Origin of the sequence: Clostridium sp. E02, assembly GCF_003833015.1 — a bacterium.
In the GTDB taxonomy this organism is placed as follows: Bacteria; Bacillota; Clostridia; order Lachnospirales; family Lachnospiraceae; genus Lacrimispora.
This window is the reverse complement of sequence record NZ_RJLQ01000018.1, coordinates 1-57,671: the sequence shown is the minus strand read 5'-3', so window position 1 is coordinate 57,671 and position 57,671 is coordinate 1. Positions and strand designations below refer to the sequence as shown.

Annotated in this window: 51 protein-coding genes and 3 tRNA genes (1 of these 54 running past the window's edge); 48 read left to right on the top strand and 6 right to left on the bottom strand. The window is 40.6% G+C overall.

The features are described from left to right. From EFT72_RS14250 to EFT72_RS14240, 3 genes are all read left to right on the top strand, one after another. Positions 1-495 carry the end of a carbamoyl phosphate synthase small subunit gene (locus tag EFT72_RS14250; RefSeq protein WP_124067588.1) on the top strand. 576 nt of this gene lie to the left of the window's left edge, so 495 of the gene's 1,071 nt are visible here — the last part of the coding sequence; its start codon lies beyond the left edge, outside the window; its stop codon occupies positions 493-495. Then, positions 495-3,698 carry a carbamoyl-phosphate synthase large subunit gene (carB, locus tag EFT72_RS14245; RefSeq protein WP_124067587.1) on the top strand — a complete coding sequence of 1,068 codons (3,204 nt, stop codon included), beginning with the start codon at positions 495-497 and terminating at the stop codon, positions 3,696-3,698. The genes EFT72_RS14250 and carB overlap by 1 nt, the downstream gene beginning before the upstream one ends. Positions 3,699-3,919: 221 nt before the next feature. Then, the gene (locus EFT72_RS14240; RefSeq protein ID WP_124067586.1) at positions 3,920-4,834 is read left to right on the top strand and encodes an NYN domain-containing protein; all 915 of its coding nucleotides are present in this window, start codon (positions 3,920-3,922) and stop codon (positions 4,832-4,834) included. Positions 4,835-4,893: 59 nt separating this feature from the next. On the opposite strand, the gene EFT72_RS14235 is transcribed toward EFT72_RS14240, so the two are convergent. Continuing rightward, positions 4,894-5,901, bottom strand: a complete 1,008-nt coding sequence (locus tag EFT72_RS14235) for a YeiH family protein (RefSeq protein ID WP_124067630.1) — start codon at positions 5,899-5,901, stop codon at positions 4,894-4,896. A gap of 150 nt (positions 5,902-6,051) precedes the next feature. Here EFT72_RS14235 and EFT72_RS14230 point away from each other — a divergent pair, with 150 nt between their 5' ends. The 23 genes from EFT72_RS14230 (at position 6,052) to EFT72_RS14120 (ending at position 26,335) form a co-directional block, all read left to right on the top strand. Beyond that, a complete protein-coding gene (locus EFT72_RS14230) occupies positions 6,052-6,939 on the top strand; it encodes a LysR substrate-binding domain-containing protein (protein ID WP_347561889.1) in 888 nt (295 codons plus the stop codon). Positions 6,940-7,053: 114 nt separating this feature from the next. Beyond that, positions 7,054-7,126, top strand: a tRNA-Val gene (locus EFT72_RS14225). A 35-nt stretch (positions 7,127-7,161) separates the two neighbouring features. Next, positions 7,162-7,235 (top strand) — tRNA-Met (locus tag EFT72_RS14220). A gap of 124 nt (positions 7,236-7,359) precedes the next feature. Continuing rightward, entirely contained in the window at positions 7,360-8,286 is a 927-nt protein-coding gene (locus EFT72_RS14215; RefSeq protein ID WP_124067584.1) for a diacylglycerol kinase family protein, read from the top strand. Between the two features lie 31 nt (positions 8,287-8,317). Continuing rightward, positions 8,318-8,860 carry a 2-C-methyl-D-erythritol 2,4-cyclodiphosphate synthase gene (gene ispF, locus EFT72_RS14210; protein ID WP_124067583.1) on the top strand — a complete coding sequence of 181 codons (543 nt, stop codon included), beginning with the start codon at positions 8,318-8,320 and terminating at the stop codon, positions 8,858-8,860. A 22-nt stretch (positions 8,861-8,882) separates the two neighbouring features. Beyond that, a complete protein-coding gene (gene cysS, locus EFT72_RS14205) occupies positions 8,883-10,286 on the top strand; it encodes a cysteine--tRNA ligase (RefSeq protein ID WP_124067582.1) in 1,404 nt (467 codons plus the stop codon). Next, on the top strand, positions 10,271-10,729 hold the full coding sequence (locus EFT72_RS14200) for a ribonuclease III domain-containing protein (RefSeq protein ID WP_124067581.1): 459 nt from the start codon (positions 10,271-10,273) through the stop codon (positions 10,727-10,729). Before cysS ends, EFT72_RS14200 begins: the two co-directional genes overlap by 16 nt. Beyond that, positions 10,726-11,463, top strand: coding sequence for a 23S rRNA (guanosine(2251)-2'-O)-methyltransferase RlmB (gene rlmB, locus EFT72_RS14195; protein WP_124067580.1), 738 nt, complete (start codon positions 10,726-10,728; stop codon positions 11,461-11,463). The genes EFT72_RS14200 and rlmB overlap by 4 nt, the downstream gene beginning before the upstream one ends. Before the next feature lie 19 nt (positions 11,464-11,482). Next, positions 11,483-12,460: a transglutaminase-like domain-containing protein gene (locus EFT72_RS14190; protein ID WP_124067579.1), complete on the top strand. Its 978-nt coding sequence runs from the start codon at positions 11,483-11,485 to the stop codon at positions 12,458-12,460. A 27-nt stretch (positions 12,461-12,487) separates the two neighbouring features. Further along, positions 12,488-13,543: a type II secretion system F family protein gene (locus EFT72_RS14185; protein ID WP_347561887.1), complete on the top strand. Its 1,056-nt coding sequence runs from the start codon at positions 12,488-12,490 to the stop codon at positions 13,541-13,543. Between the two features lie 10 nt (positions 13,544-13,553). After that, positions 13,554-13,844: a hypothetical protein gene (locus tag EFT72_RS14180; RefSeq protein ID WP_124067578.1), complete on the top strand. Its 291-nt coding sequence runs from the start codon at positions 13,554-13,556 to the stop codon at positions 13,842-13,844. Between the two features lie 11 nt (positions 13,845-13,855). After that, a complete protein-coding gene (locus EFT72_RS14175) occupies positions 13,856-14,347 on the top strand; it encodes a DUF4860 domain-containing protein (RefSeq protein ID WP_124067577.1) in 492 nt (163 codons plus the stop codon). Next, complete coding sequence (locus EFT72_RS14170) at positions 14,340-14,750, top strand: hypothetical protein (RefSeq protein WP_124067576.1); 411 nt, start codon at positions 14,340-14,342, stop codon at positions 14,748-14,750. The genes EFT72_RS14175 and EFT72_RS14170 overlap by 8 nt, the downstream gene beginning before the upstream one ends. Further along, positions 14,750-15,235 carry a short-chain dehydrogenase gene (locus tag EFT72_RS14165; protein ID WP_124067575.1) on the top strand — a complete coding sequence of 162 codons (486 nt, stop codon included), beginning with the start codon at positions 14,750-14,752 and terminating at the stop codon, positions 15,233-15,235. Before EFT72_RS14170 ends, EFT72_RS14165 begins: the two co-directional genes overlap by 1 nt. 3 nt (positions 15,236-15,238) lie before the next feature. Then, positions 15,239-16,306, top strand: a complete 1,068-nt coding sequence (locus tag EFT72_RS14160; protein WP_124067574.1) for a PilT/PilU family type 4a pilus ATPase — start codon at positions 15,239-15,241, stop codon at positions 16,304-16,306. A 66-nt stretch (positions 16,307-16,372) separates the two neighbouring features. Further along, a complete protein-coding gene (locus EFT72_RS14155) occupies positions 16,373-17,329 on the top strand; it encodes an L-lactate dehydrogenase (protein WP_124067573.1) in 957 nt (318 codons plus the stop codon). 183 nt (positions 17,330-17,512) lie between these two features. Beyond that, positions 17,513-17,585 (top strand) — tRNA-Thr (locus EFT72_RS14150). A gap of 77 nt (positions 17,586-17,662) precedes the next feature. Beyond that, positions 17,663-20,200 (top strand): transglycosylase domain-containing protein, encoded by a 2,538-nt coding sequence (locus tag EFT72_RS14145; RefSeq protein WP_124067572.1) that lies wholly within the window; start codon positions 17,663-17,665, stop codon positions 20,198-20,200. Between the two features lie 341 nt (positions 20,201-20,541). Beyond that, positions 20,542-21,888: a magnesium transporter gene (gene mgtE / locus EFT72_RS14140; RefSeq protein WP_124067571.1), complete on the top strand. Its 1,347-nt coding sequence runs from the start codon at positions 20,542-20,544 to the stop codon at positions 21,886-21,888. A gap of 101 nt (positions 21,889-21,989) precedes the next feature. Beyond that, a complete protein-coding gene (gene gltX, locus EFT72_RS14135) occupies positions 21,990-23,447 on the top strand; it encodes a glutamate--tRNA ligase (protein ID WP_124067570.1) in 1,458 nt (485 codons plus the stop codon). Positions 23,448-23,517: 70 nt separating this feature from the next. Continuing rightward, a complete protein-coding gene (locus EFT72_RS14130) occupies positions 23,518-25,362 on the top strand; it encodes an ATP-dependent helicase (RefSeq protein ID WP_124067569.1) in 1,845 nt (614 codons plus the stop codon). 15 nt (positions 25,363-25,377) lie between these two features. Next, a complete protein-coding gene (locus EFT72_RS14125) occupies positions 25,378-25,902 on the top strand; it encodes a cob(I)yrinic acid a,c-diamide adenosyltransferase (RefSeq protein ID WP_124067568.1) in 525 nt (174 codons plus the stop codon). Between the two features lie 100 nt (positions 25,903-26,002). Further along, the gene (locus tag EFT72_RS14120; RefSeq protein WP_124067567.1) at positions 26,003-26,335 is read left to right on the top strand and encodes a DUF1292 domain-containing protein; all 333 of its coding nucleotides are present in this window, start codon (positions 26,003-26,005) and stop codon (positions 26,333-26,335) included. Positions 26,336-26,408: 73 nt separating this feature from the next. On the opposite strand, the gene EFT72_RS14115 is transcribed toward EFT72_RS14120, so the two are convergent. Further along, on the bottom strand, positions 26,409-27,320 hold the full coding sequence (locus EFT72_RS14115) for an RluA family pseudouridine synthase (RefSeq protein ID WP_243110022.1): 912 nt from the start codon (positions 27,318-27,320) through the stop codon (positions 26,409-26,411). 88 nt (positions 27,321-27,408) lie between these two features. Between EFT72_RS14115 and EFT72_RS14110 the strand changes: the two genes are divergently transcribed. Next, positions 27,409-27,678 carry a U-box domain-containing protein 56 gene (locus EFT72_RS14110; protein WP_124067566.1) on the top strand — a complete coding sequence of 90 codons (270 nt, stop codon included), beginning with the start codon at positions 27,409-27,411 and terminating at the stop codon, positions 27,676-27,678. 34 nt (positions 27,679-27,712) lie between these two features. After that, complete coding sequence (locus EFT72_RS14105) at positions 27,713-28,594, top strand: YitT family protein (protein ID WP_124067565.1); 882 nt, start codon at positions 27,713-27,715, stop codon at positions 28,592-28,594. Positions 28,595-28,599: 5 nt separating this feature from the next. Here EFT72_RS14105 and EFT72_RS14100 read toward each other — a convergent pair whose 3' ends face one another. Continuing rightward, on the bottom strand, positions 28,600-29,847 hold the full coding sequence (locus tag EFT72_RS14100) for a DNA polymerase IV (RefSeq protein ID WP_124067564.1): 1,248 nt from the start codon (positions 29,845-29,847) through the stop codon (positions 28,600-28,602). 118 nt (positions 29,848-29,965) lie between these two features. Between EFT72_RS14100 and EFT72_RS14095 the strand changes: the two genes are divergently transcribed. After that, positions 29,966-31,300, top strand: coding sequence for a D-alanyl-D-alanine carboxypeptidase family protein (locus EFT72_RS14095; protein WP_124067563.1), 1,335 nt, complete (start codon positions 29,966-29,968; stop codon positions 31,298-31,300). A gap of 54 nt (positions 31,301-31,354) precedes the next feature. Here the strand turns inward: EFT72_RS14095 and EFT72_RS14090 are convergent, their stop codons facing one another. Further along, positions 31,355-32,947, bottom strand: coding sequence for a potassium/proton antiporter (locus EFT72_RS14090; RefSeq protein WP_124067562.1), 1,593 nt, complete (start codon positions 32,945-32,947; stop codon positions 31,355-31,357). A gap of 140 nt (positions 32,948-33,087) precedes the next feature. Between EFT72_RS14090 and EFT72_RS14085 the strand changes: the two genes are divergently transcribed. The 15 genes from EFT72_RS14085 (at position 33,088) to radA (ending at position 51,204) form a co-directional block, all read left to right on the top strand. Next, positions 33,088-33,933: a YitT family protein gene (locus EFT72_RS14085; protein ID WP_124067561.1), complete on the top strand. Its 846-nt coding sequence runs from the start codon at positions 33,088-33,090 to the stop codon at positions 33,931-33,933. Positions 33,934-34,065: 132 nt separating this feature from the next. Beyond that, positions 34,066-34,590 carry a hypothetical protein gene (locus EFT72_RS14080; RefSeq protein WP_124067560.1) on the top strand — a complete coding sequence of 175 codons (525 nt, stop codon included), beginning with the start codon at positions 34,066-34,068 and terminating at the stop codon, positions 34,588-34,590. Positions 34,591-34,863: 273 nt separating this feature from the next. Beyond that, positions 34,864-36,318 carry a carboxyl transferase domain-containing protein gene (locus EFT72_RS14075; protein WP_124067559.1) on the top strand — a complete coding sequence of 485 codons (1,455 nt, stop codon included), beginning with the start codon at positions 34,864-34,866 and terminating at the stop codon, positions 36,316-36,318. Between the two features lie 17 nt (positions 36,319-36,335). Further along, complete coding sequence (locus EFT72_RS14070) at positions 36,336-37,112, top strand: OadG family transporter subunit (protein WP_124067558.1); 777 nt, start codon at positions 36,336-36,338, stop codon at positions 37,110-37,112. A gap of 21 nt (positions 37,113-37,133) precedes the next feature. Beyond that, positions 37,134-37,502, top strand: a complete 369-nt coding sequence (locus tag EFT72_RS14065; RefSeq protein ID WP_124067557.1) for a biotin/lipoyl-containing protein — start codon at positions 37,134-37,136, stop codon at positions 37,500-37,502. Between the two features lie 56 nt (positions 37,503-37,558). Continuing rightward, complete coding sequence (locus EFT72_RS14060; RefSeq protein WP_124067556.1) at positions 37,559-38,707, top strand: sodium ion-translocating decarboxylase subunit beta; 1,149 nt, start codon at positions 37,559-37,561, stop codon at positions 38,705-38,707. Between the two features lie 62 nt (positions 38,708-38,769). After that, entirely contained in the window at positions 38,770-40,182 is a 1,413-nt protein-coding gene (locus EFT72_RS14055; protein ID WP_124067555.1) for an oxaloacetate decarboxylase subunit alpha, read from the top strand. A 267-nt stretch (positions 40,183-40,449) separates the two neighbouring features. Next, a complete protein-coding gene (locus EFT72_RS14050) occupies positions 40,450-42,831 on the top strand; it encodes a dockerin type I domain-containing protein (RefSeq protein ID WP_124067554.1) in 2,382 nt (793 codons plus the stop codon). Between the two features lie 24 nt (positions 42,832-42,855). After that, on the top strand, positions 42,856-44,592 hold the full coding sequence (locus EFT72_RS14045; RefSeq protein WP_124067553.1) for a cadherin-like beta sandwich domain-containing protein: 1,737 nt from the start codon (positions 42,856-42,858) through the stop codon (positions 44,590-44,592). 163 nt (positions 44,593-44,755) lie between these two features. Beyond that, a complete protein-coding gene (locus EFT72_RS14040; RefSeq protein ID WP_124067552.1) occupies positions 44,756-45,142 on the top strand; it encodes a GntR family transcriptional regulator in 387 nt (128 codons plus the stop codon). Positions 45,143-45,164: 22 nt separating this feature from the next. Further along, positions 45,165-45,740: a UvrB/UvrC motif-containing protein gene (locus EFT72_RS14035; protein WP_124067551.1), complete on the top strand. Its 576-nt coding sequence runs from the start codon at positions 45,165-45,167 to the stop codon at positions 45,738-45,740. Further along, positions 45,733-46,767, top strand: a complete 1,035-nt coding sequence (locus tag EFT72_RS14030) for an ATP--guanido phosphotransferase (RefSeq protein WP_124067550.1) — start codon at positions 45,733-45,735, stop codon at positions 46,765-46,767. Before EFT72_RS14035 ends, EFT72_RS14030 begins: the two co-directional genes overlap by 8 nt. 16 nt (positions 46,768-46,783) lie before the next feature. Next, on the top strand, positions 46,784-49,234 hold the full coding sequence (locus EFT72_RS14025) for an ATP-dependent Clp protease ATP-binding subunit (RefSeq protein WP_124067549.1): 2,451 nt from the start codon (positions 46,784-46,786) through the stop codon (positions 49,232-49,234). A gap of 98 nt (positions 49,235-49,332) precedes the next feature. Continuing rightward, positions 49,333-49,746, top strand: a complete 414-nt coding sequence (locus EFT72_RS14020) for an endosialidase (protein ID WP_124067548.1) — start codon at positions 49,333-49,335, stop codon at positions 49,744-49,746. Positions 49,747-49,809: 63 nt separating this feature from the next. Continuing rightward, on the top strand, positions 49,810-51,204 hold the full coding sequence (gene radA, locus EFT72_RS14015; protein WP_124067547.1) for a DNA repair protein RadA: 1,395 nt from the start codon (positions 49,810-49,812) through the stop codon (positions 51,202-51,204). Here radA and EFT72_RS14010 read toward each other — a convergent pair. After that, positions 51,201-52,253, bottom strand: a complete 1,053-nt coding sequence (locus tag EFT72_RS14010) for an AraC family transcriptional regulator (protein WP_124067546.1) — start codon at positions 52,251-52,253, stop codon at positions 51,201-51,203. The genes radA and EFT72_RS14010 overlap by 4 nt on opposite strands. Before the next feature lie 135 nt (positions 52,254-52,388). Between EFT72_RS14010 and EFT72_RS14005 the strand changes: the two genes are divergently transcribed. Genes EFT72_RS14005 through EFT72_RS13990 form a run of 4 tightly spaced genes read left to right on the top strand, consistent with a single transcriptional unit; the run spans position 52,389 to position 56,510 of the window. Further along, a complete protein-coding gene (locus EFT72_RS14005) occupies positions 52,389-53,744 on the top strand; it encodes an MFS transporter (protein WP_124067545.1) in 1,356 nt (451 codons plus the stop codon). Between the two features lie 16 nt (positions 53,745-53,760). Further along, a complete protein-coding gene (locus tag EFT72_RS14000; RefSeq protein WP_206426659.1) occupies positions 53,761-55,311 on the top strand; it encodes a cellobiose phosphorylase in 1,551 nt (516 codons plus the stop codon). Positions 55,312-55,328: 17 nt separating this feature from the next. Then, complete coding sequence (locus EFT72_RS13995) at positions 55,329-56,261, top strand: ROK family protein (RefSeq protein ID WP_124067543.1); 933 nt, start codon at positions 55,329-55,331, stop codon at positions 56,259-56,261. A gap of 15 nt (positions 56,262-56,276) precedes the next feature. Continuing rightward, positions 56,277-56,510 carry an HPr family phosphocarrier protein gene (locus EFT72_RS13990; RefSeq protein WP_124067542.1) on the top strand — a complete coding sequence of 78 codons (234 nt, stop codon included), beginning with the start codon at positions 56,277-56,279 and terminating at the stop codon, positions 56,508-56,510. A 110-nt stretch (positions 56,511-56,620) separates the two neighbouring features. Here the strand turns inward: EFT72_RS13990 and EFT72_RS13985 are convergent, their stop codons facing one another. After that, a complete protein-coding gene (locus EFT72_RS13985) occupies positions 56,621-57,400 on the bottom strand; it encodes an IclR family transcriptional regulator (RefSeq protein ID WP_124067541.1) in 780 nt (259 codons plus the stop codon). Between the last annotated feature and the right edge of the window lie 271 nt (positions 57,401-57,671).

Here is a 57,671-nt window from a genome sequence, read left to right as displayed (position 1 = left end):
GCGGTTACGGTTTTTCCGGCTGCGACGAAAGCAGAGGAGATCCTTGCAGAAAATCCCAATGGAATTATGCTATCCAATGGTCCAGGAGATCCCAAAGAATGTGCAGAGATTATAATAGAGGTTAAAAAATTATATGAATCGGGGATTCCCATCTTTGCCATCTGCCTGGGACATCAGCTTATGGCGCTGGCAACTGGTGCCGATACCCATAAACTAAAATATGGGCATCGGGGAGGAAATCATCCGGTAAAAGATTTAGAGACAGGAAGAGTTTATATCTCTTCTCAGAACCACGGGTATGTGGTAGACATTGATACCGTGGATCCGTCCGTTGCAGTTCCTGCGTTTGTCAATGTGAATGATGGAACCAATGAAGGGTTAAAATATATAGGTAAGAATATATTCACCGTACAGTATCACCCGGAAGCTTGTCCGGGTCCCCAAGATTCCAGTTACTTATTCGATCGTTTTTTAAATATGATGGAGGACAAATAATGCCAAAGAAGCAAGATATTAAAAAGGTACTCGTATTGGGATCTGGCCCCATTATCATTGGTCAGGCTGCTGAGTTTGATTATGCAGGAACCCAGGCATGCCGCTCCTTAAAAGAAGAAGGAATTGAAGTCGTTCTTCTTAACTCCAATCCAGCCACCATCATGACGGATAAAGACATTGCAGATAAAGTATACATTGAGCCATTAACCGTAGAGGTTGTGGAGCAGCTTATCTTAAAAGAAAAACCAGACAGTGTTCTGCCAACCCTTGGTGGTCAGGCTGGTCTTAATCTTGCAATGGAACTTGAAGATTCTGGTTTCTTAAATAAATATAAGGTTCGTCTCATAGGAACCACGGTTTTAACCATTAAAAAGGCAGAAGATCGAGAAATGTTCAAAGATACCATGGAAAAGATCGGGGAACCAGTGGCTCCTTCCGACATCGTAGAGGATGTGGAAGAAGGACTTAAAATAGCACAAGAGATCGGATATCCCATTGTGCTCCGTCCAGCCTATACCATGGGAGGATCTGGAGGAGGAATTGCTGAAAATCCAACACAGTGTCGGGAAATTTTAGAGAATGGACTTCGTTTATCTCGCGTAGGACAGGTTCTGGTGGAACGTTGCATTGCAGGCTGGAAGGAAATCGAATATGAGGTGATGCGAGATGGGGCAGGCAATGTAATTACCGTCTGTAACATGGAAAATATTGATCCAGTAGGAGTGCATACCGGAGACAGCATAGTCGTGGCCCCTTCTCAGACATTAGGAGACAAAGAATATCAAATGCTACGGACTTCTGCGCTCAATATCATCAGTGAACTCGGAATTACTGGAGGCTGTAATGTGCAGTATGCATTAAATCCAGAGAGTTTTGAATATTGCGTCATTGAGGTAAATCCTCGTGTCAGCCGTTCCTCAGCTCTCGCATCTAAGGCAACCGGTTACCCCATTGCCAAGGTTGCTGCAAAGATCGCTCTGGGATACACTCTTGATGAGATCAAAAATGCTGTAACAAAGAAGACCTACGCAAGCTTTGAGCCTATGTTAGACTACTGTGTGGTTAAGATGCCCCGTCTTCCCTTTGATAAGTTCTTAACCGCCAAACGGACGCTGGGAACGCAGATGAAAGCTACAGGCGAGGTAATGAGCATCTGTACCAATTTCGAAGGTGGTCTAATGAAAGCGATCCGGTCCTTGGAACAGCATGTGGACAGCTTAATGTCTTACGATTTTACCAGCCTCACCGATGATCAGCTCACAGAAACCCTTCATCTGGTAGACGACAGAAGGATCTGGGTGATTGCGGAGGCTTTAAGAAGAAGATTTCCCTATGAAACCATTCATGATATTACAAAGATTGATGTCTGGTTTATTGATAAGCTGGCTATTCTGGTGGAGATGGAAGAAGCCTTAACGAAAGGGCCTCTCACCACTGAACTGTTAAAAGAAGCAAAAAGACTGGAATTCCCAGATACCGTAATATCAACACTGACCGGTATATCTATAGAAGAAATACAGCAGAGAAGAAAAGACAATGGGATAACAGCCGCTTTCAAGATGGTGGACACCTGTGCGGCAGAGTTTGCGGCAGAGACGCCATATTACTACTCCTGCTTTGGAAGTGAAAACGAGGCAGTGCAGACAGCTGGAAGAAAAAAAGTTTTGGTGCTTGGTTCTGGTCCTATAAGAATCGGTCAGGGGATCGAGTTTGATTTCTGTAGTGTACACAGTACCTGGAGCTTTAGCAAAGAAGGGTATGAGACCATTATTGTAAATAACAATCCGGAAACAGTCAGTACGGATTTTGATATAGCAGATAAGCTGTATTTTGAACCGCTTACTCCGGAGGACGTGGAAAGTATTGTTGACATCGAAAAGCCAGACGGAGCTGTGGTTCAGTTCGGCGGCCAGACAGCCATCAAACTGACAGAGGCATTAATGAAGATGGGAGTTCCCATTCTCGGAACTGCAGCAGATGATGTGGATGCGGCAGAGGACAGAGAGCTTTTTGATAAGATATTAGAAGATTGCAAGATACCAAGACCTGCAGGTCAAACCGTATATACCGCCGAAGAAGCCAAAGTGGCAGCGAATAAACTAGGATATCCAGTTTTAGTAAGACCATCCTATGTACTGGGTGGACAGGGGATGCAGATCGCAATATCGGATCAGGATATGGATGAATTTATTGGGATCATCAACCAGATTGCTCAAGATCACCCGATTTTGGTGGATAAGTATATAGTTGGAAAAGAAATTGAAGTTGATGCAGTCTGTGATGGGAAAGAGATTCTTATTCCAGGAATTATGGAACACATTGAACGGGCTGGTGTTCACTCCGGTGACAGTATCTCCGTATATCCGGCTCAAAGTTTAACAGAAGCAGTCAAAGACAAGTTGGTCGAATATACAAGAAGGCTGGCAACGGCGCTTCATGTCAAAGGTATGATTAACATTCAGTTTATAGTAAGCGGAGAGGAAGTTTATGTCATTGAGGTAAATCCACGCTCTTCCCGTACGGTTCCATACATTAGTAAGGTAACTGGAATTCCGATCGTCCCATTGGCAACTCAGGTGATTTGTGGACATACCATTCGAGAACTGGGGTATGAACCAGGTCTGCAGCCAAAAGCGGAATACATTGCAGTGAAGATGCCAGTGTTCTCTTTTGAGAAAATCCGGGGAGCAGACATTAGTCTGGGGCCGGAGATGAAATCGACTGGAGAGTGCCTGGGAATTGCGAAGACATTCAATGAAGCCTTGTATAAAGCATTTGCAGGGGCTGGAATTAAACTTCCGAAGCATAAGAATATGATCATCACGGTAAGGGATTCGGACAAAGAAGAGATTATTGACATAGCAAGAAGATTTAAGGATCAGGGATATAAGATTTTTTCTACCGCCGGCACAGCGAAAGTCTTAAATGAAAATGGCGTAAAAGCGTTGCAGGTACGAAAACTAGAACAGGAATCCCCCAATCTTTTGGATCTCATATTAGGACACGAAATTGACCTTGTAATTGATACCCCACCTCAGGGGGCAGAAAAATCCAAGGACGGATTTGTAATCCGCAGGAATGCAATAGAAACAGGAGTGACTGTTTTAACTTCTTTGGATACGGCATCAGCACTTGTGACCAGCATGGAAAACAGAGCAAAAGAACTGACACTCATTGATATTGCTACAGTGAAAAACGCATAAGAATGGCATAAAAAGACCAAAACATTGATTTTAGATGTTTTGGTCTTTTTAGAATTATTTGTTATCCCTAAGCTGATTAGAAGCACATAAATTCATAATAATATAACATTGAAAAAATTCTCCCATATTCGCCACTGTTAAGTGATTGTAATAAATGGAAAAATGAAATATAATAAGAGTTAGAGTCATTAATTAACAAATTAGGACGGGAGAGCAGAGGATTGAGTGATAAGAAATTTGCAGTATTGATTGATTCGGATAATATATCCGCAAAATACATTACATGTATTTTGGATGAGATGACACGTTATGGGGTAATTACTTACAAAAGAATATACGGAGACTGGACAAGCACGCAGATGGTAAAGTGGAAACAGGAATTATTGGAGAATTCCATTACTCCCATCCAGCAGTTTTCCAACACCGTAGGTAAGAACGCAACGGATTCCGCACTAATTATTGATGCCATGGACTTACTTTATACCGATCAGGTGGATGGATTCTGCATTGTTTCTAGTGATAGCGATTTTACACGGTTGGCAAGCCGGCTTAGAGAATCCGGAAAAGAAGTGATCGGTATGGGGGAAGATAAGACGCCCAAATCCTTCCGTGCTGCCTGTACTGTTTTCACCAATCTGGAAGTACTTCTTGACCAGGATGATGAGGGAACGGGTGGCGGAACCATTGGCAAAGGAGTCATAGAACAGGATATCACTTCTATTATTTTAGAGAATGACGATAAGAATAAACCAACAGGATTGGGAGAAATTGGAAATCGCCTGGTAAAGAAATATTCTGATTTTGATGTGAGAAATTATGGGTATAGTTCTTTGTCCAAGTTTTTGGAAGAGATGGATAGTTTTGAACTTAGGAAACACAATAATGTTGTGACAGTACGACTAAAGGACAACCGTACCAGAAAACAGGAACTAGATGATTATGTTGTGTGGCTGGTAAAAAGTTCAGGCAAGAATGGAATGGAACTGGCAGCTCTTGGTAATGGAATGCATCGAAAATTTACAGATTTTAAAGTGAAGGACTATGGATATTCTACTTTTTCAAAATTTGTTCAGAGTATCTCACAGTTGGAAGTACGAGAGAATAGAAATAAAAGCAAATCCGTCTATTTAAAATAAAAAACTGTGTCGGTACAAGACCGACACAGTTTTTTATTTCATAGGAAAACACGTCCTATTTACCAGATGCCAAGCACAATTTGAAATGCCAGACTGACAACCGAGATACCAATCCAGCAGCAAAATCCTAGAAGAATCGGTTTTTTTCCGGTTCGGATTAATTGTACCAAATTTGTATTGGTTCCAATGGCTCCCATAGCAATTACTATAAAAAATTTGCTTAAATCCTTTAGAGGTCCAGTAACCGCATGAGGCAGGGAAAAAACGGTGGTAAGGACAGAAGCCAGTAGAAAATACAGAACAAAGAACGGGAAGATTTTCGTTATTCGAATGGAATTTCCGACTGTTTTTTGTTCACTCTTTGTACGGTAAAAGGCAAGAAATAATGTAATTGGAATAATTGCAAGCGTTCTGGTTAGTTTAACGATAGCAGCAGCTTCCAGAGTATTGCTTCCATGTATTCCATCCCATGCAGTTGCAGCTGCGGTAACAGATGACGTATCATTGATGGCAGTTCCTGCAAAAAGTCCAAAGCCTTCATTGGAAAGACCGAGTAGGGAACCAAGGGTAGGAAAGAGCAAAGCTGCCACAATATTAAATAGAAAGATTACAGAGATTGCCTGAGCAATTTCATTGTCATCTGCGTCAATGACAGGTGCAGTTGCAGCGATTGCAGAACCACCGCAGATGGAAGAACCAACCCCGATTAAAATTGCACTTTTTCCATGTATGTCTAACTTACGGTAGAGAACATATGCAATGACCAGGGAAGTGGTAATGGTTGATACGATAATGGGAAGTGCTTGTTTGCCTTTTAAAAGAACAGTGGTTAAATTCATGCCAAATCCCAGTAAAATTACGGCATATTGAAGTATTTTTTTAGAAGCAAAGGTAACTCCAGGTCGAAATGTTTCTTTTCCTTTTACAAACGGTGCAATAGCCATACCAATTAAAATTGCAAAAACAGGGCCTCCAACCACCGGTAACATCGTTCCAAGCAGCCAAGCTGGAATGGATATGAGTAAGCATAATAGTATGCCAGCAAAATATTTTTTCATAAGTATGATCCTCCTTTTTTCCTCTGCGCTTATTATATGGGAATATATCAATAAAATAAAATTATATATATTTATATAATCATAATAATATGTTATGATTGTAAAAAATGAAAAGGGAGTGTGATTCATTTGTTGGATTTTCGAGTTGATACGTTTCTTATGGTGTGCAGATTTATGAATTTTACCAGAGCTGCAGAGGCGTTAAATATAACTCAGCCAGGAGTGTCCCAGCATATTCGCTATTTAGAGGAGCAATATGGTGTGAAGTTATTTGCATATAGTGGGAAGAAGATTAACCTTACAGAAGCCGGAAAAACGTTGTTATCCGCTGCCATTACCATGAAAGACGATGAACTTCTCTTAAAGAAGATTATGAATCAGCAATCAGGAAAAGGAAGAGAGTTGGTTTTTGGAGCTACGATGACCATAGGAGAGTATGAGATGCCAAAGGCACTGATGCGTTATCTTCATGCATATCCAGAAGCCAAAGTTAAAATGATTGTTGCAGACACAAAAGAGCTGTTGGAAAAACTAGATTCAGGAGAGATCGAATTTGCCTTGGTGGAGGGATTCTTCAAAAAAAAGGAATATGATTTTCAAGTATATGATTCGGAACCATTTGCAGCAGTTTACGGAAGTGATTACGTGTTTCAAAAAAATACACGAAAAATAGAAGATCTATTAGAGGAACGTCTTTTTATTCGGGAATCAGGATCTGGGACCAGATATGTTCTGGAACGGTATCTGGAAGGAAAGAATTTACTTCTTCAGGATTTTAACCATGTAATAGAGATCAATAATATCAGCGTGATTAAACAGATGGTTGAAAATGGAAAAGGGATTACATTCTTATATGAAACTGCAGTTAGGCAAGAACTAAGATCTGGAGTGTTAAAGAAAATCAAGTTGGAGGATTTTGATTTAATCCATGATTTTACTTTTATCTGGAGGAAAGGAAGTATCTACAAACCGTACTATAAAGAGCTGTTTTGTCTTCTACATGGAAGCGGAAAAACGGATGAAAGTAAGGTGGAATCAGGGGTCTGACAAGGATAGAGAAAAAACGAAAATAATTGACAAAAAAGTGTTGACAATTGATACAATTCATATTATACTAATGAGGCAGTCGGGAAAGAAACAAAAAAATCCTGAAAATGCACTGGGATCTTAGCTCAGCTGGGAGAGCATCTGCCTTACAAGCAGAGGGTCACAGGTTCGAGCCCTGTAGGTCCCATTGATAAACACAGGTTTATCAGATGAATTTTATATGGCGGAATAGCTCAGTTGGCTAGAGCACACGGTTCATACCCGTGGTGTCGAGAGTTCAAATCTCCCTTCCGCTAGGAGTTGTCCCTGTAATCACATGATTACAGGGATTTTTTTGTGCGGAATCCTTTTTCCTTTTTTTTATATTCATTTTAGTTGTTTTATGTTATACTAACAATTAGCAAAATGCGGAGGGATTCCATGTACTATTTTATTGTAAATCCAAATTCATGCTGTGGACGGGGCAAACTCATATGGAAAAAACTGGACAATGCTTTGCAAACTTCTGGGGTGGATTATCAGGTGTTCTTAACGGAGAAACCAGGAGATGCCAAGATCTATGCCAAAAATCTTACCGAAGGCTGTAAAGATTCCAGTATTATTATTGCAGTGGGCGGAGATGGTACCGTAAATGAGATCCTTGATGGGCTATCGTTATGCAGCCTGGTTACTTTTGGGTATATTCCTGCTGGATCTGGCAATGATCTGGCCAGAAGTTTAAAACTACCTAGGAATCCAATCCGATGTTTAAAAAAGATTCTGCACCCCAAATATTACAAACTGATGGATTATGGAGTCATCTCCTATGGAGAGGCTGAGATTTCTCATCGTCGTTTTATGGTCAGTGCAGGAATTGGAATGGATGCGGCAGTTTGTCATAACATATTATATTCCAGGTCAAGAGGACTGCTTCACAAGCTTCATATTGGAAAGATTTCGTATCTCCTTGCAGGTATAAAACAACTTGCGGTGGCAAGGCCATCGAGTGGATACATTCTATTAAACGGAGTCCAGAAGATCGAGTTTAACCATGCATATTTTATATCTGCCCATATTCACCCCTATGAAGGGGGCGGATTTAAATTTGCTCCAGATGCTGATTTTGAAGACGGAAAATTATCGGTTTGTGTTATGAGTAACCGAAAAAAGAGAAAATTAATACCGGTGTTGTTTAATTCTTTGATGGGAAGAAAATCTTTAAATAAAGGAACCCGGTTTTATTCATGCGAAGAGATTTTGATTCATATGGATCGCCCCATGGCAGTGCATGTGGATGGAGAAAGTTGTTTTTGCCAGAATGATATTGAGATCAGGTGCATTGGCAGAAAGCTGCGTATGATCGTATAAAAATGTATTTATATAGAAGAAAGGGAAAATTATGAGAATTGGACAGGGATATGATGTGCATAAATTAATAAAAGGCACTGACTTGATTCTGGGAGGAGTGAAAATTCCTTATGAGAAAGGACTTTTGGGACATTCTGATGCAGATGTATTGGTGCATGCTATTATGGATGCACTTTTAGGTGCGGCAGCGTTGGGTGATATCGGAGAACATTTTCCAGATACAGATCCGAAATATAAGGGAGCTTCTAGTATAGAACTTTTAAAAAAAGTAGGCAGTCTTTTGGAAGAACGAGGATATGTCATTGAGAATATTGATTCAGTTATTATAGCCCAAAAACCAAAACTTCTTACGTATAGGCCTCAGATGGCTAAAAATATTGCAGAAGCACTTTTATTGCCTGTAGACAAAGTGAATGTAAAGGCGACAACCGAGGAAGGAATGGGATTTACTGGAACTGGGGAAGGAATCAAATCACAGGCCATTGTTTTACTCACTTCTGTAAAAGACTATTGTTATGATGACAGCATCATGAAAACAGACTGTGGTGGCTGTGGAGGCTGCTGCAAGAAATAAAACGTGAGAGGAAGGGAAGCTTATGAAGATTTTTAATACATTAACCAGACAAAAAGAAGAATTCGTACCCTTAGAATCCGGCAAAGTTAAGATGTATGTTTGTGGTCCTACGGTATATAATCTGATCCATATCGGTAACGCAAGACCTATGATCGTTTTTGACTCGGTACGCAGATATTTTGAATATAAAGGATATGAAGTGAACTTTGTTACCAATTTTACGGATGTGGATGATAAGATCATTAAAAAGGCACTTGAGGAAGGGGTGGATGCAGACACCATTTCCAAGCGTTATATTGAAGAATGCATCAAAGACATGGATGCTATGAATATAAAACCAGCGACCAACAATCCGCTGGCAACAGAAGAGATTTCAGGTATGTTAAAGATGATTCAGCAGTTGATTGGTTCTGGCCATGCATATGCAGCGAAAGATGGAACGGTTTATTTCCGCACCAAGTCGTTTGAGGACTATGGAAAACTGTCCCACAAAAATCTGGAAGAACTTCAGTCTGGGTTCCGTGAGATTAAAGTAACGGGAGAGTCTGGAAAAGAAGAGTCTTCTGATTTTGTTCTTTGGAAACCGAGAAAAGAAGGAGAACCATTCTGGGATTCACCCTGGTGTGAAGGAAGACCTGGATGGCATATAGAGTGTTCGGTTATGTCAAAAAAATATCTGGGAGATCGAATTGATATTCATGCAGGGGGAGAGGATTTAATATTCCCTCACCATGAGAACGAGATTGCCCAGAGTGAGGCAGCCAATGGAAAAGAATTTGCGAAATACTGGATGCACAATGCATTTTTAAATATTGATAATCATAAGATGTCCAAATCACTGGGGAATTTCTTTACAGTTCGGGAGATAGGAGAAACGTTTGATTTACAAGTACTTCGTTTCTTTATCCTCAGTGCCCATTACAGGAGTCCGCTTAACTTTAATGAAGATTTAATGGAGTCCTCAAAGAATGGTCTGGATCGAATTTTGACGGCAATTGATAAATTAAGAGATTTGGAAATTTCTGCGAAGGAACAGCAAAGAAAAGAGTCGGAAGACGAAAAGCTGATCCGTGAATTCATTGCTAAGTTTGAAGATGCAATGGATGACGATTTTAATACAGCTGACGCTATTTCAGCAATTTTTGAATTGGTGAAATTTAGTAATTCTACCATTGGGGAAGAAAGCTCAAAAGACTACGTGACCTTCGTAAAAAGTACCATAGAGTCCCTTTGCCACACGTTGGGGATCGTGACAGAAAAAAAAGAAGAAATTCTAGATAATGAGATAGAAGCTATGATAGAAGCCAGACAGCAAGCACGAAGAGACAAAGATTTTGCTTTGGCCGATGAAATCAGAGGTAAGCTTCTTGAGCGTTCCATTGTACTGGAAGATACAAGAGAAGGCGTAAAATGGAAGAGAGTATAAAAACGCTGGCCGAGTTTGGGGAATTTTTTAAGGATAGCATGAAACTAAAAGAAGTGGATTTAAGAAGTTATTCCCCTTTGGCATTGGCTTATATTGGGGATGGGATCTATGAATTGATTATCCGGACGAAAGTCATGAATCACGGAAGCACTCAGGTCAATAATATGCATAGAAAAAGTGCAAAACTGGTAAACGCAGGCACTCAGGCAGAAATCATGCGTGGATTGCTAACTGCAGAAGAACTGACTCCGGATGAGATTGCTGTATATAAAAGAGGGAGAAACGCCAAATCTGCAACGACGGCAAAGCATGCCACGGTTGCAGATTACCGGACAGCCACCGGATTTGAAGCACTGTGTGGATATTTATATCTTAGCGGGGAGTTAAAAAGGTTGATTGAAGTGGTTAGCAAGGGACTAATTAGAATAGGAGAACTAGAATGATAGAGGAATTTACCATAGAAGGAAGAAATGCTGTATTGGAGGCATTTCGTTCTGGAAAGACGATTGATAAGCTATATGTACAAAAAGGAGTGCAGGATGGCCCCATTCAATCTATTGTACGGGAAGCAAAAAAGAGTGACACAATCCTTAATTTTGTGGAGAGAGAGCGTCTGGATCAGATGTCAGAAGAAGGGCATCACCAGGGAGTAATTGCTCATGCGGCTGCTTATGAATACGCAGAAGTGGATGATATGTTAAAGGCAGCAGAAGAAAAAGGGGAACCTCCCTTTTTAATCCTTCTTGATGGAATCGAAGATCCTCATAATCTGGGCGCAATTATTCGTACCGCGAATCTATCTGGTGCCCATGGTGTGATTATACCAAAGAGAAGAGCAGTAGGACTTACAGCAACCGTAGCCAAAACTTCTGCTGGAGCACTTAATTATACCCCTGTAGCCAAAGTGACGAATTTAACGTCTGTTATGGAGGAACTGAAAGAAAAAGGAATGTGGTTTGTTTGTGCGGATATGGAAGGGGAAACCATGTATCGACTTAACTTAAAAGGACCCATCGGTGTAGTGATTGGAAGCGAGGGAAGTGGCGTGGGAAGACTAGTCAAAGAACATTGCGATATGGTTGCCTCCATTCCGATGAAGGGAAATATCGATTCTTTAAATGCCTCGGTGGCAACCGGTGTACTGGCTTATGAGATTGTTAGGCAGCGTATGGACTAAGAGACGAGGAGTGATACGGATGAAAAAGAGAGACATGGCCTTATTTGGAATGACTTATTTGATGTTCCTGTTCTTATTAAATGGGTGTGCGCCAGCGATGAGAGCAGAGGCCGCAGACGAAAGTGTGGAGTGGAAAACCGTAGTATCCATCAAAGATCAGGAGGTTCCGTTATCTAAAAAACCTCCTCTCACTAATTTGAGAATTCCCCAGGCCTCTGGTACTGTGATCTATAAAAATAACGATGTATTAATAGATGCTTCCAATACCAATCAGGGCTATGTCATGATAAAATATACAGGCGATTCCAAATTGATTCGCATTCAGGTGATCAAAGAGGGAGGGGAAACCTATAATTATATACTCAATAATCGATCTTCCTATGAGATATTTCCTTTAACGGAACACAGTGGAACCTACACCGTCAGGGTGTTAGAACAGGTGCGTGGAAATCAGTATGGATTAAAGGTCAGCCAATCACTGAATGTAACATTAGGCAATGAATTTGAACCATTTTTATATCCCAACAAATATGTGAATTTTTCACCGGATAGTAGAGTCGTAAAAAAGGGAGCAGAACTGGCATCACAGGCATCCGATCCAGTTGGAATTGTCACCAATATTTATAATTACGTGGTAACCAATATTACTTACGACGATGCTTTGGCAAGTTCTGTTCAGACAGATTACATCCCAGACTTGGATCGTACGCTTACGGAACAAAAAGGCATCTGCTTTGATTATGCTGCTGTCATGACAGCGATGCTCAGATCCCAGAATATACCGACTAAACTTGTGGTAGGATACACTGGGAGTGTGTATCATGCCTGGGTAAGTATATATTTAGATGGACAGGGCTGGGTGGATAATATCATATATTTTGACGGCAATGTTTGGAAATTGATGGATCCGACCTATGCATCTTCTGGTGGAAATGATCCAAAAGTCAAGGAATATATTAGCAACAGTTCCAATTACAAAGCAAAATTTACATATTAGTGACTCTTTATTGAAAAGGAGGCGTAAATGATGGCGAAGGAAAGGAAAACCCATTATTCTGCAAACGAACTCTCAGCTTTTTGCCTTCAGATATCGATTCTGCTTCATGCAGCGATACCGCTAGAAGAAGGACTGGCTGTTATGGCAGAGGATGCAGTCTGGAAAGAAGAAAAAGAAGTCCTTTTGAGAATGGCAGAGGAAACAGAAGAAGGGCTTTTGTTTTCTGATGTGCTAACACACACAGGCGTTTATCCGTCTTATGTGACCCATATGGCAAAGCTTGGGGAGCAAACAGGAAGCTTGGATGAGATCATGGAAGCTCTTTCTAGGTATTATGAAAAGGAGCATTTTCTTAAGAAAAACATTAAACAGGCGATCACCTATCCGACGATGATGATATTTATGCTTCTCGTGATCTTGCTGGTGCTTTTTACAAAGGTTATGCCGATATTTGAAGATGTATACGAACAACTGGGGGCTGAGATGTCGCCGGTTTCTCTTGTTGCTACCAGACTAGGTGGGATCTTTAGCGGCATTTCTATTGTGGTGTTTCTGGTCTTATTTAGTGTCACATTATTTTTATATGGAATGGGCAGAAAAGGGAAACGGTTTCTTTGGATCGAGTCATTGACTGACTGGATCAAAAGAAGAAGTAAGATAGCGAAAACTGTGGCGAACCGCCGTTTTGTATCCGTTCTTTCTTTGACGTTAAAAAGTGGTCTTCCTTTGGAAAAGGGGATGGAGCTGGCCAGTGGTCTGGTGGAAAACCAATTGGTAGAGGGGAAAATTAGGACGTGTGCAGAAGAAATCGAACAGGGGCTAGACTATTACACAGCTATGAAACGAACCGGACTCTTTAAGGGTGTTTATGTACAGATGATCAAGGTGGGTACAAGAACTGGCCGTCTTGATATGGTTATGGAGGAAATCGCTAAAAGTCTGGAAGAAGAAACGGATGCAGCTGTGGATCGAAGAATTCGTAGGTTTGAACCAACGATAGTTGCAGTTATGGCAGTTGCGGTTGGTATGATTTTGCTATCTGTTATGCTGCCACTTATGGGGGTTTTATCGGCCATCGGTTAGGAGGAAATATATGAGAAGCAGTTTTCTATCTCTTACGGTATTTGCAGTAACAATCATTCTTTTTGGCTGGGGGTTGATGGTATTTTCTAAAACGACTGGGCAAAAAGGGGAAGAGACATTGCATCATGCCATTCGAAGAGCATCGGTTCAATGTTATGCAATCGAAGGGAGATATCCGCCGAATGTAGAATACTTAGAAGCAAATTATGGGATTCGGATTAACCGGGACCGATATGATGTGTTTTATAGTGGTTTTGCTTCTAATTTTATGCCGGATATCACGGTGAACCAGAAACAATAACGAGGTGATGTATGAAGAGTAGAGAGGACCAGACAAATCAGGCGACTCATATTTTGTTTCCACTTCTTTTACTTCTGGTTTTTGTTTTATCAGCGCTATTTCTTGTATTAATTGGAGCGAAGGTTTATGAAAACATCAATGCCAGAACAGAACGATCCTACCAAAAGGATGTAGCTTTGAGCTATCTTGCAAATAAAATCAGACAAGGAGACGAGGCTGGAAGTGTAAGACTTAAGGAATCAGATGGGGTCTTGGTGGTAGAGATGGAACAGAAAATCAATGATTCGATCTATGTAACGTGGATTTATTATCAGGATGGAAGTCTATACGAATTGTTTTCAGAAAAAGGCAGTGGGATTTCCCTTTTTGAGGGAACCGAGATATTAAAGTGCAATCAAATAACAATGGAATCAAAAAAAGGTTTGCTGCATATTAGGTCTGCGGGAGACACGGGTGGGGAACTTTGGCTGTCATTGAGAAGCGGAGGGGGATTCCATGAATAGAAACCAGCATTTCGGTGTGTTTTTGATGGAGATGGCTGTTGTTGTCCTGTTTTTCATTCTGTGCGCAGCGGTCTGCATCCAAACATTCGTAAAAGCGGAAGTTTTGAGCCGTCAAGCGGTACAGTTAAACCAAAGTGTTCTGATTGCCGAAAGCACGGCTGAAGTATGGAAACAGGGTGGAGGCAATCGCCTCCTGGAACTTTTTAAAGCAGAATCGGAACCAGACCATAACGGATATACCAGCTTCTTTGATAAAAATGGAAGTACCTGTGTGAAGGAAATGGCGGTGTATGTTGCCTACACAAACATGGTATCTTCTTCCCAGGCAGAAATTACGGTAAAAAAAGATGAGAAAACGTTGTATTCATTTACCGTATACCGGCATGAAAAGGAGGGGGGTTGATGACGAAACAGGTGAGAAGACAAAACGCCAGTATGGGCAGCCCAACCTTAATTTTGATTTTTATTATCTTGTGTCTGGTAACCTTTGGATTGCTTTCTCTTTTTACAGCTAAAAGCGAGTGGGATTTGGCAAAGAAAAACGCTGCAGCCGTGAAAGAATATTATCGTGCAGACGGACTTGGAGAAAAATTCTATAAAGAGGTATTGGGAAAAGAACGGGAAATCAGAGAAAAAGGAATGGATTTGGACACCCGTAAGAAGTGGTTGACAGAGGGATTTGGAACATTTTATGACCCAAAAACCGATACCGTTACTGCGAAAATTGATATGAAACAGTCTCAGGCACTTATCATCGGATTGCAATTAAATAAAGGCCGTGATCCTATGATTGATATTTACAGGTGGGAAGTAATACAGACAGAGGATTATGAGATCGATCAATCCATGCCTGTGTGGTCTGGGGAAAAGCAAACAGCAGGAGAGTAGAGAATGAAGGTAGTGGATTTGTTAAGCGCTGCCGTGGCACAGAAGGCATCGGATATCTTTCTAGTTCCCGGTATGCCATTTTCTTATAAAATTGGAAGTAGGATTGTATATCAAAATGAAGAGAAACTGTTTCCAGATCAGATGGAGGCATTCATTGCGGAATTGTATGAATTAGCAGATAATAGAAGTATGAAAAAGATAAAAGAACACGGAGATGATGATTTTTCATTTGCCATCGGAGGCGTTTCTAGATTTCGAGCGAGTGTGTTTCGTCAGAGAGGATCACTGGCTGCGGTGATCCGGGTGGTGACGTTTGATTTGCCAGATAATAAAGAACTTCACATTCCATCGAATGTAATGGATATTGCGAAAATGACCAAAGGTTTTGTTTTGGTGACTGGGCCTGCAGGAAGTGGGAAGACAACGACTCTTGCCTGTGTAATCGATAAAATAAATAATACTCGAAATGCCCATGTAATTACTCTGGAAGATCCTCTGGAATACCTACACCGTCACAAACAGAGTGTGGTCACGCAAAGAGAGATCACAACAGATACAGAGAGCTATGTGACTGGTTTAAGGGCAGCGCTTCGTCAGGCACCTGATGTGATTTTAGTCGGAGAGATGCGTGATTATGAGACCATTAAAATTGCGATGACGGCTGCGGAAACGGGTCATCTTGTAATATCTAGCCTTCATACGGTTGGGGCGGCGAATACCATAGACCGCATCATAGACAGTTTTCCTCCAAATCAACAGCAGCAGATCCGAATGCAGTTATCCATGGTGGTACAGGCAGTTATTTCCCAGCAGTTGATTCCAACCATAGATGGCGGAGTGTATCCGGCTTTCGAAATTATGTTTTTTAACAATGCGATCCGAAATATGATTCGTGAATCTAAAACCCACCAGATTGATACGGTGATTGCAACTGGACAAGCAGAGGGAATGAGATCCATGGACGCCGATCTTCTTCGTCTGTATAAGGAAGGCAGGATTACGGAAGAGAATGCAGTGGTCTATAGCAGCAATAGTGAATTAATGTCAAAAAAAATCAAACGGATCTTATAAAGTAACGTATAGTATGTATTCTAATCTGCAACACTATTTATATTACAGATGGGAGAGTGATAGGATATGAGAACAGATAAAAGAAAAGTTGTGATTGTTGGAACTGGAATGGTTGGAATGAGTTATGCTTATTCGATGCTGAATCAGGCAGTATGTGATGAACTTGTTTTAATAGATGTGAATAAGAAAAAAGCGGTGGGAGAAGCGATGGATTTAAACCATGGACTCGCATTTTCCACGTCTCATATGAAAATTTATGCCGGTGATTATAGAGACTGTTCAGATGCAGACATTGTAGCACTTTGTGCAGGAGTAGCTCAGAAACAGGGCGAAACCAGACTTGATCTGTTAAAACGAAATGCAGCAGTGTTTGAATCCATTATCCGTCCAGTCACCGAATCTGGTTTCAATGGGATTTTTTTGGTAGCTACCAATCCGGTGGATATTATGACCAGAATAACGTATTCTTTGTCTGGTTTTAATCCAAAACGTGTGTTGGGAAGCGGAACGGCACTTGATACTGCACGACTTCGATACCTTCTTGGTAAATATGTGGGAGTAGATCCCAGAAACGTACATGCTTACGTGATGGGAGAACATGGAGACAGTGAATTTGTACCTTGGAGCCAGGCCCTGATTGCCACAAAGTCCATTCTGTCTCTGTGTGGAAATGGTAAAGGAGAAGAGGATATAATCTGCCAGGATGAGTTAAAGAAACTAGAGGAAGAGGTTCGTGGAGCGGCATATCAGATTATCGAAGCCAAGCAGGCAACTTACTATGGAATCGGAATGGCACTTACAAGAATTACAAGAGCAATTTTAGGGGATGAGAGCAGTGTTTTTACAGTATCTGCTATGCTAAGAGGAGAATACAATCAGGCAGAAGTATATGCAGGAGTTCCCTGTATCATTAATAAGAATGGAATTCAGAGAATTCTGCAGCTATCTTTGACGGAAGATGAGATGAAACAGCTTCAAAAATCCTGTGATATGCTGCGAGAAAGTTTTGATGGAGTCTTGTAAAAGGTTTTACTGGGAAGAACAGGGATCTGTTTTTTCCAGTGTTTTTCTCTAAAAAAAAGAGAAAGTTGTGGATAAATATTCGGTAATTTTGCTATTTTTGTATTTTATAAAAAAATAAAAATAATATTGACAAACAGATATTCCCATGCTATGATATACGAGGTTCGAGAGAGGAACCAAAATGCTGATGTGGCACAGATGGTAGCGCACCTCATTGGTAGTGAGGAGGTCACGGGTCCGATTCCCGTCATCAGCTCTGTAACAAACGGGAAGTCTTAGTTAAAGGCTTCCCGTTTTTTGCATATAAAAAGGGACAAATAGGAGGTTATCTATATGGGAAAAAGAAACAGGAAGCAAAAAAGCACCTGGTCTATTTTTTTCCGGCCCATTAAAATCATTCTCTTTCTATTTTTGACTATTATGGTTTTAGGGTGCCTGGTGGCTGGTACCGTATTTTTGAAATATCAAAAAGAGATCATTGCCTGCAAAGAAAAGGCAGATACGATCATAAGCAACACGAAAAAAACGGATTTCTCCCAACCATCCGATACTAGAATTTATGATTCGGAAGGGAATCTGATTGGGAGTATTAATTCTGGGCATTACGAATACGTAACGATTTCTGAGATAAGTAAAAATCTTCAGAATGCCTACATATCACAGGAAGACAGGCGGTTCTACAAACATCATGGAATTGACTATAAGGGATTGTTGCGGGCTGGCGTGGTTTTCATAAAAAACAAAGGAGTTGCAACTCAGGGGGGAAGTACCATTACCCAACAGGTGATTAAAAACACGTATTTAACTCAAGAACGAACGGTTCAGAGAAAATTATCCGAGTTTTTTACCGCCCCTAGAATTGAGAAAATATATTCCAAAGATGAAATCATGGAATTCTATTGTAATACTAATTTTTATGCAAATCGATGTTATGGAGTTTCAGAGGCAAGTCGCTTTTACTTTAATAAAGAAGCAAAAGATTTAACGGTATGGGAGGCCGCGACTTTAGCTGGAATCAGCAATAACCCTTCCAAATACGATCCGGTGGCTCATCCAGAAACATCCAAACAAAAACGAGATCAGATCATCAATAGTATGGCAATATGCAAAGTCATAACAGAAGAAGAGCGTGATTATGCAAAAAGCCAGCCATTGACGGTTGAGAAAATATATGAAGGCAGTTCAAAAGAGAATTATCAGACAAGCTATGCCATTCACTGCGCTGCAGTGGAACTGATGAAAAATGATGGATTTGCTTTTCAGTATCTGTTTCATAACAAAGCTTCTTATGATGATTACAGACAACAGTATCAGGAACAGTATCAGGCGAAAAGTGATTTAATTCGAAATGGTGGATTTGAGATACATACTAGTTTGGATTCGACCATACAAGTAAAGCTGCAGGATCAGATCGACCAAAAGTTAAAAAAGTTTAAAGATCTTCAAGAGAATGGAAAATATGCACTTCAAGGTGCTGCTGTGTGCGTGGATAACCGAACCGGTTATGTGGTGGCAATTGTAGGAGGCAGAGGGACAGACGATGAGTTTAATCGGGGCTTTTTAAGCAAGCGTCAGCCAGGATCAACGATAAAGCCGCTCATAGACTACGCTCCTGCATTTGAAACTGGATTTTATTATCCTTCCAGACTGGTCAATGATCATCTCTTTGACAAGGGACCGAAAAATAGTGGAAGAAAATATTATGGAGAAGTATCGACCAGAGAAGCATTAAACCGTAGTTTAAATACGGTGTCCTGGCAGATACTTTCTGATATTGGTGTGGACCAGGGAATGGAATATCTTAAAAAAATGCATTTTGTGGGAATGAGCTATTTGGATAATGGAAACAGCAGTATGAGCATCGGCGGATTCACAGAGGGAGCAAGAGTTGTGGATATGGCAAAGGGCTATTCTACACTTGCCAATAAGGGGATGTACAGCAACAAAACCTGCATTACCAGCATTGTAAGTCAGTATGACGGGGAAGTTTATCTCCCCTACCAGGCAGACGAGCGGGTTTTCACAGAAGATACGGCATACATGATCACGGATATTTTAAAGGGAACGCTGGAAAAACCTTTCGGCACCGGTTACGGGCTTGCTCTTAGTATCCCAGCGACTGGAAAGACGGGAACAACAAACAGCAGTAAAGACAACTGGTTTTGCGGATATACAAAATTTTATACCACTTCTGTCTGGATGGGATACGATACTCCTAAGGCAATGCCAGGAGTCTATGGCAAGACTTATTCCGGTAAAATTTGGCACGATTTTATGATGGATGTTAACAAAGGACTTCCAGCAGAAGATTGGGATATGCCTTCCACTGTTTCGTTCTGGAATGTAGATTCCAGAGGAGAAAAAACCAATCTCGAGACAGGGGCAAAAGATCTGTTTTCTTCTGTAACAGAAGCAGCGGCAAGGGCGAATACCTCCAAGTGGAATGAAGCAGAGGCACGAAAAAAACAGGAAGCAGAGGCACAGAATATACTTAAAGCATCCCAGGAGGCATTGCAGCAAGTAGAACAGGCGGCGGTTTCTTTGCAGACGTTAATTCGTGAGTTTCAGTCCATGGATCATCGGGACCGTACCACTGATGAAAAGATCAGTCAGGCTAGAAGTCTATTGGAACAGCTAAATGGGACCGAATACTATGATAGCTTAAGTAAACAGCTTGATGATTCTGTGACAAGAGTTTATTCTCTGCCAAGACAAGAGGATTCGCATGAATTACCTCAGGAGATTGGACCGGGAGTCCATCGGGAGACGGTTACACCGATCAATCAGGGAACCAATAACAGCATTGATGAACCTGGTTCAAATGTAAGTCCAGGAGGTGCTGATAATATTGGACCTGGAGATCAAGAATAAATAGGGGTTGATTTTTTGAAAAACAGCTGTTATCCTTAATTCAGAAAAGAAAGAAAGTAAGAAAGAAAGGGAGTGAACCAGAGTGGAAGGTCGAAGTCAGAAGATGGAAGCAGATCATTATCATAAGCGTAGAATAGTGGGAGCAGAATCCTATCATGATAGCCTGCTCTGGTTTAACTGCCGTTAGGTAGCGGGTTCTCTACGTTTGTGATAGCCATTGATTGCGTTTTACAGCAATCATGGCTATTTTCTATGGCCGGAATTTGGTACCATACCGGTTGACTGATTCTGTTTCCATATAAACCGCGGCATAAGTAAGGTTCATATGGAGGAGACATAATATGCAGGATATTAAAATGGATGGACTGATGGAATTATTAGAAAGCCGTCAGCACCGAAAATTAATGGAAGAATTAGCTGCTTTTAATGAGATGGATATTGCGGCATTTATTGAAACACTGGACTCAGAAAAGACCGTATTGTTGTTTCGTATGCTTCCCAAAGAAATGGCAAGTGATGTATTTGCTTGTCTGGAAGTGGAAAAAAAACAACACATTATCAACAGTATTACCGACCATGAACTTGGGAATATTGTAGAAGATCTCTATGTCGATGATGCGGTGGATATGTTAGAAGAACTGCCGGCCATTGTTGTAAAAAGAGTACTGCAAAATGCAGGCTCCGACACCAGAAAACTTATCAATCAATTTTTGAATTATCCGGAATACAGTGCAGGCAGTATTATGACAGCGGAATATGTGGGTCTTAAAAAGGATATGACCGTGGATCAGGCATTTTCCTATATCAGGAAGCATGGTGTGGACAAAGAAACCATTTATACTTGTTATGTCATGGATTCCAAAAGAAGATTAGATGGTGTGGTAACCGTTCGGGATTTACTAATGAATCCTTATGAAAAAACCATTGGTGATATTATGGATAAGAATGTCATCAAAGCAGTCACAACCGAGGATCAGGAGGAAGTAGCTGATCGGTTTCAAAAGTATGATTTACTTAGCCTGCCAGTCGTCGATCATGAGGATCGTCTAGTAGGGATCGTAACCGTTGATGATGTGGTGGATGTAATGGAACAGGAGGCTACAGAAGATTTTGAGAAGATGGCTGCCACGCATCCCAGTGAAAAGCCATATTTAAAAACCAGTGTATTTCAACTAGCCAAAAACAGGATTGTATGGTTATTGGTACTTATGTTGAGCAGTATGATTACAGGAGGGATTCTGGCTAATTACGAAGCTGCATTTGCAGTGATCCCTCTTCTTGTCACATTTATTCCTATGCTCACGGATACTGGTGGCAATGCGGGAAGTCAGAGCAGTACCATGATTATTCGTGGAATGGCAGTGGGAGAGATTAAAACAAACGATGTGTTTCGGGTTGTTTTCAAAGAACTAAAAGTAGCGTTAATCGTCGGTGTTATTCTGGGCTTGGTAAATTATATTCGTCTGATTCTTCTCTACCCAGGGCAGGAGATGCTTTGTCTGACGGTTGTGATCAGTCTTCTCATAACAGTTGTTCTTGCAAAAACCATAGGAGCTTTGCTTCCAATTGTAGCAAAAGTAATTCATATGGATCCTGCAATCATGGCAGCGCCACTCATTACAACGATTGTGGATGCGGTGAGCTTGATTCTTTATTTTCAACTTGCTTGTCGACTGCTGGGATTATAAAGTGTAGGAATTTGTTTGAAATCATTGTTTTTTAGTATGGTTCGTTATATAATGGAATGTATTCGTAACATCACGAAAAAAGATATAGGAGTGTGTTCATCATGAATAAAATTAGAACCAGATATGCACCCAGTCCTACCGGTCGTATGCACGTAGGAAATTTAAGAACTGCATTATATGCTTACCTGATAGCCAAGCATGAAGGGGGAGATTTTCTTCTCCGAATTGAAGATACGGACCAGGAACGGTTTGTAGAAGGCGCTGTTGAGATTATTAATAGAACGTTAGAAGAGACCGGATTGGTCCATGACGAAGGCCCGGATAAAGATGGTGGGGTTGGTCCCTATGTCCAAAGCGAACGTCATGCATCTGGAATCTATTTGGAATATGCAAAGAAATTGATTGAGCGAGGAGAAGCATATTACTGTTTCTGTGATCAAGATCGGCTTAATACTTTAAAGAAAACGGTTGATGGTCAGGAAATCATGGTTTATGACAAGCATTGTCTGTCCCTTTCAAAAGAGGAAGTGGAGGCCAATCTTTTGGAAGGAAAGCCATACGTTATCCGCCAGAATAATCCCAAGGATGGAACCACTACTTTTCACGATGATATTTATGGTGATATTACTGTAGATAATTCAGAACTTGATGATATGGTTCTTATTAAATCAGACGGATATCCCACGTATAATTTTGCTAACGTTGTGGATGACCATATGATGGGGATTACTCACGTAGTCAGAGGGAATGAGTACCTGTCATCCTCACCGAAGTATAATCGCCTTTATGAAGCATTTGGCTGGGAAGTACCGGTTTATGTGCACTGTCCATTGATCACAAACGAAGAGCATAAAAAGCTAAGTAAAAGAAGCGGACATGCTTCTTATGAGGACCTGATCGAACAGGGATTTATTTCAGAAGCGGTTGTTAACTATGTAGCTTTGCTTGGCTGGTCCCCTGTTGGGAATCAGGAGATATTTCTTTTGGACGATTTGATCCGGGAATTTGATTACCACAATTTAAGCAAATCACCGGCTGTATTTGATGTAGCAAAGTTAAAATGGATGAACAGCGAATACATGAAAGCTATGGATTTTGACCGTTTTTATGAGTTGGCAGAACCCTATTTAAAAGCGGTAATTAAAAAAGATATGGATCTTAGAAAGATAGCAGCTATGGTTAAATCAAGAATTGAGATTTTCCCAGATATCGAGAATCATATTGACTTTTTCGAAACACTTCCCGAATATGATTGTTCTTTGTATGCTAATAAAAAGATGAAGACTAGTCCGGAAACCTCTCTTGGTGTATTAATGGAAGTGCTTCCCATTTTAGAGGCTCAGGAAGACTTCAGCAATGATGCCCTTTATGCTACTTTGTCTCAATATGTGAAAGAAAAAGAGTATAAGACAGGATTTGTTATGTGGCCTCTGCGGATTGCAGTTTCTGGAAAGCAGATGACTCCGGCAGGTGCTACGGAGATTATGGAGGTTCTTGGGAAAGAAGAGTCTATAAAAAGGATACAAAAAGGGATTGAACTTTTAAACCAGGTGTCTTGATTGAAGAGAAGAAAAGACAGGGGTTCCGGTTGATACGGAGTCTCTGTTTTTCTTTTGTATGGAGGATAGGATGAATCAACAGGTTACATATGAAGGAGCACAGAAGGTAGCGATTCTACATAACAAAGGTCCGATGCTTGTATTAGCAGGTCCAGGATCTGGCAAGACGTTTACAATCACGCATCGGGTTCGGTATTTAATCCAACAATATGGAGTGAATCCTTCTAATATACTAGTGATTACCTTTACAAAAGCAGCAGCAAGAGAGATGAAAGATCGTTTTTTAAACTTAACGGAGGGGACTTCTGCCACTGTAGGGTTTGGAACGTTTCATGCCATTTTTTTTCGGATCTTAAAATATGCCTATCGCTATGATGCCCGTAATATCATAAGAGAAGAACAAAAGATAGGGTTTGTTAAGGAAGAGATGGTCCGCTTAAATATAGAAGTGGAAGATGAAATGGAATTTGTTACATCGATTTTATCAGAGATTAGTTCTGTGAAGGGTGAAATGATAGATTTGGAACATTACTACTCCAAGAATTGTTCTGAGGAAACCTTCAAACAGCTGTATCAGGGGTACGAAGACCGGTTGAGACATGCCAATCTGATTGATTTTGATGATATGCTGGTTATGTGTTACGATCTGTTTACACAGAGAAAAGACATATTGAATGCATGGCAAAATAAATACAAGTATATTCTGATTGATGAGTTTCAGGATATTAACCGGGTTCAATATGAAATTGTACGGATGTTGGCGGCACCTGAGGATAATCTTTTTATTGTAGGGGATGATGATCAGTCCATATACCGGTTTCGGGGAGCCAAGCCGGAGATCATGCTTGGATTTACAAAAGATTATAAAAATGCCCAAAAAGTTCTGCTTAATATTAATTTTCGCAGTACATTAGAAATCGTAGAAACAGCAGGAAAACTGATTTCCCATAATCAGATGCGCTTCAATAAAAAAATCGTACCTCAGAAGGGATCAGGAAAACCAGTTGTAACAAGGGTTTGGCAGGACCCCCAGGAAGAGACGCTTGAGATCGTTGGAGAGATTATGAATTATCGGAAAGCGGGGTATGATTTAAAGGAGATTGCAGTTCTTTACCGGACCAACCTTATGCCCCGATTATTGATCGAGAAACTTATGGAGTTTAATCTTCCATTCTCTATGAAAGATTCTGTTCCAAACTTATTCCAGCATTGGATTGCGAAGCATATCATAGCCTACATTCGTGTATCCACTGGAGAGTTAACACGATCCAATGTGCTCTCAATCGTGAATCGTCCAAACCGGTATATCAGCCGGGATGCGTTAGAAAGTAATCTTGTTAACTGGGAAGGGGTAAAATCTTTTTACCAAGACAAAAACTGGATGATTGAGAGGATCGAACAGCTGGAGTATGATTTGCGTATGATTCGGAATATGGATCCAGTTGCTGCGGTAAACTATATTAGAAAAGCAACCGGGTATGATGACTATATTCGGGAATATGCCCAGTACAGGAGAATGAAGCCAGAAGAGTTATTTGAGATTCTAGATCAGCTTCAGGAAAGTGCGGCTTCTTTTACTTCTTTTGATCAATGGTTTCATCACATGAAGGAATACGAGGAAGAGTTAAAGGCTCAGGTACAGTCAGGAGAAGGCAAAGGAGAGGGTGTGGCACTGATGACCATGCACAGTTCCAAGGGTTTGGAGTATAAGATTGTCTATTTAATCGATGCAAACGAGGGTGTGACACCTCATCATAAAGCGGTTCTTCCTGCGGATTTAGAGGAAGAGAGACGCATGTTTTATGTTGCAATGACAAGAGCCAAAGAGCGACTTCATGTAAACTACGTCAGAGAACGGTATAGCAAAAAGCAAGAGGTATCCCGTTTTGTGAGAGAATATCTGGGAAGGGAATAAAGGGAAGAAAATTTTATGAAAACCTGTGTGCATATTTACTGTGGAGATGGAAAAGGTAAGACAACAGCGGCAATTGGTTTAGCCGTACGGGCCTTTGGGAGTGGAAAAAAAGTATTGATAACCCGGTTTTTAAAGACGGACCATTCCGGTGAGGTAGCTGCGCTCGCCAATCTTTCTGGAATAACGGTTACCCCTTGTGAACGGAGCTTTGGATTTTTTACCAAGATGAGCGAACAACAAAAAAAAGAGGCGGCAGTCTATTACTCAGATTTGTTACATGGAACATTTTTAAAAGTAAAAGAGGAAAATTACGATATGCTTGTGCTAGATGAGATCATGGCTGTTTGTAATTATGGACTTGTGGATGAAAACATAGTTTTGGAGTTTCTTTCTCACAGACAAGATGGACTTGAAGTAGTGATGACCGGAAGAAATCCCTCCTCGCAACTCATAGAATCTGCCGATTATGTATCGGAGATTAAAAAGATTAAACATCCTTATGATGATGGGATTCAAGCAAGAAAAGGAATTGAATATTAAGAGGAAAATCTCTTGATTTTTCACCATTTGTTTGATAAAGTGGACTCAGGCGTAAACCAAACGCCAGGACAAACAGATTAAGAAAAAGAGAGGTAACAAGATGGCACAGGATCCTAATTTAGAGCACGACGAAATAGAAGGCCAGGAAGAGATGACTGTAACACTGACCCTGGATGACGGATCAGAGTTGGAGTGCGTGGTTCTTACTATTTTTACAGCAGGCGAGAGAGATTATATCGCACTACTTCCTATGGCTGGTCCAGAGGCAGAAGAGGGTGAAGTGTATCTGTATCGTTATTCGGAAAAGGAAGATGGACAGCCGGATCTTGAGAATATTCAAGATGATGCGGAATATGAGATAGTAGCAGATGCTTTTGATCAGATGTTAGACGAAGCAGAATATGATGAGTTAGTAGACGAAGACGAGAAATAGACAAACAAGGAAAGTCGGGGCAGATCCAGATTGGGATCCAGCCCCGGCTTTTGTTGTCTTATTCTACACTTTATCAAAGGCCATCAATGGAGGAAATCCCCATAAACTGCATATCTTTTGGCAGATCGGACAAAAAAGAGAGAGGTGTCTTATCAATGGGATGAAGAAAATCCAACCGGTAAGAGTGCAGGGCCTGACGAGTGATATAATGATAGTCTGGGTGATATAAAAAATCCCCTGGAATTGGGTGGCCGATTGAGGCAAGGTGCACGCGGATCTGATGCGTGCGTCCTGTTTCCAGTTGGATTTCGGCAAGCGAATGGTGGGTTTTAGGATCATAATATAGTGTCTTGTAAAATGTAGAAGCGTTCTCTCCATATAAAGGCTGGACACATCGTTTGATGATAGATCCCTCTGCACGGGCAATGGGGGTATGAATCCATCCTTGCTGCGGCAGCTTCCCACAGACAATTGCAAGGTATCGGCGGTGTATGGCTCTGCGCTTCATCATATCGTATAAAATGCAGGCGCTTAACGAATGCTTGGCTACGATCAAAAGCCCAGTGGTGTCCCGATCTAGGCGATTGATAATCCGGGATGTGAACGCTTCCCCTTTGTTTTTAAAATAATAGGCGAGTCCATTGGCGAGGGTTGTTTTTCGATTCCCTTGGGATGGGTGAACAGGAATACCAGCTTCTTTATAGATCACCATAAGGTGTTCATCTTCATATTCAATGTGAATAGGGACAGGGGTGGGAACAAGAGGGGATTCGTTTGAGTCGTCTTGCAATAAAACCGTTAATTCATCCCCAGGCTTTAAAACATAAGTGGTGAAAACCAGGTTCCCGCTGAGGGTAATCCCGTTTTGTGTTTTTCGAAGCTGGCGGATCAGACTTTGGGAATATCCTTGATCTAAGAGAAGTTGGTGGACGGTTATTGGTTCAGATCCTTTCGGGTTCGTATAAGTCATAGTCATATTTTTCATAAAGTGATTCTATCATGAGGCAAGAAGTTTGACAAGATGAAACGAAGGGGTATAATAAACTTGAAGAAAAGAAAAGTGAGGGTTTAACATGTGGAATCAGAAGATTTATGAAGCAATAGAAAAAGAATTAGAGAAAAACCACATTGAAGAAGATGTGGATGAATTTATGCTTGAATTGGCAGAATGCCTGGAAGAAAGTGAAATCATGGATAAAGAAGTAAGCAAAACGGAAACCTATGGGAAGACACAGGTTATGGTTACGGGTGTCTGTACCCTACAGGAGGAAGAAGTTGATGTTTTAATAAAGCGGATAAAAATTGGGAAAAATGAGTTTGAAATTAACGATTATCTCCTGTAGAGAATAGGGATAAAGAAATGGAGATGGAACGAATATGAAAACATGGATACAGGATTATTCCCCAAAAGAAATTTTTATGGATTTATTCACGGATCTAATTGGAGCCGTCTTATTCAACATAGGAATTTATAATTTTGCAGTGCAAGCACAGTTTGCACCAGTAGGAGTTTCAGGAATCGCGTTGATTCTTAGGCATCTATTCGGGTTCCCTATGGGAATTACCAGTATTGTATTAAACATACCGATTATCCTCATTAGCTATCAATTACTTGGAAAGCGATTTCTGCTACGGTCAATAAAAAGCATGTTGATCTTTGCTTTGGTTCTGGATTACGTGGTTCCTTATTTACCGATCTATCAGGGAAATCCTTTGTATGCCTCCGCCTGTACGGGTATTTTTTCAGGACTGGGACTAGCGATTGTTTATTTAAGAAACTGCTCCACGGGAGGGACGGATTTTCTTGTTATGGCGATCCGGAAGTTAATTCCTCATATTACAATAGGAAAAATCTCTCTTGTAGTAGATGCCATTGTAATTATTGCTGGCGGTTTTGTATTCCGCAATTTGGATTCGGTTATACTTGGACTTGTCTCTTCGATCGTGACGACAATGGTAATTGACAAGATCATATATGGGCTAGGAGCTGGAAAACTTGTGTTTGTAGTCACTTCCCGTGAGATGGATGTGGCATTACGGATTGAAGAGTCAACCAAAAGAGGATGCACATTCTTACAAGGACAAGGTTCCTTTAGCCAGGATCAGAAGAAAGTGGTGATGTGTGCCTGCAATAACAGTCAAGTGATTTCGATCCGAAAGGCGATTCATGAAACGGATCCATCTGCCTTTTTAATTATTACCGACTCCAATGAAGTCTATGGAGAGGGATTTAAATCAATTGGTGGGCAGCAGATCTAAGCTGTCTACCCTCCATTTAAGTGCTTCTCTTTTCCCGAAGCATGATCAACAATCTTATCTTTCTTCAAAAAAATAGCTCTTTGAATACTGTCCGTTCCGAATTTGCTGCGAATTAGGTCCACAGCTTTTTCCATATCTTTTATCTTTTTGGTATGTTCTGTTTCAAATAGGTTCATCTGAGTGAATCCATCTTCTGAAATTTTGGTTGCTCTTACACCGATCAGTCGTAACGGGGTATGATCCCAGAATTCTTGTAACAATCTGCAAGCATTCTCATAAATGACAGAAGTAGAATCTGTTGGATTGTTTTGTGTGGTTTGATGGGACTGACTGTGAAAATCCCAATCTTTTACTTCCACACAGATACAATTACATAGCATGTGGTCAGCTCGTAGACGTGCACCGACTGTCTCACATAAAGAAAGTATAACCTGACATGCGGTTTCAAAATCCCTCACGTCTTTGGATAAAGTGATGCTGTTTCCATATCCTTTATTTCTGGGTTCACGGTTTACAACAGGAGAAATATCTTTTCCCCATGCGTAGTCATGAATTAAAACGGCATATTTTTCTCCTAACAAATGAACCAGATGCCGGACATCGCAGTCGGCTAGTTCTCCGATGGTACGAATGCCAATGCTTCCAAGCTTTTTTTCGGCAGAGTGTCCCACAAAAAACAAATCTCCGATGGGAAGGGGCCACATCTTCGTAGGGATTTCATGGGGGAACAGGGTATGGCAGAGGTCGGGTTTCTTAAAATCAGAGGCCATTTTTGCTAACAGTTTATTTGGGGCAATTCCAACGTTTACCGTAAATCCCAGTTCTTTAAAGACCCGTTTTCGTATCTGATTCGCCACTTCAATGGGTTCTCCAAAAAGATGAATGGTAGTACTCATATCCAGAAAAGCTTCATCTATGCTAAATTTTTCCATATCAGGAGTATAATCAGATAATAGTTGCATCAGATTCCGTGAGTTTTCAATATAAACATCAAAACGTGCAGGAACTACCATTAGATTGGGACATTTATTAAGAGCCTTTATGATGGGCTCTCCAGTTGTTATTCCGTACTTCTTTGCGGAAGTGGATTTTGCCAGAACAATTCCATGTCGGGAGGCTAAATCTCCTCCCACCAAAGAAGATATGGTACGCAGATCAAGCGAGTTAGGATCTTTTTTTAAACGATCTACAGATTCCCAGCTTAAAAATGCGGAGTTTACGTCTATATGAAAAATCAAAGGTTCGTGTAACATGAATCCTCCTCCTTTCTTCCTTTCCTCTATTATATCGAAACTATGTTCGAAAAGTAAAGGGGAATAATTAAAAATTTCAAGGAATAGGATAAATTAAAGTCATACGGGAGGCTTTTTTATGAGGCATGCCGAAGGTCTATTTCTGGCAGTGGCAGGATTTATGATTCTTTTTTCTTCAGGCAAATATGCTATAAGGCTGGCACAAAAAGAGACCGTCAATGAAAAAGTGGCAGTAACAGTGGAAAATCAGAAAAGCGACGCACCGATACCGATAAAAGATGAGTTAAATCTGCATGCTCAGTCCGCAGTTTTAATGGATGCCTTAACTGGGCGGATTTTATATGGAAAAAATGAAGAAGTGGAAAGACCCATGGCAAGTACAACGAAGATTATGACCTGCATTATTGCCTTAGAACAGGGGAAATTGTCAGATGTGGTCACGGCGAGTCAAAATGCAGCAGCTCAGCCCAAAGTTCATTTAGGGGTATACAAAGGGGAGACTTTCCGATTAAAAGACTTACTCTACAGCCTTATGCTAGAATCCCATAACGATGCGGCAATGATGATTGCAGAACATGTGGGGGGCAGTCGAGAAGGATTTGCAAAAATGATGAATGAAAAGGCGAAGCAGATCGGTTGCAGCCATACATATTTTATTACGCCCAATGGCCTGGATGCCCAAGAAGAAAAAGATGGAGAAGTAAAGATTCATTCTACCACTGCAGCAGACCTAGCAAGAATTATGAACTATTGCATCAAGGTTTCTCCCAAAAACGATGAATTCCTAGAAATTACAGGAACTCAAAATTATTCGTTTCAAGATCTGGAAGGAAAGAGGTCTTTTGGCTGCAACAATCACAATGCACTTTTACATTCCATGAATGAAGCATTATCTGGAAAAACAGGATTTACAGGAGGGGCTGGGTATTCCTATGTCGGAGCGGCTCAAAGCGATGGGAGAGTTTATACGCTTGCACTTTTGGGGTGCGGTTGGCCTCCTCATAAAACATATAAATGGTCCGATGCAAGAAAATTGTTTGAGTATGGTATGAAACGATACCATTTTCGAGAGGTATATCAAGATCCCAAACTTCCAGAGATCTTAATCAAAGAAGGCATTCCGGTGAATGGGGACCTGGGAAACCCAGTCTTGTTAGCTGCGGATATTGGAGAAATTGAGGACAAAAGTCTGAAGCTCTTGCTGGCGGATGAGGAATCGGTTAACATACAAATGGAAGTTCCAAAAGAACTAGAAGCCCCTGTAAAAAAGGGTCAGACGGTGGGACGGGTGGTTTATCGGCTCAATGGCACCATTATAAAATCCTATCCGGTTTATTTAAAAAGTGGTGCAAAGCGGATCACATCCATCTGGTGTATGAAACATGTTATATTAAAATATCTTGACATGTCAGGACAACATAATAATCAGAAAGAAGTATCCGCATTTCATTAGAAATTAAAAAAAGCAGCAATAAAATTACTTTTTGTTGCTTTTTTTGCGTTCTATTTAAGCATTTAATATGAGACAATCTCCATCTTCCAAAGTTGTCTGACCGTCAGGGATAAGGGAAGTTCCCTTTCGCTGGATTAAAAAGATTAAGGTATCTTTGGGGAGTGTTAGTTCACTTACTTGTTTCTTTTTCCAGGGATGATAGGGACCGATCTGGACTTCCCTTAATTTCAGACTGGTCTTATCGGTATATTCGGTGCCGTTTAATATTATGGTATCTCCTGATTGTAAGGTAGTATCTCCCCCAGGGATTAGAGTTTTTTTGTCCCGTATTATCATGACCGCCATCATACCGTCTGGTATGATAATCTCTTTTAAAGACTGATTGACCCAGGGATGATCTTCTGGGAGATGGATCTTTGTTAAGTGGACGGCTGGATCTTCGCTGTAATCGTTAAAGGTTTTAAATATATTTTCGGTTTGACCGATCATATTCAGCTTTAAAGCAACAAAAGGAAGAAACGTTCCTTGAAGGGCGACTGAGAGTAGACAGACGCAAAAAACAATGTGGAAGATATCCAGATTGATGCCAGAAGGGCTTAATACAGTCATAATGGCAAAAACGATGGAGGCGGCTCCCCTCAGTCCAGCCCAGGAGATTAATAGCTGCTGTTTAAATGGAACTTTAAACGGATGTAAAATTAAAAATACAGCAGATGGGCGTGCGATGAAGAGCATAAATGCCATGATGCACACAGAAGGAATGATAACCGGAATGATCTTGGTAGGAAAACAGAGAAGACCAAGTAGGAAGAATAAAATAATCTGCATCATACCGGTGATTCCGTCAAAAAAGCGAACCAACTCTATCTTATTGTTGATTTTACTGTTGCCAAGTAAGATACCGGCAATGTAAACACTCAAAAAGCCATTCCCTCCTACGATGCTGGAAGCCCCATAGGTAAAGAGTGCGATCGCCATAGCCAGGATTGGAAGCATTTCACGGGAACGAAAGTGCTTTATACTGAAAAAGTATCTGCCTGCATATCCGGCAATCACTCCGAGTAAAAGACCAAAAAAAAGTTGAGACAAAAAGCGAAGAAGAACGTTAGAGGGGGAGGCAAATCCAGCCATTATACTTAGAATCACGGTTGTCATCATATAAGCGATGGGATCGTTGCTTCCGCTCTCTACTTCCAGTATAGAAGCGGTACCATCCACCAGATTTAGTTTCTTTGCTCTTAATATGGAAAAAACACTTGCGGCATCTGTAGAACCAAGAACGGAACCAATCAGCATGCCCTGGAGTAATGAGGTCTTTAATACAAACATGCAGAAAAAGCCGGTGAGCATCGCAGTTAAGATGACACCGATGGTGGAAAGCAGGATGGCTTTCTTTGCGACCGGTTTTGCTTCTTTCCAGTTGGTACAAAAACCACCGTAAAAAATAATGAATAGTAAGGCAGTGGTACATATATTTTCAGATAGTTGATAGTCTGAAAATTTAATTTGAAAAATTCCATCGATACCAAACATCATTCCAAGCAAAATAAAAAGCAGAAGGGCAGGAACGCCAATCTTATAGGATAAGTTATTTGCAAAAATACATAGTATGCAGACAACTGCAGACACAATTAAAAAAGATTCCATTAATGCCTCCTTATATGTATATACTATATACAGTATAACATAAGTCCCTCGAAACAGGAACACGATAAAATAAATTGTATAAAGTCTTGACCCATGATATAGTAAGTATACTTTTATTGCAGAAAGGAAGTCACAAAAGTATGAGTTTGAAAAAAATCTTACCAATAATTGTAGGGAACACGGTGTATGCCCTGGCAGTTGCGCTTTTTATATTACCAGGAGGTCTAATCACTGGAGGAACCACTGGACTTGCATTAATCGCACATTATCAGTTTGGAGTACCGGTGGCTGTATTTGTTGGTGTGTTTAATATTATCATGTTTGCAGTTGGTGCCTGGATCCTTGGAAAGCCTTTTGCAATTACAACCTTAATCAGTACCTTTTACTATCCCTTTATATTAGGGGTTTTTGAAAACTTATTTGGAAGCGCAGCAATGACGAATGATCGGATGCTGTCAACGGTGTTTTCTGGGCTTTTGATTGGGGCTGGAATCGGACTTGTCATACGTGCAGGTGCTTCCACTGGTGGAATGGATATTCCTCCCCTCGTTCTCAATAAAAAGTGGAACATTCCAGTATCCATGTCCATGTCGGTGTTTGACTGTATGATTTTATTGGGTCAGATGATATTTTCAAATAAAGAACAGATTCTTTATGGAATCTTACTGGTGATGCTGTATACCATGGTTCTTGATAAAGTGCTGGTTATTGGCCGAAATCAGATGCAGGTAAAGATCATCAGTGAAAAATATGAACAAATCAACTATGCCATCCAAAAACAAATGGACCGGGGAACAACCCTTTTGTCAAGTGAAGGTGGATATTTACGAAAATCTTCCTATACAGTTCTTACTGTAGTATCGGGCAGACAGCTTTCAAAGATCAATGAACTGGTTATGGGGATTGATCCAAATGCCTTTCTTGTGATCAATCAGGTCAATGAGGTTCGTGGAAGAGGATTTACGCTCCATAAAGAGTATAAATAATTAATATCGTGGGAAGATAATCTTACAGATTGATAACTAAGGTTTACGGTTTTAGAAACTCTATTGACTTACAATCCTGGCTGGTGCTATACTGTGCCCGTTGAGAAAATGGACGCAGGGAGGAACAGGAAAATGCTAAGAAAAATATATTCTTCAATCATACTTGCATTTTTTTTAATGGTTGTCTTGTTGGCAGGTTGTGCAGGAAAAGAAAAACCAAAGGCAACGAAGGAGATGAATAAAACAGAATTGAGATCTGCGGCCAATCCAAGAGAAGAGGCAATATCTGAAGTGAGTACAGAGGAAGAAACCGTTATAGAAACGGAGCAAAAAGATGAAAAATTGGAAGCATTTGCAGAAATAGTTCAAGAAGCGGTTTCTGATCGGAATTTAGAAGCACTCTCTGATCTTTTGTCTTATCCATGTAAATTGGTAACAGTAGATCAAGAAATCATATCGTTGAAAAACAAGGAAGATCTGATAAAACAAAATCCAGATTTGGTTTTTGGTGATGATTTGATGATTGCAATCGCGAATGTTGATACCGCAACTTTAAAGCATTCTGGGAACGGAGTGGTATTGGGAGAGGATTCATCCTACCTTATTTTCCATAAAATGGAAGCTGGTGATTATGGGATCAAAGAAATCAGAGAATAACCATGTGCAATGTGTATATAAATGCTCGACAAGAATATACAATATGACGGAAAAAAATACAAAAAATGATAAAGTGCTAATTAATGTTCGGAGTAAAAGACCATGGATTGTAAGAAATTCATAGTTTTTTGCTCTTTTTTTAACAAAAAGAACTTGAAATAAATTAGGATTAATTATACAATTATAATTGGCAGAAATTGGTGTTATTATATAGTCTTTTTCATTATTTTATTTATACGACTATACAAATATTACAAAATGGAGGATTGCAAAATGAGTAATTCAACACAAACATCGGCAAGTGATCGAATCATTACTTTGCTTGATGAGAACAGTTTTGTTGAAGTCGGCAGTTATATAACTGCAAGAAATACGAATTTCAACATGACAGCAAGGGAAACTCCTGCTGACGGTGTTGTTACCGGATACGGTACCATCGGAGGCTGCCTTGTGTATGTGTACAGCCAGGACTCATCCGTGATGGGTGGGGCTGTAGGAGAAATGCACGCGAAGAAGATCACAAAACTTTACACCATGGCTATGAAAACAGGAGCACCCGTGATCGGACTCATCGATTGTGCAGGTTTAAGGCTTCAAGAAGCAACCGATGCTTTGAATGGTTTTGGTGAAATTTATATGAGCCAGACCTTAGCATCTGGAATTATTCCACAGATTACAGCTATTTTTGGGACATGTGGAGGCGGTATGGCAGTTGCTGCAGCGTTGTCAGATTTTACGTTTATGGAAAGTAAATCAGCAAAACTGTTTGTCAATTCACCAAATGCAATACAGAATAACTACACAGAAAAATTAAATACTGCATCTGCAGATTTTCAGAGCAAAGAAGCAGGAATGGTTGATGGAGTAGGAGAGGAAGAGGGAATTCTTAACGATATCAGAACTCTTATTTCTGTTCTACCAGCCAACAATGAAGATGACATGTCGTATGACGAGTGTAAGGATGACCTTAACCGTATCTGTTCCGATCTGGCTAATTATGTGGGGGATACGGCTATCGCATTGACTCAGATATCGGATGATCAGTTCTTTATGGAGACCAAAAAGGAGTATGCCTCCTCTATGGTAACCGGATTTATCCGTTTGAATGGTTCCACCGTGGGTTGTGTAGCCAATCGAACAGAATCTTATGATGAAAGTGGTTTAAAGACAGCTTCTTATGATGCTTTATTAAGCGCAGAAGGATGTAGCAAAGCTGCTGAATTTGTACAGTTTTGTGATGCCTTTGACATTCCCGTTCTTACCTTAGTGAATGTAAAAGGATACGAAGCAACCGAGCGTTCCGAGAAAATGATCGCAAAAGCAGCCGCTTCTCTTACGTATGCATATGCGAATGCAACCGTGCCTAAAGTTACGGTAATCATTGGTGAGGCATTTGGTAGTGCGTATCTTTCCATGAACAGCAAATCCATTGGTGCAGATGTGGTCTATGCATGGCCAGAAGCTTCTGTTGGTATGATGGATCCTGTGGAGGCGGCTAAAATTATGTATGCGTCTGAAATTGCAGAAGCAGAAGATGGAAAAGCATTGCTAGATGAGAAAACAGAAAGTTATAAGAGCCTTCAATCCAGTGCTGTTTCTGCAGCAAAGAGGGGATATGTTGATGACATCATTGATGCCAGCGAGACTAGATCACGAGTTATTGCTGCATTTGAAATGTTGTTCACAAAAAGAGAGGATCGTCCGGCAAAAAAACATGGCACGATTTAGAATGAGGTGACAGAGATATGAATCTTAATATGAAACGAGTAGCATTGGGAATTATTATGGCGATCTGTCTCTTTTCATTATCAGCGTGCAGCAAATCCGATACTGCATCCAGTGAAATCGATGCCAGTGTACAGTCGCAGCTTGAGCAGCTTCCTGCTTCCTTCTTGCAGATGTACACGGATCTAAAGGACAGTGATGTAGATCAGTTTAAAAAGAATATGTTGCAGCAGGATCAATTTGCCGTACTGGCAGAAGGCGTAGATAGCTGGGAGAATGTGAAGGACGAGTTGGGTGCCTTTGTATCGATTTCAGATGCGGTTACTGTCGAGACGGTTGATCACGGCTATTCTGCAACGGTCAATGCTGTCTTTGAAAAGAGAACAATGGATTTTTCCATAACAACGGATTCCAGACTAACAAAGATTACGGGTGTGGCTTTTATTCCCCAGTATCAATTTGTGGAGAGACTTGAAAAAGCAGGTCTTAACACTTTAATGGGAATGGGGACAGTATTTTCAGTGCTGATTTTTATCAGTTTGTTGATCGGCTGTTTCCGCCATATAGGAAAACTGGAAGAAAAATTATTAAACAGGGGAAAGAAAAAAGAACCTGTAATAGAACCGGCAGTTACTGAAGAGGTATCAGAAGAACAACCGGAAGAAGACCTTTCCGATGATTTGGAGCTGGTGGCTGTTATAACGGCAGCAATTGCAGCATCAACCGGAAGTTCACCAAGCGGTTTGGTGGTACGTTCTATTAAACGTGCATCAACTGGAAAATGGAAGAAAGCATAAACGATCAGGAGGATTCTCATCATGAAAAATTATACAATTACAGTAAATGGTAATGTTTACGATGTAACCGTAGAAGAAGGCAGCGGGAATATGGCTTCGACACAAACGGTTTCAGCTCCTGCAAAAAAAGCAGCAGCACCGGCACCGAAAAAAGTAGCAGCTCAGGGCGCAGAAGGCTCTGTAAAAGTGGCAGCACCTATGCCAGGTAAGATTTTGAATGTAAAAGTAAGCTCAGGTCAGTCTGTTAAAAAAGGCGATGTCATGCTCGTTCTAGAAGCAATGAAGATGGAGAATGAGATCGTAGCACCTTCCGATGGAACAGTTGCCAGCATTCATGCAGCAGTCGGTGATTCCGTAGAAGCAGGCGCAACATTAGCTACATTAAACTAGTACGGAAAGATCCGCTAAAAAGATAAATAGCGCGGATTCCTTATGGAGGGATTAACATGAATTATATTAGTAATACATTCAGCAATCTTCTTCAGCAGACCGCATTCTATAACCTTACGGCAGGTAATTTGATCATGATTTTGGTTGCCTTTTTGTTCTTGTATTTGGCGATCAGAAAAGGATTTGAACCCCTGCTTCTGGTACCGATTTCTTTTGGTATGCTGTTGGTAAATATCTATCCAGATATTATGAAGGAGATAGGAACAGATGGTTCCGGCGGCGGACTGCTGCAGTACTTTTTCAAATTGGATGAATGGGGCATCTTGCCTCCCCTTATTTTTATGGGGGTAGGTGCTATGACGGATTTTGGCCCCTTAATTGCCAATCCGAAAAGCTTTCTTCTGGGTGCGGCAGCCCAGTTCGGTATATATTCCGCCTATTTTATGGCGATCCTTATGGGCTTTAATGACAAAGCAGCGGCAGCGATCTCAATCATCGGTGGTGCAGATGGACCAACCTCCATTTTCCTTGCTGGTAAATTGGGAATGACGTCTCTCATGGGACCGATTGCAGTAGCCGCGTATTCCTATATGGCTTTGGTGCCCATCATTCAACCACCAATTATGAAGCTTTTAACCACAGAAAAAGAGAGAAAGATCAAGATGGAACAGCTTCGCCCGGTCTCCAAATTGGAACGAATCTTATTCCCGATTGTTGTAACGACTGTGGTATGTATGATTCTTCCGACAACGGCTCCGTTGATTGGTATGCTGATGCTGGGGAACTTATTTAAAGAATCTGGAGTGGTGAAACAGTTATATGAAACAGCAAGCAATGCACTGATGTATATCGTGGTAATTCTTCTTGGTACTTCAGTAGGAGCGACCACCAGTGCAGAGGCGTTTTTAAACTGGAATACCATTAAAATTGTTGTTCTTGGTCTGATCGCATTTTCGATTGGAACAGGGACAGGTGTTTTGTTTGGAAAACTGATGTGCAAAATCACAGGCGGAAAGGTGAATCCATTGATTGGATCTGCCGGCGTTTCTGCGGTTCCTATGTCAGCCCGTGTATCTCAAAAAGTTGGTGCGGAAGCAGATCCATCTAACTTTCTGTTGATGCATGCTATGGGTCCTAACGTAGCCGGTGTAATTGGTACGGCTGTTGCAGCCGGTACCTTTATGGCTATATTCGGAGTAAGATAATCATACCGGAAGAATAGCTTTTCCGGACATATATGTGAATAATAAAACCAGGAGGTAAGACAATGGCAGATATAGAAAAAAAGCCGGTTAAGATTGTAGAGACAGTTCTTCGTGATGCTCATCAGTCTTTGCTGGCAACAAGAATGACGACCGATCAGATGCTTCCAGTTGTAGAGAAGATGGATAAAGTCGGCTATTACGCAGTTGAATGCTGGGGCGGTGCTACCTTTGATGCATGCCTTCGATTCTTAAAAGAAGATCCCTGGATGAGATTAAGAAAATTAAGGGATGGATTTAAAGATACAAAGCTTCAGATGTTGTTTCGTGGTCAGAACATTTTAGGATATAATCACTATGCAGATGATGTGGTGGAGTACTTTGTCCAGAAATCATTGGCGAACGGCGTGGACATAATCCGTATCTTTGACTGTTTGAATGATATCCGTAATTTAAAGACTGCAGTTTCAGCCTGTAACAAAGAAAAAGGGCATGCTCAGGTTGCGTTATGTTATACTTTGGGAGATTCTTATACACTGGATTATTGGAAAAATATTGCAAAAAATATCGAGGATATGGGTGCAGATTCTATCTGTATTAAGGATATGGCAGGACTTTTAACTCCTTACAAGGCAGATGAACTGGTGCGAGCGCTTAAAGAGTCAACAAAACTTCCGATTGATCTGCATACCCATTATACATCGGGTGTCGCTTCCATGACCTATTTAAAAGCAGTAGAGGCAGGATGTGATATTATTGATACAGCAATGTCTCCTCTTGCTCTTGGAACCAGCCAGCCAGCAACTGAGGTTATGGTTGAAACTTTCAAAGGGACTCCTTTTGATACCGGATATGATCAGACACTGCTTGGTGATATTGCAGCTTATTTCCAGCCGATTCGGGAAGAAGCATTAAAGAATGGACGGTTAAATCCAAAGGTTCTTGGTGTTAATATCAAAACTTTGCAGTATCAGGTTCCTGGAGGAATGTTGTCAAATCTAGTTGGCCAATTGAAGGAAGCTGGACAGGAAGACAAATATGTTCAGGTACTGGAAGAAGTTCCGAGAGTAAGAAAAGACTTTGGTGAGCCACCTCTTGTTACCCCTTCTTCTCAGATCGTAGGAACTCAGGCAGTTCTTAATGTAATTAGTGGAGAGCGTTATAAGATGGTAACAAAGGAATCCAAAAAGATCCTGATGGGTGAATTTGGGCAAACAGCGAAACCATTTAATGAAGAAGTACAAAAGAAAATCATTGGAGATGAAAAGCCAATCACATGTCGTCCTGCTGATTTAATCAAACCCCAGCTTGCTCATTTTGAAAAGGAGTGCGCTCAGTGGAAACAACAGGATGAAGATGTTCTGTCTTATGCACTATTCCCAGCGGTTGCCAAAGATTTCTTTGAATATCGCGAGGCACAGCAAACCGGTGTGGATGCTGCCGCAGCAGATAAGAAAAACAAGACGTATCCTGTATAAATAAGAAGCGTAAGAATAAAAAGATAGAAAAATTTGTAACAGTCAGGTTCTTTTTGCAGAAACAGTTGTATCAATGATACTGTTTTCTGCAGAGAGGACCTGTTTTTTTGATAAAATATAAAGTTTTTCTTACAAATAATTCCAATTGCCTAAAGTTTAACTAGAATCAGTTGACACATGGTAACATTTGTCATTATAATGAATAAATGTATGATTTACAATTTATTGGAAAATTAAAAATACAAGAGGGCTTATTGGGAGAAACAGATGAAAAAGTATATAAAAGCTCGTAAAATGGCTATAATTTTGGCCAGTGTTCTCGTGTTGGATTCATTGGTAGGATCCATTTCACCATACATAAATGCATATGCATATACAGATAAACAAGCTACGGTTCAGGCGAGTTCTCTTAATGTGAGAAGTGGTCCGGGCACAGCTTATAAAGTTGTGACTAAATTAACAAATGGGGCTTCTGTTACTGTAGTCAATGAAAAGAATGCATCTGACGGTGCCCTATGGTATGAAATTCGTTTTAATGGTACCGGTGGTAAGGCAGTGACAGGGTATGTGTCGAAAAGCTTTCTTAAATTCCCGTCAGCATATACTAGGAACAGTGATTTTGAGTCCCATTTATCTTCGGAAGGGTTTCCTGAAAGTTATAAAATACGTCTTCGGGCTTTGCATGCAGAACATCCCCAATGGATATTCCGGGCACAACAAACAAACATTGACTGGAATACAGCGTTAAAAGAAGAAAGCAAGGTTGGGAAAACACTAGTACATACAAATAGCATGTCCTCTTGGAAATCTGTGGAGAGTGGTGCATATAATTGGGACAACAGTAAATGGGTGGGCTATGATGGAAATAGTTGGGTGACAGCATCGGAAGATATTGTTAAATATTACATGGATCCCAGGAACTTTTTAGATGATACAAATGTCTTTCAGTTTTTGACGCATACGTATGATAGTAACAAGCATACCATAGAAGGTCTCAATACCATGGTAAAGGGAACTTTTTTATCTGGTGGGACGGTGAATACAGACAATTCCTCTTCCAATGGAGGGAGCAATCCAGGGAATGGAGATGGAACTTCAGGAGATGGAAACGGTACGGGACCGGGAGCAGGTACGGGACCGGGCGCTCAGTTAACACCCCCCAAAGAGTCGAAACAATCTGGCTCTGATAATGTGAGCCAGGAATCCCCACATGCCTCCATCGTGCCTAAAAATGCACCGCTTCTAATGGAATATGGACCAGGAGCTAGTTTGTCTGGACCGGGGAGTGGAAATGCACCGGTTACTGGAAACACCAGTGGAAACATCACTGGAAGCGGTTCTTATGTGGATATGATCATGAATGCTGCGACTCAGTCTGGGGTGAATCCCTATGTTTTGGCGGCAATGATCATTCAGGAACAAGGATCTAAGGGAACCGGCAAAAGTGTATCTGGAAGTGAATCTGGTTATGAAGGGATTTATAACTTTTTTAATATCGAAGCCTATCAGTCTGGCAGTATGTCGGCGGTACAAAGAGGGTTGTGGTGGGCATCCCAGACAGGCAATTACAGCAGACCATGGAATTCTCCTGAAAAATCAATTTTAGGCGGAGCTTTGTATTATGGTAATAACTATGTAAAAGTTGGGCAGGATACCTTTTATCTGAAGAAATTCAACGTACAGGGATCCAATCTATATAAGCATCAATATATGACTAATGTACAGGGAGCCGCATCGGAAGGTGCCGTTTATTCGAAAGCATACAATAGCGAGATGAAGCAGACTGGTCTAGAATTTAAAATACCGGTATATCGTAATATGCCAGAAAATCCGTGCAGCCAGCCGACTGGGGATGGGAATCCAAACAATAAACTATCAGATTTAAATGTAGAAGGATTTGTTATGACACCTACATTTAGCCGGGATACGCAAGAGTACAATCTAATTGTGGATCCTTCCGTATCCAACATACGAGTGGATGCATCTTCGCTTTACTCTGGATCTTCCATAAAGGGAAGCGGAACCATAGCATTGCAGAATGGAAATAATGACATTAAAGTCTCCGTAACAGCTCAGAATGGAAATGTACGGGAATATGTTCTTCATGTAGTCCGTCAGAACAACGGCCCGACTTATACGACAGGGACAGAGAGCAATCACAGTTCCGGTCCTGGGGGAACTCAAGGAGGTCAAAGTGGTCAAAGTGGTACCAGTCCAGCTGGAAATCCCGGTAGTGGGAATGGGTCCAGTTATGGCCCAGGAGGGAAAGACTCCTCTTCCAATGGGCAGACAGGAACACCGGGGGGAAGCAATGTAACCATAGTATCAGAGAATTCCTCGAATGACTCCACCCAGCCTTCCAATGGATCTTCAGTGAAAGGACCTGGTAATCCTTCGCAAGTGAAAGAAACGACGCAGTCTCAGACTCAGGCAAGTGAAGCGTCACCAGAGCAATCGTCTGGAAGTGGAAAGGGAGATGTCAATGGAGATGGGAAGGTAAACAGCCAGGATGTATTAAAGTTAAAACGACATCTTCTTGGACTGGAGAAACTTTCTTCTAACGGGAAAGCAGCCGCTGATTTAAACGGAGATGGTAAGGTGAATTCACAGGATCTTCTTCTTTTGCAGAAGAAAATACTAGGACTTTAAAGATTGGCTAAAATAGGAGACGATATGAATAAGAAATTAAAAAAAATCATGAGTGGTTTGCTGTTAGTCTGTATCATAGCTGCAGTGAGTCCCATTTGCGGCATGACTTCCTGGGCATCGGAAGCTAAAGTTGCTTTTTCGGATCCATCGGTTATGGTGGGCAATGAAGTAACAGTTACCATGAAAATATCCAGCGATACGGCGCTGGGGACGGCTGATATTATGCTATCCTATGATCCGGGAATATTAGAATTCATGAGTGGAACCAGTGCAAATGGCGGCGCTGGGGCGATTAAGCTTTTGGGTACTATGGATTCCGCTGACCAAAAGACTTTTTCGTTTCAACTTAAGTTTAAAACTCTAAAGGCTGGTAATTCAAAGATAACAGTCACTTCGCAGGAGATTTATGATGTGAATTCCAATGCTTTGACATTAAGTAAAAAAGGGAATTCTACCGTAAAAGTAACATCACCTGCAACTTATTCTAAGGATGCCACATTAAAATCATTAAAGATATCCCCTGGAACATTAACTCCCGGTTTCTCCTCGTCCGTAGAAAGTTATACGGCAGAGGTGGATGCCAATACGACAAATCTTGTGGTCAATGCAGTAGCGGCCAATGCAGGAGCGCACGTAACACTTCAAGGGGAAAAGGATCTAAAAGCTGGGGCAAACGCTGTTGTTGTTAAAGTATCAGCAGAAGATGGTCAGACGGTAAAAGAATATACCATTCAGGTAACAAAGCAAGAGGGAGACGAAACGACTCCAGCAGATAATTCAAATGGAGAGACGAAGGATGTACAGTTTGGGGATGCGACAGTAGCCATTAACGGGACCGAATACAGCATTGCCTCATCCTTTGATGAATCGTCTTTACCAGAAGGATTTGAGTCACAAAATTACCAGTATAAAGGGACCGAAGTTATGGCAGGCAAAGGCCTGGAGAAAGATCTTTTGCTACTATACTTAAAAGATAATAGCGGAAACGGCGGATTCTTTATTTATAATGAAAGTGCGGATTCCTGGTCTCAATTTGTACAAGTTAAAACGACAACCAAGGCAATTGTGATTATTCCACTAGATGCGGATACCGTGGTTCCGGAAGGATTTGCAGAGAGAACGGTTAATATTGATGGATCGCAGGTGGTTGGTTGGGCAATCAAATCAGAGAAAGAACCGGATTATTGTTTATTCTATGCGATGAACTGGAACGGAGAGAAACATTTCTATCGATATGATATTTCAGAACAGACCATACAACGTTACTTTGATTCAGAAGTTTCCGGCCCTCAATACAACAAACTTGAGAAGTCCTATCAGAAACTTAACGGAAATTATCGTCTGCAATTTTTCATCTTGATTGGTTTAGGTGTCTTGGTATTGGTGCTTCTTGTAATCATTATTCTACTTGTTAAAAAGGGAAATGGACAAGGCCCTGGAAGAACCGATGCTTCTGGAAACAGAGGCGGAAAAAGAGGAAGAAGACAAAGACCTGAAGAAGAGGACCGTTTTGAACCGAAACCAGAGGAACAAATACCTTCCAGTAAGATCAAACGTTACAGCAGGGAGGAATTTAATCAAGAACAATTTCATAATCCTATGGAATCGGACTCTGAGGATGATTTTATGGTTGAGACCAGCCTTGAGGATATGGAACGGGACTTAACTGCAGAGAGAAATACAGAATATAACAATCATATAGAGGCAAAAACACAGGAGTCATTGGATGATGATTTTGAGTTTGTGGATCTGGATGATTAATTGACACCCTAACATGCGTCTTGGACAGCGTTTATAGCTCAAGGCGCATGTTTTTTAATAAAAGGTATGTAGAAGATCTGGGATTGTCATATATTATATATTGAAAAAAACAGTATCGTGTGCTATTATGTGTATAACAGATATAACGAAAGATGGTGAAAAGATGATTTTGGAAATTGATTTTAATAGTGATGAAGCGATTTACATTCAGCTTCGGAACCAGATAATCATAGGTATCGCCACAGAAAGTATTAGAGATGGGGACCCCCTGCCTTCTGTGCGTCAGATGGCCGATCACATAGGAATCAATATGCACACGGTGAATAAGGCGTATTCTGTGCTAAAACAGGAAGGGTATGTCAAGCTGGACCGCCGCAAGGGAGCTGTTATTTCTCTTGATGTGGATAAGATCCAGGTTCTTGATGAAATGCGCAAAGATTTAAGCGTTGTCATTGCCAGAGGTATTTGTAAAAATATATCGTGTGAAGAGGTTCATCAGCTGGTTGACGAATTATTTTGTTTCTTTGTCAAAGAGCCCAGAGAAGACTGATTCACTGGATTGGAGGTTCTATATGTTATGCGAGAGATGTAAGAGTCGCGAAGCTAATATTCAATATACAGAAGTGGTAAATGGTGTGAAAAAAGAGCATCATTTTTGTGCTCAGTGTGCAAAAGAAATGGATTTTGGTGTATATGCTGCAATTTTTGACGGAGAATTTCCTTTGGGGAAACTCTTGTCCGGTCTATTGGGAATCGAAGATACGGATCAGGAACCGGATAAACTTCATCAAATCACTTGTCCGTCTTGTGGGACCGGTTACGATGAATTCGTAAAGGACAGCAGATTTGGCTGCTCCGACTGCTATAGTGTATTCGGACCGCTGATGGAAGACAGTATTAAGCAACTTCAGGGAAGTTTAATTCACACAGGGAAAAAACCGGTTTATCAAGGTCAGGAAGATACGAAAAGAAGAAACGCACTTACGTCTGGAACTGGAGAACTTAATCCAGAGGATCTTCAGGAAAAGGAGATTTTTCAGTTGGATGCAAAATTAAAAGATGCCCTTCGTTTTGAAGATTATGAAACTGCGGCTGTATGTCGTGACCGGATCCGAGAACTGAAGAAAGGAAATGAGACCGATGCTTAGATGGTTTGAACAGACCGATGACAGTCGGACAGGAGTAATTAGCAGCCGAATCCGTCTGGTCAGGAATTGGCAGGATTTTGAATTCCCTTCAAAACTGGGGGAAAAGGTTAGCAATGATTTGATACATCAGTTCGAGTTTGGTTTGAAAGATCTTGGAAAAGAGGAAAAGAAGACATATACCTTTGCTATGCTTCATGAGCTGGAAGAACTAGATCGGATGGCCTTAAAGGAAAGGCGTGTCATAAATACGGCTGCAGTTACCAAAAAGTCACCGACTGGGATTTTACTTTCGGAGAATGAGGACACTGGCATTGTATTAAATGGGGAGGATCATTTTCGGATTCAGCTAATACGGACGGGACTTCATCTTGACGATCTATGGGAGTGTGCAGACCGGATTGATGATTATATTAACGAACGGTTTGCATATGCCTTTGATGATCGATATGGTTATCTGACAGCGTATCCCACCAACATGGGCACTGGATTAAGGGCATCGGTCGTTGTCCATCTTCCGATGCTATCTCAAGGAAAGAAATTTTCAAGTCTACTGGGTGAAATAAGCCGATTTGGTGCCGCAGTACGGGGAGTGTATGGAGAGGGGGATGAAAATTATGGCTCTTTATATGAAATTTCCAACCAGAAAACCCTTGGTCAAACCGAGCGGGAGATTATAGATACCGTAACCAAAGCTGCCATACAATTGACCAACCAGGAGATCGCTGTTAGAAAACTTTCGCTGCAGCGTCATCCCATTGAGAGGGAAGATGAAATTTATAAATCCTATGGCGTACTTAAATATGCAAGAAGGCTTACTTCCAGAGATGCGATGATTTTCTTGTCACAGATCATGGCAGGACTTGCGGATGGATTGATTCATACGGAAAAAGAGGTTTCCGTATTCCAACTTATGCTTGGAATTCAACCGGCGAATCTTCAAAAGATTACAGACCGGCCTTTGAATAAGGAAGAACTAGATGGAGCAAGAGCGGAATTTATCCGGGAGAAATTGCCGGAATTAATTTGACAGGAGGAAGTATTATATGATAGACAGATTTACGACAAAGGCCAGAGCGGCCATTAGTCTGGCGGAACAGACAGCGGATCAGCTGGGACACGGTTATGTGGGAACTGAACATTTACTTTTGGGGCTACTAAAAGAAGGAAGCGGAGTTGCTTCAAAAGTGCTGACAGAGAATGGTGTAAAAGAAGAGAAAGTGCTGGGACTGATCAGCCAGTTAATCGCCCCGGATCCATCGGTGAGGATTCGGGAAGAAGGTGGGTATACGCCTGGTGCAAAACGAGTGTTAGAGAATAGTTACCGGGAAGCAGCTCGGTTTAAAGCTAATTTAATCGGAACCGAACATCTACTGATCTCAATTATTCGTGACAACGACTGTGTGGCATCTAGACTTTTAAATACCATAGGGATCAGCATACAAAAATTGTATATTGACGTGCTCTCAGCTATGGGGGAGGATGCACCCGCCAATAAAGAGGATTTAATGAAAACTTCCAAGGCAAAAGGAAACACACCAACACTTGACAGTTATAGCCGGGACTTGACCGAACTGGCAGAACGGGGAAAATTAGATCCAGTAATAGGAAGAGAGTCTGAAATCAAACGGTTGATTCAGATCCTAAGTCGGAGAACAAAGAATAACCCGTGTTTAATTGGCGAACCAGGAGTAGGGAAAACAGCAGTAGTAGAAGGGTTGGCTGAGATGATCATTTCAGGCGATGTGCCAGAAACAATTGCAGGAAAACGTCTCTTAACCCTGGATTTATCCGGTATGGTAGCAGGGTCCAAATATCGTGGTGAGTTTGAAGAAAGAATTAAAAAAGTAATTGCAGAAGTGATCGAAGATGGAGAAGTTTTATTGTTTATCGATGAAATTCATACCATCATAGGTGCTGGTGGTGCGGAAGGTGCAATTGATGCTTCTAATATATTAAAACCATCTTTGGCCAGAGGAGAACTCCAATTAATTGGGGCAACTACTTTAGAAGAATATCGCAAGTATATCGAAAAAGATTCTGCACTGGAACGACGTTTTCAGCCGGTTACCGTGGAAGAACCTTCTGAAAAGGCTGCCATTGAGATATTAAGAGGGTTAAAGGGAAGGTATGAGGATCACCATAGAGTGACCATTACCGATGAAGCGGTAAAGGCATCCGTTACTCTTTCCTCAAGGTATATCAGTGATCGCTTTTTGCCGGATAAGGCCATTGATGTGATCGATGAGGCATCCTCTAAGATTCGTCTTACCATGTATACAGAGCCAGGAGAGATAAAGGAACTGGAAGCAGAGATTGATACACTAGAAGATCAGAAAGAGAAAGCCATTCAATCAGAGGCTTATGAAAAAGCAGGTGGCATAAAAAAGAGACAAGAGAAGAAGCGAGATAAAATCCAGAAAATACGGGAGAAATGGCAGAAAGAGAAAGAATCAAAGAAGCTGATTGTTGATGAGGGAGAGATCGCTGACGTGGTTTCTAGCTGGACCAAAATTCCGGTAAAAAAACTAGAAGAGGAAGAAAGTGAGCGGCTTCGGAATTTAGAATCCATTCTCCATGAACGAGTGATTGGTCAGGAGGAAGCGGTTTCTGCAGTTTCTAGAGCCATTCGAAGAGGAAGAGTTGGTTTAAAGGATCCCAAACGCCCCATTGGTTCTTTCCTGTTTTTAGGCCCTACTGGAGTTGGAAAGACAGAACTTACCAAAGCACTTTCTGAGACTATGTTTGGAACGGAACATGCGCTCATTCGGGTGGATATGTCTGAATATATGGAAAAACACAGTGTTTCCAAAATGATTGGATCTCCACCTGGATATGTGGGATACGATGAGGGAGGGCAGCTGAGTGAAAAAGTACGAAGAAATCCCTATTCGGTTATTTTGTTTGATGAGATAGAAAAAGCACATCCGGATGTTTTTAACATATTATTACAGGTGCTTGATGATGGTCATATTACAGATGCGCAAGGTCGAAAAATCAATTTTAAAAATACCATTATTATTATGACGTCCAATGCAGGTGCACAAAATATCATTTCACCAAAGCGGCTTGGATTTGGTGCAGCTTCTGATGAGAAGGCCGATTATAAGATTATGAAAGAACGTGTGATGGAAGAGGTAAAGCGGCTCTTTAAACCAGAATTCATTAACCGAATCGATGAGATTATGGTGTTCCATCCATTGAATAAGATTCATATGAAGGATATCGTAACCATTATGTTAAAAGATATTATGAATCGGACTTCAGATCAGATGAATATAACGTTAGAAGTAGAAGAGGCTGCAAAAGAATTTTTGATTGAAAAAGGCTATGACAATAAATATGGCGCAAGACCATTGCGTCGGACCATTCAGAATCGGTTAGAGGATAAGCTAGCAGAAGAAATATTAAATGGAACTGTGAAAAACGGAGATGACGTGTTGGTATCTGTTGTGGATGACGGACTAAAATTTTCTGTCAGAGAGCTGGTAAAATAACTAGCCATTTTAAGATAATTCGTGTATAATAACATCAAGCGGAGGAATTTTTTATTCGCAAAAAGGATAAGTAGACAAAATACTAGGAGGGCAAACCAATGCCGGTAATTGAAGAATTAATTCGCACAGAACAAGATGGTACTATCAGTTTTGGGAATTACAAATTAAGTTCAAAATCAAAATTACAGGATTATGAACACGATGGTGACTTATATAAAGTTAAGACATTTTATGAAATAACAAAGCTGGAACGAAATGGTATGTTTGTATACGAATCCGTACCTGGAACTACAGTGGAACGTTTCGCTGTAACCAATGATGGTATTACGTTTGATGTAGAAGGCGATAAGGATGCGCAGTTGACTATTCAGCTGGCAGAGGATACCGAATATGAGGTATATATAGATGATTCGGCAATTGGTAGTATGAGAACCAATATGAGCGGGAAATTGTATGTCAGTGTAGAATTAAATGAAGGAACACTTGTTACAGTAAAAATAAACCGAAGATAGAAAAACGAGCTGGGTTCGACTCTTTTTAAGAGCCGGACCTAGCTTTTTTAAGGAGGAAACCCAATGGCAAAGGCAAAAACTACGGCATTTTTCTGCAAGGAATGTGGGTATGAATCAGCCAAATGGCTGGGGCAATGTCCCATGTGTAGAGAATGGAATACATTTGTAGAAGAGCCTGTGGCGAAAAAGGAACCAGCTTCCAAAAGAGGATTGAGCGGAAGTCAAAGCGGGACGACGGGATTGGGATCTAAAGTAAAACCTACCAGATTAGCGGATATCCAATTGGATGAGCAAGACCGTATGAAAACTGGTTATGAGGAGTTGGACCGGGTGCTAGGAGGAGGTGTGGTTAAGGGGTCTCTGATTCTGGTCGGTGGAGATCCGGGGATTGGAAAATCAACATTGCTTCTCCAGGTATGCAGAAATCTTGCGTGGAATGGAAAAAAAGTATTGTACATATCAGGGGAGGAGTCCTTAAAGCAGATTAAGCTAAGGGCGAACCGAATCGGTGAAGTAAAGGGAGATTTATTATTTCTTTGCGAGACGAATCTGGAACGGATCGAGAGTGCAATCAGTGAGGAAAAACCAGATGTGGTGATTATTGATTCCATACAGACTATGTTTCGGGAAGAGGTTTCTTCGGCTCCTGGAAGTGTAAGTCAAGTCAGAGAATCCACCAATCTTTTGATGCAGATAGCAAAAGGAGCTGGAATTGCCATCTTCATCGTAGGTCACGTAACAAAAGAAGGTGTTGTGGCAGGTCCTAGAGTTCTGGAACATATGGTAGATACGGTTTTGTATTTTGAAGGAGATCGGAGTGCGGCTTATCGGATTATTAGGGGCGTGAAGAATCGGTTTGGTTCTACCAATGAAATTGGGGTCTTTGAGATGGTTCAAACTGGACTTGCCCAAGTAGAGAATCCTTCGGAATATATGTTAAGCGGAAGACCAAAAGATGCCTCAGGGGCGGTGGTTGCCTGCTCCATGGAAGGGACTAGACCCATGCTTTTAGAAGTTCAGGCTCTGGTGACTCCCACCTCTTTTGGGATGCCAAGGAGAACAGCGGCAGGAACGGATTACAACCGGGTCAATCTTTTGATGGCAGTTCTTGAGAAACGATGTCACTATGATTTGTCTCATTTTGATGCTTATGTAAACATTACTGGTGGCCTTAAAATGAATGAACCGGCTTTGGATCTCGGGATCTTGATGGCAATCGTCTCTAGTATGAAGGATAAGGCAGTGGATCCGAAAACCATAATATTTGGTGAAGTGGGACTATCCGGAGAAGTACGTGCCGTATCGATGGCCTTGCAAAGAGTAAATGAAGCCAAGAAACTGGGATTTGAAACCTGTATTCTTCCTCGAATTTCTTCCGAGAAGATGGGGAAGATAGAGGGAATTAAGTTAATTGGAGTAGATAATGTAAGAGAAGCCATCATGGGTCTAAGAGATTAAAGGTTTTTGTAGTTTTTACGGTATTCTCCTGGTGTCATGTGAAAGGACTCTTTAAAAATCCGGTTAAAATGTTCTGGATTTGCATATCCAACTATCTCGCAAATTGAAGAAATACTTAATTCCGTGGTTTTGAGGGCACGGCATGCTTTTTCAATCCGTAAATTCCGGATTAACTGGACAAAGGTCTGTCCTGTATTATCTTTCACCAGTTTACTGAAATGAGGAACCGAAAATCCAAAATGTTCAGCCGCAGAGGAAAGGGAGATGTCCATAAAATTCGTCTGGAAATAATTTAAGATATCCATTAAAGCCAGATTTTGATGGGTTGTAATTAAAAAGCTTTCCATATGGTTTTCATGATGGCGAAGGAGCATAACCCAAAAAGTCATGAGATAACTGTCTAGCAGAGAATTTGAGTATTTTTCATGATCATAGTATTCAACATAAATTTCTTCAATAAGAGAGCGGATAACAATATCTGAACCAGTGTGGAACAGCAGATAATTGTTTTCTGCTTTTTCATATAACGTATGGAAGAAAAATTGAGACAATACATTATTATTTGTGAACAGTTCAAAGAAAGTCCTGTGAAAGGTACTGGACTTAATCATGACATTGATAATAACACTATCATCAAATACAGCTATGCTGTGTTTTGTTTTTGGAGGGATAATACACAGGTCACCAGTAGAATAGATACTTTTTTTACCATGGATTGTATTCATACAGGTACCGGAATAGATGTAAAATAATTCATAAAATTGATGCTCGTGGATATATTCCTGCGAGTAACGGTTATGTTTTGCAATGTAAATGTTTTGAGAATTTATTTTAAAAAACTCGTTTTCAGATATATAAGAAAACCATGTATCCTGTAGACTGGGAACATAAAGCTGACGCCGTTTAATATAACTCTGATCCAAATGTTCCAGATATTCTTTAAATGTTTCTGGATGTAAGTGTTCTGACTCATATAGGCTGCGATAAAAATTTTCGTCTTCCGTATAGGCTGTAATATAATCACGAAAGGTTTCTTTTTTTATTTTCATTATGGTACCTCCATTTATTACTATTCATTATACCATCTTAAAAAATATCAAGTCAACATCGTAAATTATTCAATAGTATTCATCAATACAGAATGATAGTATGGGTATATCAAATAATACAGGAGAGGGTAAAAAATGAATAATTTGGAGAAAGATATGAAAAAAAGTCTATGGAGGCAGCGTATTGGATATGGCTCTTCTGATTTTGCATGTAATTTGATCTGGCAGGTTATATCCTTATACCTGCTGTATTTTTACACAGATGTTATGCATCTTAATGTGGCGGCAGTCAGTGTGATGTTTTTGGTAACCAAAGTCTTTGATGGAATTACGGACTTGGCAGTTGGCTTTTTGATTGACAGGACAAACACTAAGTGGGGAAAATCAAGGCCATGGATATTTGCAGGTGCCATTCCATTTGCAGTAACGGCAGTGTTGGCTTTCAGCGTACCGGATATATCCCAAACAGGAATGCTTGTGTACGCTTATGTGACCTATATGCTGCTGTCATTGGCCTATACGGTGGTAAATATTCCTATGGCTTCTATTTTACCCTCTTTAACTGCAAACCCGCAGGAAAGGACAAACCTGGCTACCAGCAGAGTGTTCTTTTCTTATATAGGTTCGACTGTTGTATCGGCATTTGCGCTTAATCTGGTAGATCGGTTTGGGGGAGGAAATGAAGCCGTAGGATTTCGGATTGTGATGATGATTTTTGGTGCTTTGGGCTGTTTGGTATTTTTCTTTTGCTTTTTCAATACCAAGGAGAGGGTGCATATCAATGAAGAAAAGGTAAGCTTAAAAGCTAGTTTAAGTTGTCTGATTCATAATAAGCCGTGGTTATTATTTGCAGCAAATATTATCTGGTTTTTTGGTGGATTTGTAATCCAGGCTGGGGCAATAATCTTCTATTTCACTTACAATATGAACAATAAAGAGCTTTCCAGTATAGTAGCTACCATTACAACATTGGTTCCTGTTGCAACCAATCTCTGTGTTCCTTTTTTGGCCAGTTTGACTACAAAGAGAAACTTAATGATAGGTGGATCTACATTTCATGCAATTGGACTGGTTATTATTTTCATAGGTGGAAATTCCATTCCGATTGTTCTTATTGGAGTAGTTGTTGCAGCTCTTGGATATGGGCTTAAGGGGAGTATGCATTTTGCAATACAGCCGGACCCAGTTGATTATGGGGAATGGAAATCTGGAGTTAATATTGCAGGTACCTTATCTGCGGTAAATGGTTTTATTGGTAAAGTGGGAATGGCAATTGCAAGTTCTGTTGCAGCTGCACTGTTAGCTGCCAGTGGCTATGTAGCAAATGCATCGGTACAATCAGCATCAGCGTTGAATGCAATCAGTGCTATGTATATATGGATTCCAATTGCAACGAATGTATTAACAATTATAACGTTCTTATTCTACGATTTAGATAAAAAACTTCCGGAGATCAACAAAGAGTTGGAAGCAAGAAGAGCAAGAAATTAAAAAGGAAGGAATTATTATGGCAGTAGTCAGCATTGATATAGATATGAAAAGAGTTACAAATGAGGCATTTTTAGAAACCGCAAAAATGTTGGAACATAAGCCTAAGGAAAAACAGATAAAGCCCGTAACAATCGTGTCTATCGATGAAAGTGGGATAGCAGTACCGAGAGCTGATATAAGTGAAATAAGCAGTATAGCGTTAAAGAAGGGAGATTCCATTGTTCTGGATTTTGGTGACCATCAGGTAGGATATGTCAGTTTAAAATTGAAATCAGTAGGAAGTCCTCAGGATGCACCAGCTTATTTGAGACTGAAATTTGGTGAAATTTCAAAGGAGATCAGAGAAAATTCAGAGGAATACAATGGGTGGATCAGCCGTGGCTGGATTCAGGAAGAATATGTTCATATGGATGTGCTCCCGGCCTGGTTACATTTGCCAAGGAGGTATGCCTTCCGCTATATGGAAATACATGCAGTGGATACTTCTTTGAAATTTCAAGTGGTAGTGGAAGATGTATTATGCACAGTGGTTTCTGCCGTTGACATGACAGAAGTAGAACCAGTTCCTATTACAGATCCAGTAATGCAGCGGTTGGATAAGGTCAGTCTAAGGACTCTAAAGAACTGCATGCAGTCTGTTTTTGAAGATGGTCCCAAACGTGACCGGAGGCTTTGGCTGGGAGATTTAAGGCTTCAGGCTTTGACTAATTATAAAACGTTTAAAAATTATGATCTGGTAAAACGGTGTCTGTATTTATTTGCAGGGCTTACCAGAGATGACGGAACAATCGGCGCATGCCTTTTTACAGAACCAGAGTATCTTGTGGATGATACCTTTTTATTTGATTATTCTCTTTTTTTCATATCTGTTTTAAAGGATTATTATGAGGAAACAAAAGATAGGAAGACGGTAGAAGAGCTGTGGCCGTCAGCTTATCGTCAGATTGAATTGTCCAGACTGCGTTTTGATGATAAAAGCGTGGTTAAGGACGGAGATGGTTTCTGGTGTTTTGTTGACTGGAAAGAGGGGCTTAACAAGCAGGCTTGTGCGCAGGCTATCTATATTTATACATTGAATGACGGGATTGCATTAGCTGAAATATTAGGACAGGCTAAAATTGCAGCTAAGTTCGCTAAAGAAAAGGAACAATGTATTCAGGCAGCACTTGATTATTTTTGGGATCAGGAAGAACAGGTATTTGTAAGCGGTGAGAACCGCCAGGTGTCTTATGCAAGCCAGGTATGGATGGTTCTGGCCGGAGTGAAGGCAGGAGAAGAAGCCAGATCGCTGCTCAAACGCATAATAGATGAAAAACCAGAGATGGGAATGGTAACTCCGTATATGAATCATCATTTTGTTGAAGCTTTAATCTTATGTGGAGAAAAGGAAAAAGCGATTGAATATATGAAATATTATTGGGGAGGCATGCTAGAACAGGGGGCAGATACGTTCTGGGAATTGTACAACCCGGATGATCCTCAGGAATCCCCTTATGGTTCATCGGCAGTAAACAGTTATTGTCATGCATGGAGTTGTACGCCTGCTTATCTGCTTAGAAAGTTATAAAACAAGGAGGAAGACACATGGAATATTTAGTGATTGATTCAGGTGGAACTTTCATTAAGTATGCACTTATGAATGAAAATGGGGATATTCTAGAAAAAAGCAAGGTTCCGACACCGGATTATAAAAAACATACATTAGAAGATTATCTGGATGTTCTATATTCTATTTTCAAGCAATATGATGGACAAGTGGAAGGAATCGCTATGAGTGCTCCTGGTATTCTGGACAGTGACACGGGATATTGTTACACAGGTGGATCTTTAAGCTATTTATCCGGGAAAAATATGATAGAGCTTTTAGAAACACAATGTAATGTACCAGTTACCATTGAAAATGACGGAAAATGTGCGGCCCTGGCAGAACTGTGGAAAGGAAGCTTAAAAGATATAAAGAATGGTATCGTACTTGTGCTTGGAACGGCAGTTGGCGGTGGCCTGATTATTGATGGAAAGCTTTACAAGGGAAATCATTTTTCAGCAGGTGAGTTTAGTTATGTGGCAGTGGAAGAAGAGAATTTAGATCAGATGGATGGGTACTGGGGATTTACGAATGGTGTTGCAGCTTTGGGAAAATATGTATCGGAGGAAACGGGAATACCGCAGGAAGAACTTGATGGAGTAAAGATGTTTGAACTGGCTAACAAAGGTGATGAGCGTGTATTAAAAGCATTGGATAAGTATACGAAAAGACTTGCGGTACAAATCTACAATTTACAGGTTCTCTTTGATGGGGGAGTGGTATCCATAGGAGGCGGTATTAGTCAGCAGCCACTTCTGATAAAATTTATTAATAAAAATGTAACTGAATTGTGCGAAAAACACCCATTTCGTAAACTGTCTCCTTATATACCGACACCAATTATTACGACCTGCCGGTTTTTCAATGATTCCAATCTAATAGGTGCCCTTTATCATTTTATGATAAAAAAGGGAAGTCTGTTGGAAGAATAGAAAGAGAGAAAAAATATGATAAAAAGAAATGTTATGATTACTGGTTTTAAAGAAGCTCAGGAATTTAACCGAATCTGTAGTCATTTTGAATGCGATATGGATTTATTACAAGGAAAATATATCGTAGATGCGAAATCTATTATGGGGATTTTCAGCCTGAATTTGGAAGAGCAGCTTGAACTGGTTGCAAATTCAGATGATGAGGTACTGATAGATGATAAATTTCAGGAATTCATAAAAAAACGATAGTAGTATTAAAAAGCAGTTTTCAATAAACAAGGAGTCTATGCTTGCAGGGAATGTACCTGTATCCATAGGCTCCTTTTATATTGGAACAAAGAATCATCATCAGTAAAGTGTTAGGATAAACTACTTAAATCGATGGAACAGCTTTGAAACGAATATTCCAATCTGGTTTTGGATTCTTTTAAAAGATCAATTACAAATTCCAATTTTTCCCTAGTGAATCGGAAGGAAGGGATGGAGACACTAAGAGCTGCAAAGATCCTTCCGTCGCTGCATAAGGAGATGCCAGCGCAGTGTATGTCAGGAGTAGATTCTTCATGTTCCAAGGCGTAGCCCCGTATTCTTGTTTCTTCCAGTTCTTCCATTAACTTAGGCCAATCTGTTATGGTATGGGGGGTAAAGGATTTCAGCCCTTCTGGATATAAGGCATAAATATCTTCCGGTTTCATATCAGCCAATATAGCACGTCCAATAGCAGTGCAATAGAGGGGAAGCTGTTTCCCTACATATGAGACTAGCCGGATAGGCTCTGCAGAGTCCTCCTTTGCAATGTATAACAGGTTACTTCGGTTCTGGATACCAAGCTGACAAGTTTCATGGCTTTCTGAGACGATTTGTTTCATTTCTACTTTGATAAATTCTAGAGCATCAATCTGATTGGTATAAGAAGCTCCGACTGAATAAGCGGCAATACCAATAAAGTATTTGAAATTCTCCTGGTTCATGTAAATGAATTTTCTTGAAGTCATGGTATGCAAAAGAGGCATGATGCTGCTTTTGGGTGCATGAAGTTCTTTGGACAATTCAGTTAAAGTCATACCGTTTCCATTCGTTGATAATGATTCTAGTATATCTAAAACCCGTTCAGTTGGACGATGTTCGTTTGATGGCATAAATTGACACCTCGTTTTTGATTTACTTCTATTATAACAAAGTGGGACAAAGTTATCTATACGATTTATTTGTAAAATATGAATAAAAAATAGAACTCTATTCTGTTAATAATGACAAAAATAGAGGGGATTTACCATCATTTATGTCAACCGTTTTTGAAAATGTCCCGAAAAAGTTTTAACATAAGCACCAGTTTTCTGGTGCTTGATTTAACCAGGTACTATTAGTTTTTGGGTAACTTTAATAAAACTACAGTTACCTGCTTGTAAA

Excerpts from the sequence above, each read along its gene's own strand:
- carB (WP_124067587.1), top strand. The coding sequence starts at position 495 with ATGCCAAAGAAGCAAGATATTAAAAAGGTACTCGTATTGGGATCTGGC.
- EFT72_RS14230 (WP_347561889.1), top strand. The coding sequence starts at position 6,052 with ATGGTGTGCAGATTTATGAATTTTACCAGAGCTGCAGAGGCGTTAAAT.
- EFT72_RS14215 (WP_124067584.1), top strand. The coding sequence starts at position 7,360 with ATGTACTATTTTATTGTAAATCCAAATTCATGCTGTGGACGGGGCAAA.
- ispF (WP_124067583.1), top strand. The coding sequence starts at position 8,318 with ATGAGAATTGGACAGGGATATGATGTGCATAAATTAATAAAAGGCACT.
- cysS (WP_124067582.1), top strand. The coding sequence starts at position 8,883 with ATGAAGATTTTTAATACATTAACCAGACAAAAAGAAGAATTCGTACCC.
- EFT72_RS14200 (WP_124067581.1), top strand. The coding sequence starts at position 10,271 with ATGGAAGAGAGTATAAAAACGCTGGCCGAGTTTGGGGAATTTTTTAAG.
- rlmB (WP_124067580.1), top strand. The coding sequence starts at position 10,726 with ATGATAGAGGAATTTACCATAGAAGGAAGAAATGCTGTATTGGAGGCA.
- EFT72_RS14190 (WP_124067579.1), top strand. The coding sequence starts at position 11,483 with ATGAAAAAGAGAGACATGGCCTTATTTGGAATGACTTATTTGATGTTC.
- EFT72_RS14185 (WP_347561887.1), top strand. The coding sequence starts at position 12,488 with ATGATGGCGAAGGAAAGGAAAACCCATTATTCTGCAAACGAACTCTCA.
- EFT72_RS14180 (WP_124067578.1), top strand. The coding sequence starts at position 13,554 with ATGAGAAGCAGTTTTCTATCTCTTACGGTATTTGCAGTAACAATCATT.
- EFT72_RS14175 (WP_124067577.1), top strand. The coding sequence starts at position 13,856 with ATGAAGAGTAGAGAGGACCAGACAAATCAGGCGACTCATATTTTGTTT.
- EFT72_RS14170 (WP_124067576.1), top strand. The coding sequence starts at position 14,340 with ATGAATAGAAACCAGCATTTCGGTGTGTTTTTGATGGAGATGGCTGTT.
- EFT72_RS14165 (WP_124067575.1), top strand. The coding sequence starts at position 14,750 with ATGACGAAACAGGTGAGAAGACAAAACGCCAGTATGGGCAGCCCAACC.
- EFT72_RS14160 (WP_124067574.1), top strand. The coding sequence starts at position 15,239 with ATGAAGGTAGTGGATTTGTTAAGCGCTGCCGTGGCACAGAAGGCATCG.
- EFT72_RS14155 (WP_124067573.1), top strand. The coding sequence starts at position 16,373 with ATGAGAACAGATAAAAGAAAAGTTGTGATTGTTGGAACTGGAATGGTT.
- EFT72_RS14145 (WP_124067572.1), top strand. The coding sequence starts at position 17,663 with ATGGGAAAAAGAAACAGGAAGCAAAAAAGCACCTGGTCTATTTTTTTC.
- mgtE (WP_124067571.1), top strand. The coding sequence starts at position 20,542 with ATGCAGGATATTAAAATGGATGGACTGATGGAATTATTAGAAAGCCGT.
- gltX (WP_124067570.1), top strand. The coding sequence starts at position 21,990 with ATGAATAAAATTAGAACCAGATATGCACCCAGTCCTACCGGTCGTATG.
- EFT72_RS14130 (WP_124067569.1), top strand. The coding sequence starts at position 23,518 with ATGAATCAACAGGTTACATATGAAGGAGCACAGAAGGTAGCGATTCTA.
- EFT72_RS14125 (WP_124067568.1), top strand. The coding sequence starts at position 25,378 with ATGAAAACCTGTGTGCATATTTACTGTGGAGATGGAAAAGGTAAGACA.
- EFT72_RS14120 (WP_124067567.1), top strand. The coding sequence starts at position 26,003 with ATGGCACAGGATCCTAATTTAGAGCACGACGAAATAGAAGGCCAGGAA.
- EFT72_RS14115 (WP_243110022.1), bottom strand. The coding sequence starts at position 27,320 with ATGAAAAATATGACTATGACTTATACGAACCCGAAAGGATCTGAACCA.
- EFT72_RS14110 (WP_124067566.1), top strand. The coding sequence starts at position 27,409 with ATGTGGAATCAGAAGATTTATGAAGCAATAGAAAAAGAATTAGAGAAA.
- EFT72_RS14105 (WP_124067565.1), top strand. The coding sequence starts at position 27,713 with ATGAAAACATGGATACAGGATTATTCCCCAAAAGAAATTTTTATGGAT.
- EFT72_RS14100 (WP_124067564.1), bottom strand. The coding sequence starts at position 29,847 with ATGTTACACGAACCTTTGATTTTTCATATAGACGTAAACTCCGCATTT.
- EFT72_RS14095 (WP_124067563.1), top strand. The coding sequence starts at position 29,966 with ATGAGGCATGCCGAAGGTCTATTTCTGGCAGTGGCAGGATTTATGATT.
- EFT72_RS14090 (WP_124067562.1), bottom strand. The coding sequence starts at position 32,947 with ATGGAATCTTTTTTAATTGTGTCTGCAGTTGTCTGCATACTATGTATT.
- EFT72_RS14085 (WP_124067561.1), top strand. The coding sequence starts at position 33,088 with ATGAGTTTGAAAAAAATCTTACCAATAATTGTAGGGAACACGGTGTAT.
- EFT72_RS14080 (WP_124067560.1), top strand. The coding sequence starts at position 34,066 with ATGCTAAGAAAAATATATTCTTCAATCATACTTGCATTTTTTTTAATG.
- EFT72_RS14075 (WP_124067559.1), top strand. The coding sequence starts at position 34,864 with ATGAGTAATTCAACACAAACATCGGCAAGTGATCGAATCATTACTTTG.
- EFT72_RS14070 (WP_124067558.1), top strand. The coding sequence starts at position 36,336 with ATGAATCTTAATATGAAACGAGTAGCATTGGGAATTATTATGGCGATC.
- EFT72_RS14065 (WP_124067557.1), top strand. The coding sequence starts at position 37,134 with ATGAAAAATTATACAATTACAGTAAATGGTAATGTTTACGATGTAACC.
- EFT72_RS14060 (WP_124067556.1), top strand. The coding sequence starts at position 37,559 with ATGAATTATATTAGTAATACATTCAGCAATCTTCTTCAGCAGACCGCA.
- EFT72_RS14055 (WP_124067555.1), top strand. The coding sequence starts at position 38,770 with ATGGCAGATATAGAAAAAAAGCCGGTTAAGATTGTAGAGACAGTTCTT.
- EFT72_RS14050 (WP_124067554.1), top strand. The coding sequence starts at position 40,450 with ATGAAAAAGTATATAAAAGCTCGTAAAATGGCTATAATTTTGGCCAGT.
- EFT72_RS14045 (WP_124067553.1), top strand. The coding sequence starts at position 42,856 with ATGAATAAGAAATTAAAAAAAATCATGAGTGGTTTGCTGTTAGTCTGT.
- EFT72_RS14040 (WP_124067552.1), top strand. The coding sequence starts at position 44,756 with ATGATTTTGGAAATTGATTTTAATAGTGATGAAGCGATTTACATTCAG.
- EFT72_RS14035 (WP_124067551.1), top strand. The coding sequence starts at position 45,165 with ATGTTATGCGAGAGATGTAAGAGTCGCGAAGCTAATATTCAATATACA.
- EFT72_RS14030 (WP_124067550.1), top strand. The coding sequence starts at position 45,733 with ATGCTTAGATGGTTTGAACAGACCGATGACAGTCGGACAGGAGTAATT.
- EFT72_RS14025 (WP_124067549.1), top strand. The coding sequence starts at position 46,784 with ATGATAGACAGATTTACGACAAAGGCCAGAGCGGCCATTAGTCTGGCG.
- EFT72_RS14020 (WP_124067548.1), top strand. The coding sequence starts at position 49,333 with ATGCCGGTAATTGAAGAATTAATTCGCACAGAACAAGATGGTACTATC.
- radA (WP_124067547.1), top strand. The coding sequence starts at position 49,810 with ATGGCAAAGGCAAAAACTACGGCATTTTTCTGCAAGGAATGTGGGTAT.
- EFT72_RS14010 (WP_124067546.1), bottom strand. The coding sequence starts at position 52,253 with ATGAAAATAAAAAAAGAAACCTTTCGTGATTATATTACAGCCTATACG.
- EFT72_RS14005 (WP_124067545.1), top strand. The coding sequence starts at position 52,389 with ATGAATAATTTGGAGAAAGATATGAAAAAAAGTCTATGGAGGCAGCGT.
- EFT72_RS14000 (WP_206426659.1), top strand. The coding sequence starts at position 53,761 with ATGGCAGTAGTCAGCATTGATATAGATATGAAAAGAGTTACAAATGAG.
- EFT72_RS13995 (WP_124067543.1), top strand. The coding sequence starts at position 55,329 with ATGGAATATTTAGTGATTGATTCAGGTGGAACTTTCATTAAGTATGCA.
- EFT72_RS13990 (WP_124067542.1), top strand. The coding sequence starts at position 56,277 with ATGATAAAAAGAAATGTTATGATTACTGGTTTTAAAGAAGCTCAGGAA.
- EFT72_RS13985 (WP_124067541.1), bottom strand. The coding sequence starts at position 57,400 with ATGCCATCAAACGAACATCGTCCAACTGAACGGGTTTTAGATATACTA.